Genomic DNA, 45,677 nt, shown 5'->3' with positions numbered 1-45,677 from the left:
GCCTTCATAAAGGCCTTTGATGGCTGCCTGTTTAAAGGCTTCAAAATCGAACTCGTTAGTCATGATAGTGAAAGTTAGAGGTTTTACTCCTTTCATTCACCTGTGACACAGTTTAGCGAGCAGTCTCCCCTGACCTACTCATTGTGTAATTCCAACCGTTAGAGAATGTCTGTTAGACGCCCTCAAAGTAATATGATGGTTTTATTATGTATCTGCTTCATAAATGGGGCGTTTAAAAAGACTCATACATTCATCAACCTGTCAACTGATAAAGGTCACCACAGCCAGTTCACCTACTTTACAACCAAAAGTGCAGAAGCATTGACGTAGGGGAGGTCGAACCATAACTAGCCCATGCTTGACTACGCGATGCTCTACTTCTTACCAATGGCCACACAAGAATTACTGGTAGGCCCAACACTACACAAACCGCTTGCTTGTCTGATCAGGATTTCCTACTTCTCTCGTGCGACGCTCACTTTCATTTCCGCAGCTTCCGACTTGATCGAAGCAATACGGTTCAGTGAATCAAGCTCAAAGCGTTGAAGGACCGTGGCGTTCTGATAATCCATCAGATATAAGCGCGATGACTGCTTTCGCTCCAAAAGTCTTACAGATAACAAAGTCCCCAACCTTCGTAAATCGGATTGTATATCCTTCTGGATCGGAGCCAGTACCTTCCAAAACTCGGGCGTAAAATCGTCTGGGCGAAGCGTACCAGCCTGAGTTTTCTTGATCACCTCCTGCACCAAGTTGGTCGTGACGGGCTCGTCCGCCGGGAAAGGTTCGTACCCTTCCCACAAGTACCGGTTCATGCCCGCAACCAGCGGCATCAGCGGCAGTAAGCGCTGCTGGCCAATAGCCGGAATGTCATAATAATGACCGCCTTTTTTTAGCTCTGTGGGTAAATTTAAGGTTACCCTTTCTCCCTTATCGGTCAGCGAGACCAAAGAGATATCGCCCTTGGTTAGATCATAAACACTTGAATATTTAGTGGCATATATACCCTCCTGCCGACAGGCTTTTAGAATGGGTAATCCGTTTTGGATCGATGGACTAAGGGTTGGGGTAAGCATTTTTTTGAGCGACTCGTTACCATACCCGAAGCCTCTGGATTGATGAGACTGGTTAAAATGGAGTTGTTCATCTTGGGCACTAATGATTACCGAAGCCCCCGTCTTATCGGCAATCAACATGCTGGCGGAAGCAAATCCGGGTTCTGCGTAACGTTGGTAAAAGGTGATGGCGTCGTTTACTGTTCTACAGGATTCAAGCATTCGCTCGGCCGCGTTACCTTGAAGACTTTTCAAGTTTGAGGCTGGCGTGTACGCTTCATTTGCGCCAGCAACCCAGTCAAAAGCCAATCCGTACTGATTGACGCCACCCTGCGCCCAGCCGTCATTGAATCCCAGATAGGCACAGCCATAATAGTCCTTGGTGGCTGGTTGAAACCAGATACGAGTAGCTGGATTTGAGTAATCCTCGTTATTGAAAAACAAGGTTCGTTTCGCATCTGTCAGAACAAATATGGTGCAGGAAAAAGCCGCTTCAACTGGAGTAAGCGCACATACTATCACCAAACATACATACCACCAACAGCCAAAGCCCCGACTCTTGCGATAGTTGTTGCAAACCTTCGGCTTACTTAATTCGGGTTTCATCGATTTGTTCATTGAGTTTAGATAAGTGATGGGTACTGTTCTTAGATGCGTCTTGCTGCCAGATTCGACGCAGCTGACGTGCATCCTGAAAACCACATTGCCCGGCAATGGCCTCTAGGGTCATGCCCGGATTTTGTCGTAGGGTACGCGCCCGCTCCAGACGCAGCAGCGTGGTGTAGTCACAAATGGAAAGTCCTGTTTCTTTTCGAAACGTTCGGGTCAGGTTGCGAGTACTCATACCTGCCACTTGGGCCAACTCGTCTAAGGTGATCCTGGTTTGCAGATTAGTAATTAGCCAGTCCTGAACCTGGTGAACAGCCACGTTAATGTGATTACGATAATCGAGGTAAACGCTTTTTTGCGAATGGTGGGGACCACGGCGTAAATAGACGACCAATTCACGGGCTATCTTCGAGACAAATAAGGGTCCCTGCCGCTCTTCCAAGATCGCCAGTGCCATGTCAATACCCGCCGTTACGCCTGCACTTGTATAAACTCCGCTGTCTTGGATAAACAATCGATCCTGCTGAGTAATCACTTGGGGGTACGTCGTTTGCAACTCTGCCAAACGTTTCCAGTGAGTCGTACATTTTCGGCCATCCAGTAGGCCAGCCTGAGCAACTAAAAAGGCACCCGTACAAACGGAGCATATAATTATCCCCTGGTGGTGTTGCTCACGGAGCCAGGTCAAGAAATCTTGCTCTGTTTTTAGCGCAGTCGACCGGATATAACCCATCTCCATGCCCGGGATAACGAGTAGATCGCTAGGCTGCAATTGCAGTTGGGTAAAGGATTCTACTGGGCCTATAGCCAGTCCCGCTGAACTGATAAGCTGATTTTGGAAGGAGCAATAGCGTAGTTGGTAGGGGGCTCCGTACTCGATGGCTTCGTAAAATAACTGTACGGGTCCTGCCAGATCCAACACGTGGACAAGAGGTGGTACAATAAAAACGACTTGTTGAGTAGACGGAGCGGTGGACATGATCTAGTTAAATCAGTTCATAAAAGTAGGTGATGCTCAACGTTCATGTGAGCCAAAGGCCGGACATATTGAGCCAAAAGCTATGTAGTTCAGCCCTACATACGGGTAAACGTAGTCTCTTTGATGGACTATTTGTTGGCTGGTGCAAAGTTAGTCTTTCTTCGACCCTCAATCTCCTTTGCTTGTAAATGACGATCAATCTCAACAAACGCTGGTTTTAATGTCTGTCCATTGGTCTCGCTCTGGCGGTAGTACGCGGTTCCCCGCCGGGACATTCCGACCGGTCACCGCAGCTCAATCCGTAGCCTCCGAAGCCAATTTATTCGGTAACCTTTTAGAGGTAAGTCAGTTTCCTGCTCGATTTTAATCCATTTACTACTGAACTTACTTGTACTAATCATGAAATCCGTTTTCTTGGCTGGGGTTAAATTTCCCTGCCTATTTATTCTACTGGCATTGTCCATTAGCACGCTAGCCCAAACAAAGGTGGTCGTGGATGATACTACCCCCAAACAATATCTGCCTAAGGCTTTACAAGAAGACTTCTTGATTTTTAGAAAAACCCTGGAAACTACGTATCCTAGTTTATATCGCTATGCCGATTCGGTTACCATCAATACGTATCTGAACCAGCAATTTTCCTTACTCAATAGGCCGATGGACGAAACTGAATTTTATAAAATAATTGCGCTCTGCTGTGCGCGTCTAAACGATGAGCATCTGATTGCTAAACCTTCGCCTGACTATTTCAAGAATCAGTTTGTCAACAAGGTTAAAAGTTTCCCCTTTACCTTCAAGATTATTAATCGGCGGTTTTATATTGTTAAGAGTGCTAGCATCCCATCACCCATTAAAGCGGGTTCCGAGCTTATTTCGATTAACGGCCGGCTCATGGAAGAGATTTTAAATCGGTTACTGCCTGCTATCCCGGCCGATGGCTATATTCAAACATTTAAGATTCGTCACCTGGAGGATTACTCGACCACTCAAGAAGAGAATCTGTTTGATATACTGTATCCCATTTTTGTCGAAGAAGCCACATCATTCCGTCTGGAGTACATTTTGCCGGACCAGCCCTCAACCAAACAAACCGTAGTTGTAGCTGGTCTGAGCAAAGACGAGTATCGAACATTTTATCAACAGAGGCAGGTTCTAGAAAAACCACTTACGTTTACGTATTTGAAAGAAGATGTAGCATATCTAAAGATTAGTTCGTTTCTAGGCTGGCACAGACGACGGTTTAAGCAAAACTTTGATTCGCTGTATCAAGCGATTTTTAATGAGCTCAAGGTTAAAAACATACCTCACCTGATTTTGGATCTACGAAATAACGAGGGAGGAGACACTACGGGGGAGGAACTGATTGCTTACTTATTAAAAAATCCCTACCGGCACTTTGATTACATTGAGAAAAAATATGTCGGCCTTCCCCCGGTAAGTACGTATTTAGAGAACGGGGAAAAACTCTATGTAGCGGATTCGACCGTTTATAAAACGGCATCCGGCAGCTATCGACCCAAGCCAGAATACTACCGCCAATGGACACCCCTCTTACTGGAGCAGTTACCTAAAGCGAACTATTTCAATGGACAATTGACGGTGCTGGCTAACGGGGCTTCGGGCTCCATGGCTGCGGTTGTCTGTAGTTTTATAAAGTCGAATCAGCGGGCGGTCTTTATTGGCGAGGAAACCGGTGGGGCAATGGAAGGCCCCACGGCGAGGTCTTTTACGAAATTAACCTTGCCCAATACGTATATACGTATTGATGTGCCTTTAACCAAAACGGTTAATGCCGTAACGTATACCAAAGGTAGAGGGGTCATTCCTGATTATTGGATTGAGCCGTCAATCGAGGAGCTGATTCATGGTGTGGACACCGAGCTGAACTTTGCCCTGAAGCTACTTAATCATAAGTAGAGCGTGTTTTGTTGGCTGTTTTTCAGGGATGGACTTTAGGCAGGGCAGCCTTTCCGATTTGTGAGCTGGGGAGAAACTAAGAGTTGACCAACAGCACCCATGTCCAGTTTCTTGGATTTAAAAAATGAAGATTCCAAGCGTTTCAAAAGGATTCAACATAAATTTATTCCATTAGAAAAATCTCATCAAACGCTCCCAAAAGTGAGATGCCTTTCCTTCTGGCAAATCACTGATTGCCTGAATTTTTAGACGAACTAAATCCTCTCTGACAACTGTCATACAGTTGTGGGTATAGTTACGATAAGAAACTAAGACCTGTTTGCTCACCGGGTAGCGGGGAGCCGGTAATTTGCCCCGTAGGAACCAGAAAAGGAAACTCTTAAAAGAAATGAGGCACAAAATAACCATTGAATAAAGAGAAGTAGGCTGCTCATAGTTAATTATTAGCTTTTAAAAACACCACTAATCTAGAACGCCGATTGAAAAGTAAACTGTCGGCGTTCTAGATTCCATTCACTACAGCAAATGCCAGTAATTTTAGATTTTGAACGTAAAGTAATTTTTAAAGAAGGGATTGTTAGGGCTGATACAATAAGATCAGCAAAGGACGGAAAGCCTATGGATGGGTTTCGGGCAAGTATTTACTTTAAAGATATTAATTACGTAGATACAAGCGGAAACGAGCAATCGGCAGAATTGCATCTTTCTATATTTTGGAGTTTTCAGCCCTCATCTACACTTAGTTTATTGTACAGGACCATAGACGAAATGTACTTATATAAGGGCATGATCGGGCACAAGATAATGCTTCCTGTTAATCCCGAGCCTGATTTTAATGATAATTCGGTATACATCAACGACTCACATGTACCTGTTGATGTTTTATCCATCCAAGGTATTAAGATTGCCAACAACCAGTTAGTAGCCGAACTTGAAATAAAGTTTTTAGGGCGATTCGAGGAAAGCTTTCAAAATGTATCAATGGTTAAAGTTGTCAATCTAGATATAATTCAATGATGAATGAAAAACACAGAAAGAAAAATCTGTACATGCTACCTTTTACTTGACAAAAATCTAAGTAACATTTGTCTGGAAAAGTAATAACTCTAATCTCACAAATCCCTCGTGGCTGTTGCACAACTCTCATTCAGAAAGAAAATCAACAATTTCAGCTCCTAATCAGCCACTCTTGGGTTTTAAAACACCATGCTAATAGTAGGTTAATGATATGTTTAGGAGCTCACCGGCCCACAAAAGAGTTGTGCAACAGCCATCCTCGTTTTTTTAAACCAAGCACTCTAACAAAAGGCTCTCAACTGAGACGAGTAGTATTTGTCTGCTCCAAATTTAACAGCAATTCCAAACCTAAGTTGTTGAAAAGTGTCGTGAGTGTGAAACAACAGCCCTTATGAAGCACTTCTACTTCTTACTTACATTTTGGCTACTCGTTTCGCTTTCTGGTTGTGAAAAGAATATCCCAGCCGATTGCACCGATGGAGGGGCATTCGTGAAACGAGTGGATAATGTAAATGGCACTGTTTACTATGATTCAACTCAGATTAAGTATGTAATCAGAGATCCCCCACAGCATGGATTCCCATGCTGTGGGGGATCTCTGTTCGTTGGATGCTAAATATCAACAAAATGGACTACAAATTAAATTTAGCGGTCGGTACTACGAATACTATAAAACGTTGCCCATGTCCTTTGTTGGAGATCGGAATTACTCTTTGTCAATAGAAACTAGTTCACTCCGCTAATTTTAACTAGTTCTACGACGCCCGTTAATACAATTTGTATCTCTAAAGGAATATTCTTACAAAATACTAGTATTGTTTGACGAGATTTTGTTAAGCTACTTCAGGGTAAAACCGGCTCTTTGAACTGAAAGTGGTTGTTTTTTGGGCTCTTGGAGATTTCCACCTGCCGCACCACCAGTTGATAGATTCCTTGTTTCGTATTAAGTGACGTAGTCCCTACTTTATTTCCGAAAACAGATGGGCATCAGCCTCATGTCTGGCGTCAGCTACCTCCATATGTTGAATAAATTCGGCGAACATGCGGGAGCGTAGTTTAGCGAAGGTTACATAGCCAAGCTCGCCGGCCTGCTGATAAAGCTCATCGAAGATTGTATCCCGCCCAACAACACCCTCTTCAACCCAGATGGGCCGCAGCCGTGCATTGAGGGGAGGGGCCTGAAAAAAGACTATAACGTCCCGAGCACTTCCTAAATGCTGACGCTGGGGCGGGCGCACTACCCGATGGACCGTTGCCTTAATGAGGTTGCCCGTCAGCAATCGGATCACTTCACCCAGATTGACTATCAGTGTACCGCGGATTGCCGGTATTTTAACGAAGTCTTCCCCAATCTTAGCTTCCAGACTGATAAACCCATTTTCAGAGGGAGTTTGATGTAGCAGGGTAATAACATCAATATCAAAATGGGCCGCCATTCGATCAATACCATTTCCTGGTACATCAGCACACGCATGAAGGGGCACATCCGGATATTGGAAAAATCTGAGCTCTCCGCAACTTTTTTCGATAAGCGCCTCACTCAGCACACTTCGGCTCTCAGCAGAAAGATTCAGTGCCTCCCCCATGGCCTCCAGCAACTCGAGAGAGGTGTGATGTACCCGTTGGTAATAATGAACCCAGATCCTTCTAAATTCGGCGTCGGGGAAGATATTAGGTGAGTAGGCGTTTGAGGCAATATCCTCCTCCGACGTTATGCGCTCTAACACTTCTTCGGGCGACAATTCGGGACCCATCGTATATTTCATACACAGGTCTTTTCCCTGGCCGGTGCCGAATAATCTGGCAGTGCTCTCAAATCGGTAGCCGGTATAGCCCCGGATTTGCTTATACCGATTGAAGGCTTGCTTGTACTCCTCGGGTTGGCCAAAGAAACTACGAGTGGCGTTTGAAATAACCTCAATCTCATCTTCAGAAATACCAAAATTTTTCACATAAAAAAAGCCGGATTCTGTGATGGCTCCGCGCAAGGCGTCTAAAGCTTGTTGCCGTTGGGCCGACCCAGCGGCACCGCGCAGGATGGCCAGGTCAATGACTGGAATACCAGTAGGGGCATCCGTTTCAGCGTACCAATTCAACTGGCTTTGTTGGCGGGCGCTGAAATCCCAGTTTTCGTACTCCTTGGTTAGTTCGGTTTGCATATAAGATTAGTTTGAATAAAACTCAAAATTCGATAAGGTACCTGGATTGAATTAATTGTGTAAGTACAACAGGATTGCCTGAATGGCTACTCAAGCGTGACTAACCATTGGCTCGGTTGCAGCAAACCCAGTTACTCCGATTCGCCGAAGAGTTCGATGTCATAAATCAGCCAACCCACACCCGGCAGTGGCTCCTGATAGCGACCATCACAAAAACCATGGGCTAAAGCAGCGTCTTGATGATAGGGCATAATCAGATCACGACCGCAGGCCACACGACAAAGCTTGAAGTAGGCAAACTCTTTCAGGAGATACTCGACGCATTCGCGAACCGTAGCGGGTGTGATAGCGTCTGCACTAAGTTTCCCCCGGAGCAAGGAGAAACCCTTGTCGAGTACATCTTGCTGGAATTGATTATTGGTATCAAAGAGCTTACAAACCTGGGCGTAGGCATTCCAATAGCCTGGTAGTGAAGCAATGTCACTTTCCCAGTCAAGAATTCGCAGCCTGGCCGACGGATTTAACAGCTGAGCGCGTTCAACAGCGCGTAGGCATCGATTCCTAATCTTCTGGCCTTCCGTCCTTGCTTTAGCTCGAACTTTCTCCTCACCGTATCCCAGTGCCCTAAAGGTATGCGTGGCAATTGAGTCTGGAATCACAATAGTGACTTCCCCAAATAGGTGAGCCATGCCACAAATGCCGATTTCGATTCGCTTTTGGTTAAAGAAGCCATTACCGGGACTAATGCCTAACAGGGCAAGCGGTCGCTGAGTCAATAGGTCGAGTCCGGTTCGTAAGGCACGGCTATGATTTACTGGTAAAATTCGAAGCTTACCTTCAATGCCTTCGGGACCCTCGTGTGTATATACGAACGGTTCTACATTGAGGAAGGATCGATTGGGCATGTTGGCAGTCGGATTGGGTGAACGACGGAATGAATTCATAGTATAAATTGAGTCAATTGTTCTGCAGGGCGTTGGCAGTAAAGAGTTTGGTAATTGTGGCGTTCTGATACTGAGAATCGACCGGCACGGGTAATGTCACTGGAAACCAGGTGCGCATCGGTCGCATTGGATACCAGCACTACCTTGCGGGTTAACGGACTTGGGCTATAGGGATCAATCAACCCCTGGATACTTGTCCCGGTCCATCCCTTAGGAATGGACGATAAGCCGACCTGGGAAACCAGACCCGGATTAGGGCAGTCGGCTTTGCAAGCTAGTGATCACGGGTGTTGTCAGGTCCAGGCCTGGACCATTCTAAAGCTTTAGTTCTGCCCATCATCTTAATCAGAACTGGTGAATAGGCGACAAGCAATTAGCCTGACACGGGCACTAAACCATAACTGAGCATGATGGCTTTCAGCTTACCTGCATCCGGGGGACCGCCCACATTGATCACTTCCGCCAGTTCCCGAAAATAGGTAGCTCCAAATACACCCGACTGAGCGTACGCCAGCAGCTCGACCGACTCGGCAGTCTTATTCTCAAAACGATGGACTGCTCCTTTGGGAACAAAACAACATTCCCCCGGCGCCAGCTCGATGGTTTTGCCATCTATTGTCAGCGTCAGCAGGCCTTTGAGTCCGTAAATAGTCTCATCAAACTGATCATGATAGTGGGCAGCGGGCACTTTGGCGGCTGGCTCCACAATGACCTTGAAGAGGGTAAACTGTCGGTTGGTATCGAGGGTATCCAGCAGGATATGGATTTCCAGACCGGCACCTAGCCGGATGATTTCGGTATGTTGCATGGTATTGAGTTGGTAAAAAGTACGCTCGCAAAGTAAGCAGGGGCTAAGCGCACAAATCTTGATTTAAATCAAGATTGTATTAGAGGGGCGTATTCCGTTTTCGGATGCGACTATAGGTTTCCGGGGTTACGCCCAGATAGTTAGCGATCTGGTACTGGGCCAATCGCTGGAGGAGATGCGGCTTTTCGGTCAGCAACCGGCGGTACTTCTGATCGGGGGTATCGGTTTGAGCGTGGCCAATCTGCTCCTTCAAGCGGGTAATGTTCCGCGCCCGGTTTTTAATCTGGTAGAGGGCATAATCAGGAAAGGTTCGGGTAGCCAGTTCCCAGTTAGTTCGTGTAAGCACCAGGGCCTGGGAATCTTCCAGGGCCTGTAAGTTCATGGTGGTGGGTACCCGGTGGATAAAACTGCTCATTTCCCCAGTCCACCCGCCTTCTTCGGCAAAATAGATGGTGTTCTCAACACCCTCGGCGTTGACATAATACTGGCGCAGGCAGCCTTTAACAATAAAATAGGCGTAGGACACGATGTCGCCCGCTAGAAAAACGATTTGGTTTTTCTGGATATAAAGGGGGTCAAATAAGGCCAGAAATTGAGGAAATTGCCCGGCTGGGAAGTCATGTCTAGCTTGTAATTCGGTGAGCAATCGATTCGTGTCCATGTCCATGACTTGTTAAGTGAACTAGTTTTCGATAAAGCATAGCTGTCGACCAGCCAGACATACTGATCTATGGGCCAATCGCTGGAACACCCAGCCGAATTAACTTCTTGCTGGTTTGACGATGGCTACCGGTTACAGGTCCAAAGTAGGGGTGCCGAAAGGCAACCTGTTATTCGGGAATGCTTCCCCCTCAAGCTTCTGCCCGTATAGAGAGCAGGGGCCTGAGGGGGAAGGAGGAGCGAAGAGGGCTAGCCGACGGAGTAACCCGAATAAGGCGAAGAGGGTATCCAAACCCACGTCCAATACCATACCCGTTTCGCCGGATCCCAGGTCCAAAAGCCTGTCCAGCTCCCATTCGTGGTTAATTTAGCAGAAAAAGTGGAGGTAAGTGTTTCTGGTTGTGCCTGAACAGGCTTGCCCGCGATTGACAAGACCAAAATCGTTGTTAGGAGGAAAAGAATACGTTTCATGCGAATCAGTGGTTTTTGGGAACGAGGTTAGAAAAAAAGCAGCGTGGAGCTGACGTTAGCCGATCAGGGCTACTGGGGAAGTTGAATATGCATATCATAACTGGCTGCTTGCCGCAGGACATCGGCAATGAGCTGGCCATCCACCGATTTCTGGAAGGCATCTTCCTGATTAGAATCTACGCCAAACGTTTCAAAAAAGGTTAAAAACCCCTTCGGGCTATGTACGTTCAGCCAGCGGCAAGGCCCATCCCCTGCATTGGTAAATGTATGCAAACTGTTAGGCGGTAAGTCAATCGAGTCGCCAGGTTCTAGAGTGGGGTAGTTAACACATTTAGGGTATATCCGCCACGTAAAGCCTATAATTAACTAACAATCAAATGGTTATACAGATTTAACTATCTGTACTTAAGGGGAATTTCACCCTTTTGGCTAAATGGCTTACAAAACGACTCAATTTCACTTCCAAAGATGCCTTTCGCAATGGGTTTGCCTTGAAGGGTATTTTTGGCCTTAAAGGCATATAATTATGATGCTTTTACACGTCCATAAACAGCAAAATTTTTAACTGTTGAATACGAACGTTAAATGCATACATTTTTCGGCAAGATCCTAGTGCATAGCCTGTTAACATGCTTTGATGGCGGATATACCCAACTGTGTCAGCGACCCCGTCGTACTGCCTTTAACGCTTTCAACGGGTTTAGTCTTTTACAAACGTGAATTCTGGATAGCCGTACACGACTTGCTTGAGGTTATTGATTTCATCGGGAAAAACGGCCATCGCGGTAGTCCGGTAACTGGTGTTATACACCAGAATACTCCCTTTCGTAAAGGGAATAAATTCGCCCCCTGCCTTTTTTATCACGGAATGATACTTCCTGTTCACTCCCCCCGACTGGCTATTGATACTTATGATGTATTTTTTATTGGCCGTTAGGGCAAGGGCGTCGATGCTGCTCATCGTTAGTTTTCCGGGCGACGACTGCTCAATGGTTTTCTGCCGCAGTAGTGCCTTGGTCTGGTTGTCCCAGACACTAACCCGGTACGAACCGGGATCGGGCATTTCGCAACCCACTTCCGTTAGTTTTCCGTCGACCGTAGCACTAAACACAAGGCCAAACTCAATTGCATTTGGACCATAAGCAGCCCGTTTGAGGGTAGTGTCGGCATCCAGGTACTGGGTAATGGGGTTTTCAACCGGAGGGGGAGAATCCTTTGAGCCGCAGGCACCCAGGCCAAGGAGCAGAGCAAAAAAAGGGGCAACAAAGAGCAGAGAAGATCGCATGGCTTGATAGAGTTTTGACAAGTTGAACTAATGTAGTGCCCCCGGGTGGATTCTTTCAAGGACACCCCCTAAAACAAGGGTTTTTACGGAATAAATAGCGAGAAAATACGCTTGGTTGAAACTACCGAGCTAGGATTTGATAGCATCTGCCTCAATATAAGGAATAACTTTTGGTAACTATTTGATATTTAAGTAGCTATAGTCGTTACGTGGCGGATATACCCTAAATGTGTTAACTACCCCTTTATACAGTATCGAGCAAGAGCGAACGAATCAGGCCTTAAACGCGAGAGTTACTGAGTTGGAAGAGCAGCAAGTCAAAGTGGCCCGGCTTGAAGAGCTGATCCAGGATATGCTCAAGAAGAAATAGCAAATAAGCTGAGTAACATTGAAACTAGCCGTTGCTGAATCTCATAAATCGCTGGATTACTATTACGTCTACGATTAGCCTTTTCTTGATCAATCAACTATTCCTCATTATGTTAGAGCAGTTTTTGATTTAGTAACTTGCCTGCAATAATAGGTTGGTGAAGAGTCCAGGAAATTGCTTGTATGCCCCGTTTCGGCATACAAGCCAAACGTCTCAGTTAAGCAAGTTTGGTTTGCATTTCCAGGCTTCAGTCGACACTGCGTTTGAGCCGCACGGGCCACCCGTTCGCGCTTCGGCGTAAAATCGGATCGTGCTTTGGTAGTGGCAAGTGTAGCAAACGACACGAATAACAACAAATCAATGAAGAATATTCTATTTGACTTTATCTCAAAATACATTTCGCTGACCGAAGAAGAGAAGAACGTAATCGTTTCGTTGGACATATTCTTCTCCCTAAAGAAAGGGACGACTTTACTCAAGGCAGGACAACGATCGAACGAAAGCTACTTTGTTCTAAAGGGCTGTATTCGGACCTATTATGTGGTAGAGGGTGATGAAAAAACGACTGCTTTCTACACCGAAATGGACGCATTGACACCTCCTTGTGTGACCAGCAAAACTCCCTCCGACTATTATGTAAGTTGTGTAGAAGACAGTATTCTTTTAGTTTCCAATGCTGAAATGGAAGTAGAAATAAACAGTAAATTTCCAAAGTTTGACATAATGTGTAAACTACTGGCAGAAGAATTGTTAGCTAAACAGCGAATAGACTTTGACGAGTTTAAGAATTCTTCCCCTGAGCAACGCTACCTGAACTTAATCCAAAAAAGACCGGACCTACTTCAGCGTGTGCCTCAGCATCAGTTAGCGAGCTATTTAGGTATCAAACCCCAGTCATTAAGCAGATTAAGAGCCAGAATTACAGAGAAAGATAAGGGGTAAGGTTCATTTCTTAACTAAAGTGAACGAGTTACGGCATTTCGCCGACCCACTTTTGCCGTATCGTTTCACGTAACAGCAAAAGAAATGCAAAAGAAGATTTTCTTCATCGGTTTGGTCTTATTACTGACAGGTACGTTCCAACTCAAAGCACAACACGCTAAAACAGACAGTTCGTATAGACGTTGGTTCGTTGGGAGTTCATTCTATATGTTAGGAAATTTTATTCCCGATGATCCAAATCGACCTGAGTACGTACAATTAAATGTTGGATACAGGATAACCCCGAAAGATGTCGTTTCCTTTAGATTTAAAAGATCTATTTATTCCTGGCCACTAGGTATCCCTTTTGGACCATCATTTGATGCACCGGGACTAAACTATCCTGGACATGCACGCATTCTGGCACCTACAGTAGGCTATCAGCGGTTTTGGTGGAAAGGAGCCTACACATCCGTTTATGCATTGAATGTGTTTGAAAAATATATGGACGAGAACAATAAAAAGATTGGTAATGGATATACGTTATATCTGGACTTCTATTTAGGTTACCAGTTTAAGTTTTTTAAAGACCGATTCTTTTTTGAACCAGCTATTGGCATTAGTTATTGGCCTGTAAGAACTAATGTTCCAGAATCATTTAAAGCAGTGGAACAAAAATGGAATAACTACTTTATTCAACCTGGACTTGATTTTGGATTTAAGTTTTAAAACTACAATGACTAGATGAAAGCAGTTGTTTGAATTAAATATGGACCTCCTGAAGTTTTGTAACTTCAGGAGGTTTCCTAAACCAATACCCAAAGGCAGTCAAATTCTTGGCAAGTTTCTTAGGTGTAAATCTCAAGCAGACTAAAAGCCAGAACTCTTGAAAAAAGTAAACAGTAAATTCTTTCTTAACTTAAGTGAACGAGATTGGGTAATCCCTCAATCTACTTTTGCCTTATCGTTTAATACCAATTAAAACAGATATGCAAAAGAAAATTTTATGGATTGGACTTGGCGTAGTATTGACAAGTAGTTTGCAGGTGAGTGCACAATATAAAAAGCAAGACAGTACGTACAATCGGTGGTTTGTTGGCAGTACTATATTTTTATTGGGCAATTTGGCTACTACAAATCCCCCCAACTTCGCTCAACTCAATTTTGGGTATCGTATTACAGGAAAAGATGTAATCACATTAGAACCAAAAACTTGGAAGTATGCTTGGCCGAATGGTATTCACCCAATTTTTAACAAATCATACGGAAAGCAGGAAGAAAAATTTCCGGGATACGTTCGTGAGTACGGCCTATCAGTGGCTTACCAACGATTTTTGTGGAAAGGTTTATATGCCGAACTTAATGTAATGCCTACCTGGCAAATTTTTGTGAATGATGACGGCAAAAAAATTGACAATGGATTTCAGATTTTCAATACTTACCGTATAGGTTATCACATCAAACTTTTTAAGGACAGATTTTTTATTCAAACATCCATTGCAATTACCCAGCGTGCTTATCACACAGAATTACCAGATGGATTTAAACAGTTGGATGATAAATGGTCTAAATTCATCGTCGGAGAACCGGGATTTCATTTTGGATTTAATTTTTAAGCTTGGCTAAAGAGTAGTATGCTAGGTCAGTGTAGTCTAATCTTTGTGAACTGCTGACTCATGATCACCTATCGGAGAAGATGCTTGTAATGGGCTTCCAGGAAGAAACGGCTATGGCCATGAAAAACCTGGACGAGTTATTAGCCACTTTATCGCGACATAAGTAAAAATCGATCGCCGTTATCATTGGCTTGGCGAGGTGAGATTAAAAGTTCTTTATTCAGGATTGGTAGTTAAATTGGCAGTAGTAGGTTTGTTCGCAGACAGCTTTCTAAAACACCCACCATCGTCAAGCCGTAAACCGTTGATTGCGGGTACAAACAGCCGGTAAGTACCGCACTGCTGAGCGGCTGAACTGGTTGTTGTGCGCTTCGTCTGGGGCGAATTATTAGAATTTGTAGCAAGCAACCACCGACTGTACAATCTCGTAAAATGCTCCTACTTGAGATTATACGTATCCGATGATTGGATTGATTATACCAAAACGCACATTGACTACGAGATCAATTTTGTAACGTACTTCTATGCGCATATAAAGCTTAAGTCGAGCGGAAACGGCCTAGGATGATTGAATATCTTAAGGGCAACATCGACAACTATTCTACAAGATTCACTCAAGCGCAGTGAATAGAATATATATAGAAAAGTGGCATTTTCTATATATATTGCACACAATGTGCATAGAAAAACCCCACTTTTTATGCATAAGTACTCAGTGCCCTATCATTGCTATTGTTCTTATGGCATTCGTTTTAACGCCTCTACCACCCAAGGTTGATCTAGAAACCCGCCTGGTGCTACGCAAAGTAGCTGCCGCACATCGGTATCTGGCAGAGCTCAAAGGTGTGGCGGCTACGATTCCCAATGAATCGATCCTGATCAATACCCTAGCCCTACAGGAAGCCAAAGATTCCTCGGCGGTTGAAAACATTATCACTACGCATGACGATCTGTTTAGAGCAGAACTCTTTACAGATACCTCTGCCAGTCCGGCAACCAAAGAAGTACAACGCTACGCCAGTGCCCTAAAAAAAGGATTTGCCTTGGTGCGGCAACAAAAGCTTCTTACCCTACGACACATCATCGCTATTCAGCAAGAATTAGAGCAGAATAATGCTGGCTTTCGACGTTTACCTGGCACTACGCTCCGCAATGGACAAACTGGAGAGGTGGTGTATACGCCCCCGCAGGAAGCTGGTCAGATTGAAAGCCTGATGGCAAACCTCGAACGGTTTATCAACGACGATACGGTGCTTGATGCCGACCCCCTGGTAAAAATGGCCGTCGTGCATTACCAGTTTGAAAGCATCCATCCCTTCTACGACGGCAACGGGCGTACGGGCCGGATCATTAACATGCTGTATTTAGTACAGCAAGAGTTGCTTCATTTGCCGATCCTCTACATGAGCCGCTATATTATTCAGCATAAGAGCGGATACTACGAGCGACTACAGGCCGTACGCGAGCAACAGGACTGGGAAGGCTGGGTACTGTATATGCTGGATGGGGTAGAACAAACGGCCCGGCAAACGATTGTGCTGGTACAGACTATTCGTGATCTGATGCAACAGTATAAGCATATGCTGCGGCAACGGCTGCCCAAGCTCTATAGTCAGGACTTGCTCAACAACTTGTTTCGACACCCGTACACCAAGATTGATTTTCTGATGGACGATTTGCACGTAACGCGCCTGACAGCCACCCGCTATCTGGACTTATTGACCGAGCAGGGCTTTGTGCATAAACAGAAAATCGGGCGTAGTAATTATTACGTCAATCAACCACTGATGAAGCTGTTTGTAGAAGTAGGCAATACCCTACCCAATGCGCCTATTCCATTGATTCGGACAAGCTCATAGTCGTAACGAATCAAGGTTTACCACTACTTAGCTTGGCAAGAGGGAAAGAACGGCTGATTTATAGAAAACTAGTGTACCGTAAAAGGGGTGATTATTGAGATGGCCAGACAACATCGGTTTCCGTTGAATTGACAAGTAAATTGGCGACGCCAATGGCCACTACCGGCATGGTTAATGGCTCAGCCAAACGATCTTGTAAAACAGAAGAAGCCGATACGCCATAACCACACCCGTAAAAAGAATCGTACTAAGGAGGGCAGCGAATGCGGACCAAACTGGACCTGTGCCATAAAATCGCCTAAAGCCACGAGCCAGATAAAAGCCGACAAAAGCCAAGCCTACCAGGCTTACGATCAAATCGCCCCGCACTTCCCATTGGTGAAGGCCAATTAATCCGATGAGGGGCATAACGACCAATAACTGCTGGAGTAAAAAGAAGATCAAGACAAAACTCAGAAAGTGGGTTGAGAAAATCAGATGCTCAATCCATGTCCGTCGAGCCGACCACATCAATACACCAAAAATTAACGTGTATAGCGGTATGAGAACTATTAGATAGGCTTTGGAACTAGCTTTCATCGACGCATCGAAGAGGGGCTGATAGGTGTCCAGCGTCTGGTGGGCATGATCCAGGGCACGCTGCAGGGCCTGTTTGGTCCCAAAAGCGGTATAATTGGCGTAGTTCAGAAAGCTACTCAGTGGCTGATTGAAGGCATTGTAGCTTGCCAGCAGAAAGAACACCAGGTTAACCACTAAAAAAAGGCCCAGGGGCTTCATGTAAATAACGCGTCGGCCGACTACATACTCGGCCGTGAGCTGACCGGGTCGAAACAGTAAAGTCTTTAGAGTTCTCAGCAGTGTATGATCCGCATGGGTAAAGCCCTCCAGGATTTCTTCCGAGACATGGCTGAGGGTTAAACTATGGGGATCGAAGCGTTTTTCCCCACAGTTGGGACAAAAGTTTTCCTGATTGAGATGGCCGCAAGTCTGGCAGGTCATACGGGTAGAAGTGAACAGGCCTCATCTGGCCTAGAAGGGTGTATCACTGAATAACCCTCACGAAGCCAAGCCTAGGAATGTAAGCTACAGAAATAGTTGACGCCTACCAAGTAAATAATGAGTTACCTCCCTGGTAGGCTATTAACTGGATTGAACAGCAAATAAAAGTGTTTCCCTTATTCTCAACAAATGCTCAGAAAGAGCGACGGTGGATGCTTCATTTGTCTATTTTGTACACATGCATACGCTCGTATGTATTTGGACAGAACAGATAACAAAATGCCTGGAAAGGCATTTTGCAAGTGTATCTCGAAAAGAGCCTTATTTGAGAATATTCATCTCGCGCTGGTTGAGTGTATTATTGGTTAAAGAAACCGATATCAGCAAAGCTACCATCCGAGCAACAAAGGTTTCTAAAAATAACGCTGCCCCCATTTGGCTCTTCTAAGATAGCTCCTACACACAGACTTATCTATTGTCTAAAACTGTCCACTTTGGCTGCTTATCGTGGACAGTATTCCTGGCTTCCCTATAAGGTTTTCTGGTCCGTGTAAAATTTTTATGAAAAAAATCACATATTAACTCAGGGTATTTTAGGGGAAACTCGACTTGGGATTAATAGATCGTAATTACGAGCCAGTATTGCCTATGCCCCAGCCTTTATTTCAGCTATTGGATAAGTCTGACAACCCTATTCGCCCACTCAGGCCAACTGGTTCTACGAGTCTGGAAAATGATCCAGACTGGCCACTTCGACAAGTATTGGAAACCAATCCGTGGGAAGCTTGTGAAGTCTTATTCCGAAAATATTACGTCGCGTTATGCAGTCACGCCAGTCGGTTTGTCTATTCAAAAGAAGCGGCCGAAGATATTGTTTCCGAAGTCTTCTATCAGTTCTACAAAGAAGAATCGTACAAGACGGTTACCATCTCCTACAAAGCGTATCTGATGCAGGCGGTCCGCTACCGGGCCTACGATTATGTGCGGTGGGAACTCAGCAAGTCCCGACGCGGAACAGCCGTCGATTCGGTCAACATTACTGACCAACAGCCCTCCCCGTCGGAGATTGTTCAGTACGATGAGCTGTATCAACGCATTGAACAAACCATTGATCAGCTTCCCCAGCAAACAAAGCGTGTATTTATACTAAGCCGGTTTGAAGGCCGGAAATACCAGGAGATTGCCAGTGAACTCGGGATCAGTGTAAAAACGGTAGAAACGCACATGAGCAAAGCCCTATCGCTCCTTCGCCAGGCGCTTCGTCCCATGTGGATCTGGGTATTGATGGTCAGTTTAGTTGGATTCTGATTTATAACCCTCAACGCTAAAAACGCAAATTCTCTTAGAAATGGCTCCTGTCACTAAAGCTCTTTTATTTGATTATCACGCCGGAAGGGTAACGGCTCTCCAGCGTAAACTCATCGAAGATTGGTTAGAAGACCCTCATAACCGATCCGTCTATTACGAAACCCTGATTGAATGGGAAACCACTCATCCTCAGTACGTAGCCAATATAACAGCTGGTCTGGATCGCTTTCGAAGTCGATTAGAAAACACTCCTCCGAGTGTATCAACCAATCCGCAGGGGAGCCCTGTCAGACCATTGTTAAATCGGCTCCCGATCAGTTGGCTAGCCGCAGCCTGTGTGTCTGTATTCATATTAAGTGGTTGGCTGTTTCGTGAGCCTATTTTATACAAAACCTACGCTACCGAGCACGGACAAGTCCAACGACTTACCCTACCCGACGGTAGCAAGGTGGTTCTAAATGCAAATTCAACACTACGTCTGTCCAGATTTGGATGGCTAAGCAACGAGTCTCAACGAAACGTTTTTTTGACGGGTGAGGCCGAGTTCAATGTAACGCATCTACTTAATAACCAGAAGTTTGTGGTTCATACGAATCGGAAGCTTGATGTCGAAGTATTGGGGACGGAGTTCGTCGTACTAGCCCGCCAGCGAGCGACCCGGGTCGTATTGATGCGTGGGAAAGTAAAGCTTCACTACCAAGCTAGTCGACAGGCCGATAAAACGCTGACGATGGCACCCGGACAAAAGGTGACACTCAATGACCATAAACAAGCCCTAGAGCTAACGAACGTAGCCCAGCCTAACGATTTCAGCGCCTGGAAAAATCAGAAGTATGTCTTCAATGATACCCCATTAACCGAGATCGGCCGAATGATTCAGGACGATTTTGGATTGAAGGTCGAAATAAAGGAATCGTCGCTGGCTCAACGGCAGGTATCGGGCACCTACGATGTGACCAATGTTGACGAACTACTGAATGCCTTAGAAGAGCTTTTATCCATCCGCGTGACTCGCCAGCGTGACCGGGTCATCTTCTCCCAATCGACGAAGTAATTGCTTTTTATTCCCTTACTCTTATGAAGAAACTAGTACGACTATTGCTGCTCAGTTGGCTATTGGCAGGATGTCTGGGTGTCATTTGTCAGGCCCAAACCCTGGCGCGAGCGGAACGGCTTTCCCAGACAGGCCTGACCGGACAAGTCGCTTACCGATCCCTGCGCCAGGCGCTAACAGAGGTCAAGAACCAGTATAAGGTCAATATCCTGTACGAAAGCCGTACGCTCGATCCGTTCAGCCTACCCGAAAGCCGAATGCGGTTCGCAGGCCCTCTCGAGTCGGTGTTAACGGATTTGCTAAGCCCGTTTGGCTTATCGTTCAAACGCATGAAAACGGGTGGGTATGTGGTGACCACCGGTGCGCCAAACACACCATCTCCCGCAGCGACTTTACCGGGCAAGCCAGCCGAAATACTTCCGGCGCAGTTGCTAACGCCTATCAGTACGCCCAAAGAGAAATCGATTCAGGGCGTTGTTCAGGATGGTAGCAATGGCCAATCACTACCGGGCGTGAGTATTACGCTGAAAGGCACCCAGCAAGGTACATCCACCGATGCGAATGGTCGCTACCGGATTCAGGTGCCGGACGACAATGGCGTGCTGGTTTTCAGCTTCATTGGTTTCGAGACGCGCGAAATCCTGATCGGTAACCAGGCTGATCTAAACGTATCCCTGACGCCTTCCAATCAGGTCCTTAACGAAGTGGTCGTTGTAGGTTATGGCACGAAACGGAAACGCGATTTAACCGGTGCCATTTCGTCGGTTAGTTCGACAGATTTGCAGAAAGTAGCGACCAGTAACTTTACGTCGGCTATTGAAGGAAAGGTTCCTGGCGTTTACGTAACACAAACGAGTGGTGCTCCCGGCAGTGCTAGTTCGGTTCGCATACGGGGCGTCGGTACAACAGGTGCGAATCAGCCCTTGTACGTAATAGATGGTGTTCCCATGACCGGCGAGAGCACGTCCGTTCCGGGTAGCTCCAATGCCATCGATGCCATGTCGATTCTTAATCCGAATGACATTGAATCCATTGAAGTCTTGAAAGATGCGGCTTCATCCGCTATTTATGGCTCACGCGGGGCTAATGGGGTTATTCTGGTTACGACCAAACGGGGTAAGGAAGGGGCAGCCGTAGTTTCACTAAATGCCTCGGCGGGTAGCGCTCAATTGTGGCGGAAACCAGCGTTTCTGAACGCGGAAGAATTTGCGACGATGGCCAACGAACTGGCGACTAATTCCGGCATAAAACCAAATCCAGAATGGGCAAATCCGAAATCGTTCGGAGTCGGGACGGACATGGTTGGGCTTATTTTTCGGAATGCGCCTGTACAGAACTATGACCTCAGCATTTCGGGCGGTACCAAAACCCTGAAAGCCCGTCTTTCTCTAGGGTATAATGATCAGACAGGCACCATGATCGAAACGTATTACAAACGCTATACGGCTAGGGTTACGGCGGATTTAAAGGCGAGCGACAAATTGAATTTCGGCGGCTCGCTGGCCTTTGCCAGCACCGAAACCAAAGGACAAAATTCGGACCCATTACAGGGCGGAATATTCAACCTGGCTCAACAGTTCTTTCCGACGTTGGCTCAAGACGCTCCTTTTTTTGGGGATGGAGTGTATTATACCAGCAATGGAGATAACCCTTTGCTAAAAGCCAAAGCGATTGATAATAAGCTATTTGGTACTAGAATATATGGCAGTACATTCGGAGAGATCGAAATTCTGAAGGGTTTAAAGTTCAAAACCAGCGTGGGTATCGATGCCAATTTTAACCGAACTCGCTCCTGGGAAGGTAAAATTCAACGCGGGTTTTACGTGCATCCACGCGCCACACTTTCGGAAGGTTTTGATAATCGATTTAACTGGCTAATCGAGAATACCCTTTCCTATTCGAAACAAATCGGCGACCATTCGTTTTCGGCCGTATTAGGCCAAAGCGCTCAAAATAACCGAATCAACCAGATTGCCTCGACGGGAAATGGGTTTTTAAGTGAAGAATTACAGGTGATTAACGCCAGCGATGTAAGTTTGCGGACCACCAGCGGAACCACGAGTAACGCACGATTAGCTTCGTATTTCGGACGTATCGATTACGCCTTCAAGGATAAATACTTGATTTCGGCCAGCATGCGCCGGGATGGCTCGTCTAACTTTGGTCCGAACAGCAAATGGGGTTATTTCCCGGCTATATCGGGCGGATGGCGGATTTCGCAGGAGGCCTTTATGGCTCCGCTTACAAATACGGTGATTAATGATCTGAAATTCCGGGCGAGCTGGGGCCGGGTTGGGAATGACGCGATTCCTGCATTTGGCTATCTGAGCACCATTCGGACCGGCAATTCGGCCGACAATTATGCGTTAGGAACCGGCGATCAGGCTATTATTATCGGCTCAAGCCTGGTTCGACCGGGCAACGCTGATCTGAAGTGGGAAACCACCCAGCAATTGGATATCGGCGTGGACGCTTCGTTGTTCGGGGATAAGCTGTATTTAACCGCCGACTATTACAAAAAGGATAACATCGGCATGTTGATCAGTTTACCGGTTTCCTTGGAAGCCGGTTTTCAGAATCCGCCCACCATCAACGGGGGACAGGTGCGAAATACGGGGATTGAGTTGTTACTTGGCTACCGGAGTAAAGTTGGCGACTTGCGCTACAACGTCAGTGCGAATGCCACCACCTTAAAAAATGAGGTAATTAGTTTGGGCGTTGGTCAGCCCATTGTTGGTCCTACGCTGGCCGGTTCGAGTATGGTGATGACTTATACCAAAGTAGGTGACCCCATTGGCTATTATCGGGGCTACATCGTCGACGGCATTTACCAGACGGCTCAGGAGATCAATAAAACGTTCCAACCGAATGCCATTGCCGGAGATTTTAAATACCGGGATGTCAACGGCGACGGTGCGTTGACCGATGCCGATAAAGTAAATTTAGGCAAGCCCTGGCCCACGTTAACGTACGGCTTTAATGTGGACTTATCCTATAAAGGATTCGATTTCAACATATTGCTGCAAGGAATAACCGGATCACAACTCTATCACGCTAATAAGATCACCAACTACCAGATGAAATATTACAATGGGAACGGGATTGTCAACGGGGTTAAAGATATTCTAAATCACTGGACACCGGGTAGCGGCATTAACAATCAGCCTGGCTTGAAATACACTGATGCCAACGGAAACTACTCTAATGCCTCGTCATTTTTCGTCGAAAATGGGGATTACATGCGGGTTCGCAACGTCGTGTTAGGGTATAACCTATCACCCGACCTCATTCGTAAAGTCACCCATAACGCCGTGAAGAGTTTACGGGTATACGTCACAGCCCAAAACCTGTTCACCTTCACCAAATACTCGGGATTCGACCCGGAAGTAGGCAGCGCGAATCCGCTGAATTCCGGCATCGATACGGGCGTTTATCCGCAGCCAAGAACACTGATGGGCGGCATTAATCTTGTTTTTTAACTCATTCAAGCACAGAGCGACATGAAAACAATAGCCAGCGTTATCGTTATCCTTTTCCTGGTAACCATGACATCCTGTGGCGATCAATACCTGAGTGTCATCCCGACGGATGTACTTACGGACGCTAATTTTTTTAAGTCCGAAGCGGATGCGCAGTCGGCGCTGATTGGCGTGTATGGTCAGGTGCAATCAGAGTCCACCTTTGGCAATGTCGTTGACGCGGCCAACATCGAATGGACCATGAGTGGTGATTTGTATGAGCAGGATCAAAACACCCCGCGCGTCGAGCTCGAAATGCTGAGCTTGCCCGCTAATAACCTCTACATTGGTCAGTTGTATTCGGCGCTGTTTCAAGGCGTCAGTCGAGCTAACTTTGTGATCGTACGGGTGGGGCAAATGGCTAACCTGACTCCACAGGTGAAGGCGTCGATTCTGGCTCAGGCTAAATTCCTGCGGGGCATATTTTACTACCGACTGGTCAATTATTTCGGGGGCGTTTCGCTAATCACCACTGAATTGAATGCCTCGTCCAAACTGGATATTCCCCGCGCGTCGGCCGCCGACATCTGGAAGCAGGTGGAAACCGATTTAACCGAAGCGGCTGCGGATTTGCCCCTAACCTGGAGCGGTAGCGACATTGGCCGGGCCACAAAGGGAGCCGCTCTTGCTTTTCTGGTCAAGGCGCAGTTATGGCAACAAAAATACCAGGAGGCCGTCAACAGCAGCGAATCCATTATTGCTTTGGGTGTGTATGGACTTCTCCCCAATTTCAGGAGCGTGTTTCTGAAGACGAATGAAAACAACAAAGAGATGGTTTTTTCTACCCAATATTCGTCGGTGAATGATGCCAGCGAGGGTAGCGGTCTTGATGTTCGGTCGGCACCCAGAGGAGCGCCAGCCGCTTATATTGGCCGAGCAGCCAACAGTAATTTTGTGCCGCAGACGAGTTGGATCAATTCCATTGAACGGGATCAGACGGGCAAGATCAGAGACCAGCGCTATTATGGGGTAATCATTGGACCAGGTGAGTCTCATCCGGAAATGCCAGGGTTCGTGATGCCCTTAACGTTCCCGAACCCTTACACGAAAACGGGCTATATCGTTACTAAATACTGGCAGGAAGCCTCGCTAGTAAACTCAGGCATTAACGTACCAATTATACGCTATTCAGAAGTATTACTGAACTATGCCGAAGCACTCAACGAAGTAGGCCGTTCGGCGGATGCCATGAAGCAGGTCAATCTGGTTAGAACCCGTGCTACGTTAGATCCCAAACCGCTCGATTTGTCGAAAGATAAAGTGCTAGATGCGGTCTTTTTCGAACGACGAATGGAGTTTATCTGGGAGCCGCCCGGTGCTTTTTCTGATCTCAACCGGCGAGGTCGTTATCTGGATTTCATCAAAGCCAACCGGGCTGATTACGCCAAAATTCAGGTAGATACCAAGCCTTGGGTTCAGCAGAAAATAATTTTGTTGCCCATACCGCAATCGGCCCGAGATGTCAATAAATCCCTGACGCAAAATCCCGGTTACCCTGCTTTCCAGTAAGCTTGTTAATAGAACGTGGATTTATGAAAATCCACGTTCTATTAGATTATAAAATCCTAAACTGACCCGTCTTTACAAGTTTATTTACAGGCTAATAATAATTTTCCTTACTCTACCGTCATGAAGCAGTTCAGAAGTTTTGCCTTCTTGTTTTTCGCCATACTCATCAAGGCACAGGCGCAAAATGGGTTTCAGGCCAATTACGACGAAGCAAAAGTTCCGGCTTATACCTTACCGGATATACTGAAAACAACTACGAATCAACCCGTTCAGAATAAGAAGACTTGGGAAAAAGTAAGACGCCCTGAAATCATCAGGCTCTTCGAAGAGAACGTCTACGGCCAAACGCCCAAATCCTATGATCGGCTGACGTACACGGTAAAAAATGAGAATGCCCAGGCTATGGGCGGTAAAGCAACCTTGAAAGAGGTGGCGATTGAGGTAGTCAAAAACAATAAGCCGTTGACGATCAATCTAGTGCTGTTTGTACCGAATCAAAAGAAAAGTCCTGTTCCGGTGTTTTTGCTGATTAACAACCGGGGCAAAGACAACATGGACCCTACCCGCGCGCAAAAAAGTGATTTCTGGCCGGCTGAAATGGTTATCGACAGCGGCTACGCGGTGGCGGCTTTTCACGTAAGTGATCTGGCTCCCGATGATACGACTAAGTACGTCAATGGTGTGTTACAACTTTATCCGGAGCAATTGACCGCCAACGATGGCATGAAAGCCATTGGTGCCTGGGCTTGGGGAGCGAGCCGGGTACTGGATTATTTTGAAAAAGACAAAGCGATCGATGCCAAAAAGGTAATGGTTGTGGGGCATTCCCGGGGTGGGAAAGCGTCGTTATGGGCGGCTGCCGAAGATCAGCGGTTTGCCATGTGCTTCACGAATTGTTCAGGGAATACAGGAGCAGCCTTATCGCACCGGCGATTTGGTGAAACGATTCGTCGAATCAATACGGTTTTTCCGCACTGGTTTGCAAAAAACTACAAGAAATACAATGATAACGAAGCGGCCTTGCCGCTGGATCAGCATATGCTGCTTGCCGCAATAGCCCCAAGACCCCTATACGCAACCAACGCGTCAAAAGATTTGTGGGCCGACCCAACAGGAACCTATTTATCGGTAAAACTCGCTAGTAAGGTCTATGAGTTATACGGTATTAAGGCCAATCTCCCAGCCAACCCGCCTGGAATTAACCAACCCATTATGACTTCATCCGTAGGCTATCATAATCGGGAAGGGGAGCATAACTTAACGGCCTATGATTGGAGCAATTTTATCAAGTTTGCTACCGATCAGTTTAAGTAAAAAAAGTACCCGATTGGCTAGTTAACTAAATTTCGAGAGTCCTAGAGAGGCGCTTTTAGGTGAATCCTGCCACGTCAACTTTCGTTTTTTGAAGAAAAGAATGAAAGAGAGGTTATCTCATCTTAAAGCCCAGTTTTTGAAGCAAATACTTGAAAGTTCCTTCGTCTCAGCTTGGAGCGATTTGTGAGAAAAACGCAATAGATCTCAACCTGAATCCCTATCGCTGACCTACCTAAGCCAATGGTTTATCGACATAGCTACCACTAGTCAGCTTACTTTTTTCGGAACCACCTAAATAAGGATTACTGTCTACGAAGGCATCAACTTTCAAATTTGCCTTTCCTGGACGCATAAATTCAAGCCTAACATAATCCAGCCCGTAGATAGGAGAACTATCATCCCTGCTGGCAACAATCATATATAGTGGAGGACTGAATAAGCGCTACGCTGGCCATACCAAGAAAGCGTAGGAGAGCTGGCTTGGAATCGCACCGCTTTCCAGGCCTGGGCATCCATGCCTCCAGGTTAGACCAGGGACTTTTGGCGGGCCAGCCTTTGGTACTTCTCAACCGCCGCGTCTTCACCAGCTTCAAGTTCTTCCACCAAACCAGGGTCGACAATGGTGGGGCAATGCTTGGTTCCCCACTGAATGAGCGCCATAAGAATTGGGACGGTATCAACACCTTTTTCGGTCAGGCGGTAGGTGAACTTTGATCTCTTATCCGAGGCCACAGTCTTGGTTAAGAGGCCTTGCGACTCCAGAACCGCCAGGCGGTCGGCCAGAACGTTGGTCGCTATTTTTTCCGCTGACTGCAAAAATTCCCCGTAAGTAGACTTCCCCGCAAACACCATGTCCCGCAGAATGAGCAGGCTCCATTTGTCCCCCAACACGTCGAGCGAGGTGCTGACAGGGCAAGTAGACCGCTGTTTTAGCGCTTTCATAAAAAACGATTTATGCTTTACTTGCTTTTTGCAAGTATTTTGACATACCTTTGAACTTGCAAATCGCAAGTAAATATACACGGATATTTAGTTCTTTTTACCATGATCCTAGTAACGGGTGCCACCGGTGGGTTAGGCCACCAAACCATCGACGTTTTGCTCAAGACCACCCCGGCCACAAAAATCGCCGCCCTGGTGCGCGACCTCAGCAAAGCTACCGACCTGGTGAAGCGGGGCGTAGACGTCCGGCAAGCGGACTACGGTGACTATCCTGCGCTGATGCAAGCCTTTCGGGGCGTCGAGAAGGTGCTGCTGGTTTCGGCCGTGGCCTTTACCGACCGGGTGCGTCAACACCGCAACGTTATCGACGCCGCTCAGCAAGCTGGGGTGAAGCACCTGTTTTACACCAGCATCCAGCGCAGCACCAATTTTGTGATGCCGGAGGTCACGGAAAGCGACCTGGCTACGGAAGCCTACCTGAAAGCGTCCGGATTGACATATACCATTCTCAAAAACGGCTACTACTTTGAAGGCCTTGGGTACCTGATTGGGAGCGAGGTACCGGACACCGAGATCCGTTTCCCGGCAGGAGAAGGCAAGATCGCTTTCGTCAAGCGGACTGAACTGGCCGCTGCCACGGCTGCCCTGCTGACCAGCGAAGGGCATGACGACCAGGAGTATACTTTATCAGGGAGCGAAGCCTATTCGTTTGCCGATATCGCCCGGGAATTCTCCGCGTTAGCGGGCCGGCCCATCTCTTACCAAAGCATCGAGCTGTCGTCCTACATCGCCCAGCAAGTAGCCGCCGGTTTCCCCGACTTCGTCGCCAACTTCTTAGCCCAGTGGGGCGCCGCCGCCCAACACGGCATGCTAGCCGGGACGCTCGATACCGTCGAGCGTCTGCTGGGCCGCCAGCCAACTTCGCTTCGGGAGTACCTGAAAACGACTTATTTCCCGAATACTTAACCGCTTGTAGTGGCATCCAATCCCCCGGCATCAATTCACTAGTCCAGGCAAGTGACTTCACTCAGGAGCTCACTTGCTGGATTTCAGCCTGGCCATTCCCGGCTGTTTCCGCTTTCTCAAGCCCCCATCATACCCCCATAATCATCGGATTTATCGGGTACGGCCACGTCGGCAAACGCTAGCCGCGAAGATGGCGTCAGCGGGTAACCCGTTATCCTCAGCAATTAGCGAGGGCTCGGGCTCGCTTACCGCCTAAGTTGCCGAACTGAGCCCGTTGCTTTCAAGGGCCCCCGTAGCGACTCAAGCCGAGTTGATGTTCCAGTCCCTGCATTGGGCTAATATCGCTTTGGCCCTGCAAGGTTTGCTCAACTCGGTTGTCTATCCACGCAATAGCTTAGATCTTTAGGCACCAATACAACGGCTTTTATAGCTGAATGCTTCTATGCATCAGAAGACGGTAAATGAATGATGGATCTCAGGAAGGGGAGGGTATTTTGAGAATGTTTCCGTCGGTAAATCAGAGATCATATACAAGGCCCATGTTCACCTATTATCGGACAGCTTTTGTACGGTTTCGGACATGTATTCACTATTTAGCAAGGTAGTTCCTTGAAAATTAGCCAGTTACAGAATTGGCATCTTATTTGTTCAACAAGTACTAGAGAAATACACCTTTTGTAGCTTGTTTGGTATGAGTCGAACCTACCTGGGCGAGTTTGAAGAGTTGGTCTTACTCGCCGTTGCTCTCCTGGAACAACAATCCACTGGGGCCTATGGCGTCTCGATTGCCGACGAACTTAAGCAACGTACCCAACGAACCACTTCTGTGACGGGGGTGCATGTGGTCTTGTATCGTTTGGAGGAGAAAGGTCTCGTGGGCTCAGCCTTAGGCGGAGCTACCTTAGCCCGGGGTGGACGGCGCAAACGCCTATTCACCCTGACAGCGACTGGTCAGCAAGTGCTGCGGGAGATGCGTCAACTCAGGATGGGGTTTTGGGAGGCCTTACCCACCCCTTTCTTTGCCTAAGCCATGGACAAGCCTTCTCCCAACCCACTGAGGACGCCCCCATGGGCGGACCGCCTGCTCGGCTGGTTGACGCCCGCTGAGCTGCTGGAAGAGTTGCAGGGGGATCTGCAGGAGCAGTTTGCCCAGCGGCTTGACCAAGTCGGCCTCCGGCGGGCTCGTTGGTGGTATGGCCTGGAAGCCCTGAAAGTCATTCGGCCCTATTACCTACGGCGTCGATTGGCCAGGCTGACCCACTGGCCGAGGGATTTCTTCCTGAAGCGACATGCTACCCCCCACTCTTTCTTTACTCCTGAACACCCCTCGCCACCACTAATTAATCCTGACATGATCCGAAACTATCTCAAAATCGCCTGGCGCAACCTCATTCGCCACAAATCCTTTTCGGCCATTAACATTCTGGGGTTGGTATTAGGCATAGCTAGCAGCCTACTGATTCTGTTGTGGGTGCAAGACGAACGTACCATCGACCACTTTCACGCCAATGGATCACATCTGTATCAGTTGTATGAGAATCAACAAACAACTGGGAACGACCTGAATACAACGCCCACAACGCCCCATTTGCTAGCTCCAGCGTTGGTGGCCGAATTGCCCGAAGTGGAACGTAGTGTGCATATGACCCCGGGAACTATGCTCCTCTTAGCGGTAGGTACGAATTCGTATCGACAGCGGGGTTGTTATGCCAGTCCAGATTTGTTTCGGATTTTTTCATTTCCGATGGTGCAGGGGAACCCCCAAACAGCACTAGTTGGCCCATCGTCGCTAGTCATTTCCGAAGCAGTAGCTCGAAAACTCTTTGGACGAACCGATGTTGTCGGACGCTCAGTTCGGGTCGGCAATCAAGACGACCGACAAGTAACCGGTGTATTCCAGGACATCCCGGCGAACTCGTCGCTGAAGTTCGACTTTGTTCTACCGTCAGAACCCTACATCAAACAAAAATCCGGGACACCTCGGTGGTCCATGAACGGCTGGCGAACCTTTGCGTTACTACGCCCAAACACGGATGTAGCGGCTCTCAACGTAAAAATGCTGGATTTTATCCATCGTCACGATGCAGATCTGACGAAGGTGACTACGGTTATGTTTCGGTTCGAGGATACATATCTCCATTCGAAATTCACGAATGGTCAGCCCGATGGGGGACGTATCGAATACGTTCGGCTGTTCACAATCGTAGCCGTTTTTCTGCTCTTGATCGCCTGTATTAATTTTATGAACCTGGCCACGGCTCGCTCAGCGAAGCGAGCCAAAGAAGTCGGTATTCGTAAGGTTATCGGTGCCGAACGGACTTATCTGATTGGGCAATTTACCGGCGAGGCTGTGTTGCTGACCTTCTTATCATCCCTGATTGCGTTAACGCTGGTTCAATGCCTGATTCCCTTATTTAACCAGTTAACCGAGAAACAAATGGCTATTCCCTACGCCAACCCCTTTTTCTGGGCTGGGTTGTTGGGCTTGGCTCTCATAACCGGTCTGCTGGCGGGCATCTATCCTGCCTTTTTCCTGTCGTCGCTTCAACCCGTAAAGGTGCTTAAAGCCAATAGTTCGACTGCCTTATTGCGCTTTAAAACAGGTGCTGTACTGCTGCGACAAGGACTGGTCGTGTTTCAATTTACCCTGTCCTTGCTATTAATTATCGGTACGCTGGTGATCAGTCGGCAGATGCACTTTATCCGCACGAAAAACCTCGGTATCGACCGGGGGAACGTCATTTACATGCGGGTAGATGGCGAACTAACCAAGCATTTCGAACCATTCCGACAAGCCTTATTGCAGGCTTCGGGCATTCAATCCGTGTCGTCGGCAGCCGAAGATCCATTATATACAGGCAACTCCACGACGGGCGTGTCCTGGCGGACCAAACTCCAGACTGATAATACCCTGTTTTTTGTCCTGCCGGTTAGCTATGATTTTGTCAAAACCATGAACATTCGGTTGCTGGCCGGACGGGAGTTTTCAAAAGCATTTCCGGCCGATAGCACGAACTATATTATCAACGAAGAAGCCGCTCGGCGTATGGGTATTAAGCATCCTATTGGACAGGAATTTTCCCTGGAAGATGTACACGGAACGATTGTTGGTGTCGTCAAAAACTTCCACCTAAATTCTGTGCGTGTGGCCATTGAGCCACTGGTAATGCCCTTGGCCACCACGAACACGATGCTGATAATGCGCACCCAGGCTGGCCAGACAGAACGGGCCCTGGCCAGCCTGGAACAACTGACAAAGCAGTTCAATCCCGCTTATCCCTTTACCTATACATTTGCTGATGAAAGCTTTGAAAGATTGTACAAAAGTGAGACGTTGGTGGGCAAGCTAACCCGCTATTTCGCGCTGATTGCGATTGTGATCGCCTGTTTAGGTCTTTTTGGACTGGCTATGTTTATGGCCGAGCAACGGACCAAAGAAATTGGTGTACGGAAAGTGATGGGAGCCAGCATTGGCAGTATTGTAGCCTTACTTTCCGGCGACTTCATGAAATTAGTCGGGGTAGCCATCGTCCTTGCCTCTCCACTGGCGTGGTGGGCGATGCATACGTGGTTACAGACATTTGCTTACCACGTCGAGTTGGCTTGGTGGATGTTTGCCCTGGCAGGAGGGCTGGTCGTCGGTATTGCGTTGCTAACAGTTAGTTTTCAGAGCATCAAAGCGGCTTTGGTAAATCCGGTGAAGAGTTTACGATCTGAATAAAGGGCCTCTATGATAATGATAAAATCCCTGATGGCATCAACTTGGAGTGAATACCATCGGGGTTTTTACAGCTTGTTGATGATTCACAAACCCCCCCATTTTGAGCACGACTATAGTCTCGTATAGCCAAACTTAGGGCCCTAGTCTCAAAATGCCGTCTCACCAATCAAACGCAAAATCTCACATTCAAGCTGAGTTTGTGAGACACGGCTTTTATCCCGTTTCGTTTAGAGTTTTGTTACTTCGTGTTCCCTCCGCCCCTGCCCAAAAAAACTATATTGGGCAAAGGCGATAAGCTTACCCTTTGCCATAACTAATTCTATAGGAGGTACGATCGACATCGGCTCCATCCCGATTCAACTCCTCAACGATCATCCGTACATATTGCTCAGCTAAGCCCTGAGTCAGTTTATCCAGCAACGCCTGGTCAACTTCAATACTTAATTTTAGCGATAATTCGATCTGCTTAACGGCCATACTTAATAAGCTAGTTTAAGGATTTTCTGTAATAAGCATTGAGGCCAAGGGCTATACCTACTCAATCCACCCCGTTGTTAAAGGCCTAGTTTACCCGAGGCATTATGCTTACGAATATTGCGACGCCGATCATACCGCTGGATCATCGTCGTGGTTCGATGTTTAGTTTGATTCATCACCTCCAGATCATCCGCTCCGTTAGCTTTAGCAATGGTAACAAAACTGGCCCGTAGCGAGTGAGCCGTAAAGGATTCGCCCAATTGGTGCTGAACTAATACGTTCACCCACTCATCGGAAAGACGCTCCTGGGTGACTCGCTCCCCTTTTCGGATCCGCACAAATAAAGGGCCGTCATGCCGACCTACCACCGCTAGCCAGGCTTGAAGAGCTCCAATGGGGCAATACTCCACTTCACTGGCATACGTAACCGCTTTTTCTTCGACTTCTCCGAATTGATTGGTTTTGGAGCGGTCTAGCCGGATCACCATACCGGCATCATCAATCAAAATATGATTGACATCCAATTGGGCTAATTCACTGCGACGAAAAGCCCCGGTGAAGCCCAACAGCAGAATAGCCCGGTTGCGTAAACCGGTTGGTGTGTGAGGTAAGGCGTCTATTGCCTGGCGGAACTGCTTGAGGGAAAAGTCAGGCGCCTGTTTTTGGCGCACAGTCTTTTTGAGCTTAAAGCCTTTCATAAAGACCTTGAACTGCTCGTCGGTGGTCGGCGAGTCGACTCGATGCTGGCGATGAAGTTTGGCAATACTGGCCAGGTGGCGCTGGATAGTGAAGAAGGAACGCGAGCGTCCCAGGAAGGTAACATATTCGACTAAGGCAACCGCCGACAAGGGCGTTGGTTCGTACCCATTCTGTTGGCACCAGGCTGAATACTGCTTGAGGTCGGTGCTAAACGCCCGGTGCGAATTGGGGGAACCTTGCAGGCCCGCCCGCAAATACTCCCGGGCTTCCTGATGAATCTGTTCATCGATCCGTAACGACAAGCTTTGTTCAGAAACTGGAATGATCGTTACGACTTGAAGGGGACTGTCGGGTAGGCTCATAAGTTGGAAAAGGAAACGATAGCTTGAGTCAATTCAGTTTCAAACAAATTTTATCAAAATGTGCTTGTTTTGACAAATATAGGATTACTCGTGATAATTCAATATTATCACGAGTTACTAATTTTATAGTTTCAGTTTGTTTGAGTAAATCACATTAAATGGGAAGACTTGAGCAGCGCTATCCCCCGTTGTAGAGATATACGAAATCGTCAATCAAGGAATACGCATGCATTCCATATCCTTACGCTTTACCCAGGAATTAACTCAGCGACTTAACCAAATGAGTATCCGAAGCACCCGCTACAAAGTAGCCTTGCATAAGCCCCTTAATCAGGATCAGCCACAGGGACACAAGCTGACTGAGATTCAGTCAGAAAATACCGTGTTCGCCTTCAACATCATGTTTGAGCGCAACAATCCCGAGTCCGGATGGCGATTCGTCACTCCCCTTAAATTTACGGATTAACCAGGGGCTCCCGGCAATGGAGCCCCTGGTTAATCCGTAAATTAGTAAGGGAATAAGCTAATAGGGCTACAATCTATCATTTTGTACTATTAGAAGAAGTAGATAAATTGAGGCCAATAAGTCAGGCTTAGTAGAAATAGTATTTTTCAATGTTAAGTAGCTAATAAATTGAGTACTGATCTAATCTAAAAATTGTTCGATTCGTTTACTGATTGTAAGGCTATTTTTGGGAATCGATCATCGTTTGGATAGGGATTTTCTATGATCGTTTTTTGCGTGGCTGGCTATGGTTACTTTACTGGCCAGCTAGTCTTTGGACTTAAATTGTAGTGACGACTACATCTGCTAGCCATGACACCCAAACAAAGACAACGGCTGGAAAAAAAGATTGCTGATGTCAAACGAGTCTTAGCCGCCGAGAAACGAAAATTTGGTGGCTACGATGATTCCCGAGGCCTGCGCTATTTACCCACCCGCTACTATATCCAGCTAGCCGATTATCAAGGAGGACTTACTTACCTCCGCTGGTTTGCCAAAACGTTTCCCGATGACATTGGCTTTCCCGATTTCCTGTTTGAGTGGGCAATCCTACTCTTTAAGGCGGGTAAACTTGCTGAAGCGAAAGTGAAGGTCTGGCAAACCTTTTGTGCCAACACGTATGTACTGGATAAGTTCTTCGGCCAGCCTCTTCAACCGCTGCCCAAATACGAGTGGTCAACCATGGCTCAACTTGGGTTCACGGCGCATTTCCCCTATACGCATCAGCAAACCGATTTGCTGGATATGAGTCACTGGTTGGCCGAGTTTATGACCAGCGATACGTTTTCGACCCGAAAAGCGCGCTATCTAACCCTTCACCAACAACTACTCGTGGAAGAGGATAACGAAATCAGATGCTATTTACACCAGGAGGCCGATGAGTTGGAAAGCCAGGCTAGCTTCTAATTGAGCTGAGGTTGAAGTGGCAAAATCTGTCTTACTTTACACATACGTGATTATACAACAGAAAAATGGACGGCTATAAGAATAAGTTTGAGCATTCTGCTGATCATGTGTGCATCCTGTTCCACTTCTTTCCCTGTTAGAGCCTCACTCAACCGATCGGCTTGGTTTGCTTCTTTTTCGAATGGTAGTCCTAACGTGTATGATGGGAATAAACTCGGCTTAATTTTCTCTACTGATCTTCCACACCCTGAATTAGCCAAGAAACCGACTGGTAGGATAACCGGCTGCAAAGCACAATGTGTTCAAACCCAAACGCTTCTTATTGGCAATATTCCCCTTCAGGCAGGTCGTTATTTAGTTTCTTCGTCCAACTCCGATTCATTAGGCAGCACAACTATTGTCAGTAGCTACTTAGCGACTGGAATTGAACGAATCAAGACAAGAGTATATAAACAGGCTAAGGGATGGCTCCAGGTTACCTGTTATGATTCGGCTACTGGTTCATTTAAGGGTAGGTTTGATATACGTTTTCAGGACGATCATGGGGGCTCTCGCTCCGTCCATTTTAGACGTGGAAAGCTCAACTTTTCACTAAAAAAGAAGCAGACTACTTAACCGCTTTTCACGTATATATTTTTTTCGATTGGTATGGATATTTTCTCCCGTTTACCGTTTGTTAGTCACCAGTATCGAGGGTGGTTTATTGCTTTATTGATTCCTTCTCTACTTTGTTTGTTAGCCGCTGAGGGTGGCGGTCCGGTCGTTAGTTCAGCCTATATGTATACCCTCTTAAAAGCTCAGGAAGTAGCTCAGATTACGGTGGTTAAAGATAAGCTATCCTTTACTAACTATACGGCCGAGATTAGACTCACCTCGGAAGCTTTAAAAAAAGTATAAGAAAAGCCGGTCTAGTATTTGCGTCTTTAGTCGAGATGACAGCCCTGACTTTAAAGTACAAACGGCTTCTTTACAAGAGCTAAATCAATGGAAACAACAAATTAATTCGTACCCTAAAATTGGGTTTCGCATTCAAGAATACTACAATTGGCAAGTCTCCTATATAAACTTGTTATCGGGGGTGCAATCATACTGGTTGTATTTTTTATAGTGAAACGGTGACCAGCTGTATTTACTTATTTCAAAATAGCCCTACCTAGTTTTTTTAAGAATTACTATGAATAATTCCTTTACCTAGTCGCATTTATACAACAAAAAATGTCTAAGGCGTTATTGGAGAAATTCACCTTAGTATGACTAAGCTACGCTGGGTTATACTTGCCTTAACTTTGGTGAGCTGTCGTCAAGCCAGTCCGGCTACAGATACCACAGGATAGGCTTGTAAGAAAGTAATTTCAAAACGCCTTTTTAGGAGCGGCTCTTATGATTCTTGGGCTAAATGGAGGTGTTTTGGTTGTTGGAGGTACAGTACTATTTGCTTGGAAAATGCATGAATTTTTAAAAGAGCATGGGTATTAACCTCTGGTTAAGGCTATTTATAATAAAAACAAGCATTAACTCCTAAACATGGCTCAACATTAAAAATGGTGAACTATGTTTAAGACCGGACGTTTAATTTACTAACAAAATTTTTGAGTTAAAACGATGAAATTCATATACATGTATTATTTCACATTTTTTTCAATGCATCATGCGTATTTTAAGAAGGGAACTGTTAAAAGTCCTGCATGGTACTCGGCACTTATTCAACTAAGTGCTGGCATCGGAAGCTTATTTCTAAACTTAATTATAATCGTTAGAAACTATAATGGTATTCCTGTTAAACAAGGAATTTACTCGAATAAACTTTTCATTACTTTTGCCTTCGCTGGACTTCCATTCTATATTCTTTACCATTTGCTTTTTACTTATTATGAGGTTTCTAAAGAGTCAGGCCTTACCGGAAAATTTAATTTTACAGTTACAAATAATACAAAAATATTTTTTTGGTTTTTTTGGCTATTTTCTATTTTTGGCCTATTATTCATTGGTGTTAAGTTGAAGAGATAATATAACTCTATCGTAAATGAATCAACAACATTTAGGACTCAAACATCAGTGTTAAACCCTTCTTACAAGAGTGGGTGCGTTTGCAGAATCGAACACAAATCCTTATGAATTGGTAATAGCACGGTCTGATTTCCCAAAACCCGTTACTGTAGAGCTAAGTATGAACCGGATGGCAACAGCCCGCATGGGTGGCCCTGAACCGTCGCTGAAACGATTTGATTAGGCGAACGACATAATGACGCGTAAGGCAAACAGAACCGCAGACGAGACTCTTCTGCCCCCTTTCAATCAATCAACCGCTTTTACGATCTATCCCAAAAGTGGTTCACAGCCCCTATTTCTGAAATCGCCAAGCTGTCCTTCTCAACTAGCTGACCAGCCCAAAATAAAGCAATTCCCTAGGCTACATTCGATGCCAAGCAATCATACGTTTTGTTATTATTCAGTAACATAGATTATCGATCGACATTCATGAAAATCATTCTATTACTTCTGATAGTGACCACTAATGGTTTTTCTCAAAACTTGTCCGTCTCGAAAAAGCCAATGTATTTTGGCCAGATAACACCGGTTGCTCAGGTGAAGGAGAAGCCAGCCAGTGAGTTAGCTGATTCGACGACCTATAATGCCACCACGTGTCCAAAATGCTATGAGGCAGTTAAAACCATTTACGAGGATACTATTTTCGTCAATGACCAATATGGTTTCCGAAAAATGAAGATTGTCCGTTGTCGTTTTGGCACTAAACAAATTCGGATATCGAATGAGAAAATCACCATGCCCAAATCTCAGCCATTGAAAGAGTAAGCGTGATTAGGCCCGAATTTTCCTGGTTCCTTGTAGGGGCTACCTCATAAATCCTTCTTTCGTGCGAAATAGGAATTGGGTAAGGTTTTATCCGGGCCCGCAACGGCGGACCGTGCCGGGCGGTACGATTCTGCAAGGCAACCCAATTTACATTAATCAGTCTAGTATAACTAGCTTCAGGAGTCCAGACCCAGAAGCTATAAATAAGGCTCCATCTCGTTTAATTATATGACCTGAATAACCAGGTTTAAGCGAAGTAGACGCCTGGGTATAATCGGGCAGAAAACTCACTGAAACGATACCGATTTCTCTGAAAATATCCTCTAACTGAGTCAAAAACCCAACAAATGAACAATTCTTTATTGATTGACCTTTTCACGCACAACCTTTCTGATAATCAATGCCATAGCCGTGAAAAGGCATAGCAGATTTGCAACGGTTTTGGAAGCTGTTTTTCACACGTTTTTTGGTTAATTACTTATAGGTCAGTAAGTTACTGTTTTGCGTTTTGATTCCCGGTTCCGGTTTCTCTCGGTAGAGCACGCCACGCACGAAGGACACGATACAATTGTACGGCGAAAAGTCGGGCATATATGAAACAAGACTAGTACTCATAAATCAAGTTTCTCAAGATGTCCCAGATACGTTTAGTTCTAGCTCAAGGACTGGGTGGCACAACAGCAGGAATAAATGGTAAAACCTTAGCAACATCCCACAAAAATAAGCCCCTTCTCCAAACAAAAAAGGGGCTCAAAATCGACTAATCAATAACTATTGTATCTATTGCCCCTTTAAGAACCTGATGAGTAATAGGCTACTGGCCAGAAAGATAACAAAAGGTATGACGAAGAATAAAGCCTGTTCATCTACATGCTCAACTCTAATATAATAGTTTATTTGCTGATACCCTGCAAATAAAGCATCGGCATAAAGAACTATAAATGGGATTATTAGCTTGGCATTAAGCGCCAAATTTTTATGCAAGATTAATACCCAAAGGTAAAGCCAGCATAATACAAAGAACCCACAAATGATTTTTGTTACTCCTGCTCCTGCAAAAACGCCCATTACTCCCCACATGATGAGAGGTAAATTCCATTTGCCGTCATATTGATGTATCCCCAAAAACGCTACAATACAAATGAAAATAAGAACTCTTGGTTTGAGGTAGAAACCCTCATAATCGATACTTGTCTGAGTTTTCATGTTGTTAATTACAGTTTGTAGTAGTTGGGGCGGCCATGTTATTTCCCGAAACTAGGCTACCACCATATTGTTGAGAATTACCCCTTATATCCTGACACATATCGGCAGGATTCTTTCCAGTACCCAAAAAGCCGACCTGACCCGTTCCAGATGGAAGTGACATAACACCGCTTAACAAATTGTAGCTAAAAGTTGTACAATTATTGTCTACAATATGGTAGTTAGGTGCTGTATTGTCTCCTACTGATTTCAATGTATTTATTAGGTTTGAGAACTGGCTCGCCGATAAATTACTTGTCAGTGAAACATCGTATTGAGAACCTCCATCATCTCCCCAAGCACCTGCTACCGATAAATTTGTCATAGCTTGCCATTCTTGCACAACATAAAAGCCAAATACTAACCTTACGGTCTCATTGGTAACATTATTATGTTTTTCAATGCCAACAAAAGTATGCCCAACCTTCCTTTCGTCATTACCCAAAGCATATTTATCTCTAGAATTCTGAACTGGCTGATCAACATACAAAGTTGCCTTATAGGTATAATTTCCATTATCTGAAATCTCCCCAAAACAGTTCAATTTCTCCTTAAGATTAAATATTCTGACATCAGGGCCTTGAATTTTATAATTATTGAAAAAATTAAGCAAATCGGGTTTTTGGTTATTCAGCTGAATATAGTTCCCAATTGAGTATGTTAAATTAGGATATGTGCGAATAAGATTGGATTCATCATCATTAAAATAAATTGGCCCTGCTGATCTATGAAGCATATCCCAAAGCCATAGATCTGTCGGGCCTAAATTAATTGGTTGGCCTTCATCAATGGGTACAGGCCCATCGTTTGGGCCACCACCACTTGGTCCACCACTACCGCCAATATGAGGGAATATCCAATCAGCTTCATTTGGGTTATTGGGATCTGAAAAAGGAGGACCAATTGGAGTACTAGTTGCACAGTCGGAATTTAGAATATCTGTTAACACATAAAAATTACCTCCATTGTCCATAAAGTTCATTGGGATATTCAAGCTCTCCGCTAAATTCCCGAGTGGTGTCCCGCTGCTTCCACCGACCATATTGGGCCCATTACTTTGGTAAACAGCTTGGTAGCAAGATTCGCTAGGACGGGCCCCCTTGGTTGAATTGGGTCGATACACACTTTTTAGGCGTCCTTTGTTGTATTCCATGCTTAATAAAAAGTCCGTCTCATCTTCATTATATATAAGAACTCTACCTTCAAATGTCTCCATCTTGATAGTTGAGTTTATTCTACGATTTTCTTTATTGGGCACAATCATCATAACACAGGACTGATAGTTCCCCTGATCATCTTTCGATATAATTATTTTTTTTGTGATTTTTAAATCACCAATATTCGCCGATAGCCTGGGAGTTTTACCCTGGTTATCAGTTAGTGACGCGTTTTGCGGCAGAATGATAGGATTCGCATAATTGTAAAAAAGGGGTGCAATGACAACAGGTAAACCATCACTTAGTTTAGTCGTCTGAGCTCCGTCCCAGTACACCATCCGATTAGCAGGAGACTTAGTAGAAGTCCGAGCATTCTTATTATTTGCACCCTCGTACCATGCTTTAGCTTCACTGATAGTAATCAATTTTGTTGCTTCAGGTCTAAGCACTGACTCTTTATCAGTTCGACAGCTCCATGATATTAACAGAATTAATGTAATAAGTACTTGGTAAGTAAAACTCCTAGTTTTCATAGAACGTAAATATTAAATTATGAGTGAAAGTGGTATAATGAAAAACTAAATATCTTAAATTGATCTATATGAAAATAAAAATATATACATTAAATTTATAAAAAAAACATATAGGTATCATAATATACAGATAATCATTGATTTATGCTTGTTTATTGACATATTGTCGTAAAATGGTCTAGCCGAAGGCGTAGACTAATCATAACCTAGGCAACCACCTGGCGTGTGGAGGTGATCAACCGTTATATCATACCGCTTCAGTACTTCTATACATAAACGTGATTATACAACAGAATTCACTCCTTAACGACGATGAAAACATGGACCTACCTTGGCATTACCGGATTCCTTTTTCTGGGAACCATCAATTCAACCTTTGGGCAAACGAAATTCGCTTTGTCAATCAACCTAGCCCCCATTTACACCCATACGGATTATAATTCGACTCTACCTTTCCCCGACTCAAACACGCAATCACCAACCACAGTCGTTACCTCTTCTTCGCATGGACTTAACTATATGTTAGGTCTGTCAGCTCGATATAACTTTTCGCCAAAATGGTCTGCTTCGACAGGTATCTGGGCCACTCATGGCTTATCGGGTACAACTCATTTTGATATAAATGGCATTTCAGCTCAACTTCCTTATCGCTACAGTCATCCCTTTACCAATGCGTATAAAGTGCCTTTATTGGTGAATTATGAGTCGTCTACCAAACGGCTTTCACCTTATTTTTCGATGGGTGCTTCACTGGACTTTAGAAGCGTGAGTTACGTTGAGTTGGAAGGCAATGGGCAGGAAGTGCCGGTTAAGTTTGGGAAAGCTTTAATTATTACACCCATAATTGGAGTTGGAGCCATCTACCAACTAAACAATCATCTATTGATTGTTGCTCAACCAACGATTCAATATAATGTGCAATCTCATCCAACATATGCCTACTATCATTCCTATCAAATAGGCCTACAAATGCAGCTGATGCATCAGTTTTAATAGTTTGATTATCATACTGCCACTTATACAGCAGGATAGAACCAGTCCATTATGGCCTATAAACAGATAAGCCTAAACAGAGATCCTATAGTTTCCGGAATTCGAGGAGGAACCGATCAGGCACACTTCCCTGACGCCTTTTGGCAAAAACACCCCAAGCTAGAGCAATTTATGTTTGGGAATGATAACTCGGCCTACATGGCTGGATTACAGCCAAACTTCCCTGTAATGATGGAAGGGGTAACTCTAAACTATGGAGCAAAGCTTACTGATTTTATGAGTGTCGGTGCGCTTCTACGAGGGTATGTTATTAGTGACCGATTAAAGAACCTTTTGCAGCCAGCTTGCCTACCTGATCACAAATTCTACGAAGTCACTTTTCATCAATTTAATCGAAAAAAGGAGCTTATTAAACAGGTTGATGGATACTGGTGGTTTTACTTCCAAATGGAGACTGGTGAGCAAAACGTCAATTTTGAAGCCTCTGTATTCGATCATAGCGTACATGATCAACGTTATCCAGATCAAATATCCTCTCCAAAAACTTTTACTACTTATCAAGAAATCTTTGAGCAATACCCACCAGCTATGTACGCTTCAAAACTAGTGTTAAAGCCAAGTTTTGATCGTACTCAGGATTTTTGGGGCACTCGTTTCCTGACAATAAGCAATTATATATCTGAGGGGCTACTTGAAAAATTTGAATCTGCCAAGATTACTGGGTACAAAGTAAATGAGCCAAAAAGTCAAGTAATCTTCGAATAATCGAATAACATAAAATGAGTGGCTGTTGCAAAAGTCGATGTCCGGTTTTTTGAGTCCATAAAGTGAATACTTTGGGATCTCATTTCTTCGCCAAAACAATGAGTTTAAGACGTCAATTTGGGTCACAACGGACTTTCGCAACAGCCACTAACAATATGTAAAGCTACTGTCTCGTTAAGACAATTTTTTGCTCATTAGGAGAGCCATTCAGGCCTATAATAATTTCGTTACAAGCATTACTCATAATGACGAAAGGAGTCATTTGATGGCCTATTTCTGAATTCCAACGGATTTGAATGTACTGACCGGACTGCCCCCAGCTGTTTTCTGCAAATTGATAAACCTTTGAAAGCACGGGGCCAGAAGAAATCGTGTTTTCAAAAATAGAATTAACATCAGTGATGGTCCCGTTTGTACCAAACGAAATAGTGCCAGATCGTACTGAACCCACTGATTTATAAGTAGACTTGGCATACCAAGTACCCACGATGTTTTGCTCAATGGGCGGAGTTTGCTGACATGATCCGCTTGAAGCCGATTGACTACCCCTTGCTGCTAATTCATTAGGTGCTATTGGGTGGATCTCAATGCAATTAGACAAACCAACTAACATCCCAATAGCTAGGATAAAGGGTTGGAATAATTTTTTCATAGATTGCCGTTTTGCTTCATAACGTAAAGACCCTCATTTTTACTATTGTATAATCACGATGGCCATTGCAAAAGTCGATATTAGTCTGAATCTTCCTTCTTAGGCTCCGTGGTAAAATTTGGTCGAATAACGCTTCTATGCTGAGCCGAACTAATCCCATTTTGACTTTTGTAACAGCCGCCATACTTATACAGCAGAAATAAGTTGATTGTTCGGTCAAACGAATACTGAATAGAACCCGGTTCCGTTAGGCAAAAAACAACTCTTTTTCCTGATGAAAGCCCTTCTACTCCTCGTGTTAATTAATACACTCGTAGGGGCAAACACGCCCGTTGTTTACGCTCAGCAAACAAGTTCGGTTAGCCCTCCACTCCCATTTCGTAAAGGGAGTTGGCAAGTAGGCTTAAAAGATGGGTATGGGGGCAGTCCACTTCTAGGCCATAGGAATACGGTTTACCTACAAGCGGGCTATTATATAGCCAATCGATTGCTGATTGGTTTTGGTGGCTCATACGGCCGAGAGGTTCCCGATATTGATCAAGCGATTGGTTTATCCATACAGGATAAAGGTATAGTCGCCCTAGGGCCTCTGATCCGTTATCAACTTAGTTCAGGTCGCCTATCGCCCTATACTGAACTGTCTTATCAATATGGAAGGCATAACACGCGGGTGGAAAAATCACTTTCCTTTACACCCGGATTAAGTGTTGGTCTATTGGCTGGCTTACGGATCGATCTGAGTTATAGCTTTCAGTTCATTGGCAGTGGTGGCGGTTTTCCTGATGGGCCCACTGGCCAGCCACAAGTAGGCATTACCTACTTATTTCAATCAAGATTCTAAAGGGAATGAAGTAGGATTATAGGAAGTGTTCGGACATAATTCGTTGCGGGTACTTTTTAGGAATTGTCGAATATGATAAAAGTAGTCGCTGTTGCAATAATTAAATGAATATCAATTTTACCAATCCAGAAAGTATCAGCTTGCTAATTAACATTTTTTAAAAACAGTTTTATGGGTTAATACGCTAAACTTGGGCGCGACTTGAATCCGATTACCTATTCGTATGAAAAAACTATTCTATATCGTCTTACTGGTGATGCCTGGGAACCTGCTGGCTCAATCCAGTGGACTTTCGCCATTTAGTCCGGGCGCTTGGCAAATTGGACTGAAAAGTGGGTATAGTCCGGGAAGTTCGTTTCCTAATCGATTTAGTACTCAACTTCAACTGGGCTATTTTGTCGGCAATCGATGGTCAGTAGGTCTGGAGACAAGTTGGGTTAGAGAATGGAGGAACTCGCCCGTTTTAACCAGTGTGGGTGTTGGGCCAAGGGTTCATTACCAATTGACCAACAGTAAATTATCGCCCTATCTAGCGGCTTCTTATCAAGTGGGTAAACAATGGCTCGATTCGCTAGAGATTACCTATAAACCACGCCGTCTTACACATTCGGTAAGTTTAACGCCAGGCTTAAGCTGGCAACTGAGCTCGAAGCTCCGACTTGATTTGAGCTACCGATTTGAATATTATTTGAGTTATCGGTTTAACAGGACTAGCTATCAAGAGTATGCACTTTCACGATACTTTGAGTACTATCAAGTACCCCAACTCGGTATAACCTATTTTTTGGGTAGAAAGCCATAAGCAAGGCCGGTGACTTGTCCCGTCACTGCCATCAACTTTTGGCAACAGCTTCAGAAAGTATACAACAAAAGAAGACTCCTATGAGCTTTTCAGCCTTTGTCCTGTTTTACGGTATTGTACTAGGGCTGGTCTTCGGCCAAAAGATGTTCCTCCGTCAGATTAGTGCACGAAAAGGCAAAAGCCCTTTCTATGAAGGACTCTTCACCTACAGATATGCGCTATTATCAGTAATGGCTAATCTTATTCTAGAATTAGCGTTAATTCTGTACAAAGTAGTTAATTCTTAATATATCGCCACTTACACAACAGGAATCATGCGGTATACTCTGACTATCCTTCGAGTTTTCTTGGGTTGTATGTTTGTTATGAATTCTGTTATCCAATTTCTGGATATGCAATATCCAAGAAGACATATTCATGAGCCTATTGATCAGGTTGACCCGGTTACTCTAGTTTGGTATTTCTTTGGCTACTCGCAACCATACCGACTATTCATTGCACTAAGCGAACTCGTGTTGGGTATGCTGATCATCATCCCCAACACGAGCCGACTAGGTGTATTGCTTTATTTCCCTTTTGCCCTCAATATTGCCGTTATGACTTGGTGCTTTACTCATACCCTTCCTGTTAAAGTTGTATCGACCTTTATCGCTATCAGCTCGTTTTATCTGATTATCAGAGAACTCTCCACCTATAAGAAGCTTCTGCTATAAATTCTTTTTTCTAATACATGGACTTATTTTATTTCAGAATCAATCTGTGATTAATCGCTTAACTTAAACGTGATTATAAAACATGTCGTATGCTACTGATTTCTGTGTACATTAAATCGGTAAGCTTATGTATATTAGCGTATTACAACGAAATAAGAAAAGTAGAAAGTCGCTGCATTTTAAGCGAATGGTTACCGAAGTCTATCGAGCCG

The 45,677-nt window shown here is 45.3% G+C and carries 40 protein-coding genes; 23 read left to right on the top strand and 17 right to left on the bottom strand.

Going from position 1 to position 45,677, the window contains the following annotated elements; translation table 11 throughout:
* Positions 1-455 precede the first annotated feature (455 nt).
* A complete protein-coding gene (locus GJR95_RS32605; RefSeq protein ID WP_162389842.1) occupies positions 456-1,673 on the bottom strand; it encodes a carcinine hydrolase/isopenicillin-N N-acyltransferase family protein in 1,218 nt (405 codons plus the stop codon).
* Positions 1,642-2,643 carry a GlxA family transcriptional regulator gene (locus tag GJR95_RS32600; RefSeq protein ID WP_162389841.1) on the bottom strand — a complete coding sequence of 334 codons (1,002 nt, stop codon included), beginning with the start codon at positions 2,641-2,643 and terminating at the stop codon, positions 1,642-1,644. Before GJR95_RS32600 ends, GJR95_RS32605 begins: the two co-directional genes overlap by 32 nt.
* A gap of 399 nt (positions 2,644-3,042) precedes the next feature.
* Here GJR95_RS32600 and GJR95_RS32595 point away from each other — a divergent pair, with 399 nt between their 5' ends.
* Together GJR95_RS32595 and GJR95_RS32590 are read left to right on the top strand one after the other, a co-directional pair.
* Positions 3,043-4,560: a S41 family peptidase gene (locus GJR95_RS32595; protein ID WP_162389840.1), complete on the top strand. Its 1,518-nt coding sequence runs from the start codon at positions 3,043-3,045 to the stop codon at positions 4,558-4,560.
* A gap of 525 nt (positions 4,561-5,085) precedes the next feature.
* On the top strand, positions 5,086-5,577 hold the full coding sequence (locus GJR95_RS32590; protein WP_162389839.1) for a hypothetical protein: 492 nt from the start codon (positions 5,086-5,088) through the stop codon (positions 5,575-5,577).
* A gap of 959 nt (positions 5,578-6,536) precedes the next feature.
* Here GJR95_RS32590 and GJR95_RS32585 read toward each other — a convergent pair.
* The 7 genes from GJR95_RS32585 to GJR95_RS32555 form a co-directional block, all read right to left on the bottom strand.
* Positions 6,537-7,736, bottom strand: coding sequence for an isopenicillin N synthase family oxygenase (locus GJR95_RS32585; protein ID WP_162389838.1), 1,200 nt, complete (start codon positions 7,734-7,736; stop codon positions 6,537-6,539).
* A 131-nt stretch (positions 7,737-7,867) separates the two neighbouring features.
* On the bottom strand, positions 7,868-8,680 hold the full coding sequence (locus GJR95_RS32580; protein WP_162389837.1) for a tRNA-dependent cyclodipeptide synthase: 813 nt from the start codon (positions 8,678-8,680) through the stop codon (positions 7,868-7,870).
* A gap of 373 nt (positions 8,681-9,053) precedes the next feature.
* A complete protein-coding gene (locus GJR95_RS32575) occupies positions 9,054-9,488 on the bottom strand; it encodes a cupin domain-containing protein (protein WP_162389836.1) in 435 nt (144 codons plus the stop codon).
* A 79-nt stretch (positions 9,489-9,567) separates the two neighbouring features.
* Complete coding sequence (locus GJR95_RS32570; RefSeq protein WP_162389835.1) at positions 9,568-10,149, bottom strand: Crp/Fnr family transcriptional regulator; 582 nt, start codon at positions 10,147-10,149, stop codon at positions 9,568-9,570.
* Between the two features lie 248 nt (positions 10,150-10,397).
* Positions 10,398-10,619 (bottom strand): hypothetical protein, encoded by a 222-nt coding sequence (locus GJR95_RS32565; RefSeq protein ID WP_162389834.1) that lies wholly within the window; start codon positions 10,617-10,619, stop codon positions 10,398-10,400.
* A gap of 69 nt (positions 10,620-10,688) precedes the next feature.
* Positions 10,689-10,961, bottom strand: a complete 273-nt coding sequence (locus tag GJR95_RS32560; RefSeq protein WP_262889822.1) for a cupin domain-containing protein — start codon at positions 10,959-10,961, stop codon at positions 10,689-10,691.
* Positions 10,962-11,319: 358 nt separating this feature from the next.
* On the bottom strand, positions 11,320-11,904 hold the full coding sequence (locus GJR95_RS32555; RefSeq protein ID WP_162389833.1) for a DUF4082 domain-containing protein: 585 nt from the start codon (positions 11,902-11,904) through the stop codon (positions 11,320-11,322).
* A 730-nt stretch (positions 11,905-12,634) separates the two neighbouring features.
* Between GJR95_RS32555 and GJR95_RS32550 the strand changes: the two genes are divergently transcribed.
* The 4 genes from GJR95_RS32550 to GJR95_RS32535 all read left to right on the top strand — a co-directional run bounded on the left by GJR95_RS32550 (position 12,635) and on the right by GJR95_RS32535 (position 16,670).
* Positions 12,635-13,216, top strand: a complete 582-nt coding sequence (locus GJR95_RS32550) for a Crp/Fnr family transcriptional regulator (protein WP_162389832.1) — start codon at positions 12,635-12,637, stop codon at positions 13,214-13,216.
* Positions 13,217-13,300: 84 nt separating this feature from the next.
* Positions 13,301-13,924, top strand: a complete 624-nt coding sequence (locus tag GJR95_RS32545) for a hypothetical protein (protein ID WP_162389831.1) — start codon at positions 13,301-13,303, stop codon at positions 13,922-13,924.
* Positions 13,925-14,184: 260 nt separating this feature from the next.
* The gene (locus GJR95_RS32540; protein WP_162391948.1) at positions 14,185-14,811 is read left to right on the top strand and encodes a hypothetical protein; all 627 of its coding nucleotides are present in this window, start codon (positions 14,185-14,187) and stop codon (positions 14,809-14,811) included.
* Between the two features lie 740 nt (positions 14,812-15,551).
* The gene (locus GJR95_RS32535) at positions 15,552-16,670 is read left to right on the top strand and encodes a Fic family protein (protein WP_162389830.1); all 1,119 of its coding nucleotides are present in this window, start codon (positions 15,552-15,554) and stop codon (positions 16,668-16,670) included.
* A 171-nt stretch (positions 16,671-16,841) separates the two neighbouring features.
* Here the strand turns inward: GJR95_RS32535 and GJR95_RS32530 are convergent, their stop codons facing one another.
* Positions 16,842-17,669 carry a DUF3667 domain-containing protein gene (locus GJR95_RS32530; protein ID WP_162389829.1) on the bottom strand — a complete coding sequence of 276 codons (828 nt, stop codon included), beginning with the start codon at positions 17,667-17,669 and terminating at the stop codon, positions 16,842-16,844.
* Between the two features lie 648 nt (positions 17,670-18,317).
* On the opposite strand from GJR95_RS32530, the gene GJR95_RS32525 reads away from it, so the two are divergent.
* From GJR95_RS32525 to GJR95_RS32505, 5 genes are all read left to right on the top strand, one after another.
* Positions 18,318-18,977, top strand: coding sequence for an RNA polymerase sigma-70 factor (locus tag GJR95_RS32525; protein WP_162389828.1), 660 nt, complete (start codon positions 18,318-18,320; stop codon positions 18,975-18,977).
* A gap of 40 nt (positions 18,978-19,017) precedes the next feature.
* Complete coding sequence (locus GJR95_RS32520; protein WP_162389827.1) at positions 19,018-20,031, top strand: FecR family protein; 1,014 nt, start codon at positions 19,018-19,020, stop codon at positions 20,029-20,031.
* A gap of 23 nt (positions 20,032-20,054) precedes the next feature.
* The gene (locus tag GJR95_RS32515) at positions 20,055-23,510 is read left to right on the top strand and encodes a SusC/RagA family TonB-linked outer membrane protein (RefSeq protein WP_162389826.1); all 3,456 of its coding nucleotides are present in this window, start codon (positions 20,055-20,057) and stop codon (positions 23,508-23,510) included.
* A gap of 21 nt (positions 23,511-23,531) precedes the next feature.
* Positions 23,532-25,058 (top strand): RagB/SusD family nutrient uptake outer membrane protein, encoded by a 1,527-nt coding sequence (locus tag GJR95_RS32510; protein WP_162389825.1) that lies wholly within the window; start codon positions 23,532-23,534, stop codon positions 25,056-25,058.
* Positions 25,059-25,178: 120 nt separating this feature from the next.
* A complete protein-coding gene (locus GJR95_RS32505; RefSeq protein WP_162389824.1) occupies positions 25,179-26,372 on the top strand; it encodes an alpha/beta hydrolase family protein in 1,194 nt (397 codons plus the stop codon).
* A gap of 232 nt (positions 26,373-26,604) precedes the next feature.
* On the opposite strand, the gene GJR95_RS42370 is transcribed toward GJR95_RS32505, so the two are convergent.
* Positions 26,605-26,790, bottom strand: a complete 186-nt coding sequence (locus tag GJR95_RS42370) for a hypothetical protein (RefSeq protein ID WP_232540931.1) — start codon at positions 26,788-26,790, stop codon at positions 26,605-26,607.
* Positions 26,791-26,897: 107 nt separating this feature from the next.
* Positions 26,898-27,314 carry a winged helix-turn-helix transcriptional regulator gene (locus tag GJR95_RS32500; RefSeq protein WP_162389823.1) on the bottom strand — a complete coding sequence of 139 codons (417 nt, stop codon included), beginning with the start codon at positions 27,312-27,314 and terminating at the stop codon, positions 26,898-26,900.
* A gap of 102 nt (positions 27,315-27,416) precedes the next feature.
* On the opposite strand from GJR95_RS32500, the gene GJR95_RS32495 reads away from it, so the two are divergent.
* The 3 genes from GJR95_RS32495 (at position 27,417) to GJR95_RS32485 (ending at position 32,001) form a co-directional block, all read left to right on the top strand.
* A complete protein-coding gene (locus tag GJR95_RS32495; protein WP_162389822.1) occupies positions 27,417-28,280 on the top strand; it encodes an SDR family oxidoreductase in 864 nt (287 codons plus the stop codon).
* A 691-nt stretch (positions 28,281-28,971) separates the two neighbouring features.
* Positions 28,972-29,307, top strand: a complete 336-nt coding sequence (locus GJR95_RS32490; RefSeq protein WP_162389821.1) for a PadR family transcriptional regulator — start codon at positions 28,972-28,974, stop codon at positions 29,305-29,307.
* Positions 29,308-29,310: 3 nt separating this feature from the next.
* The gene (locus GJR95_RS32485; protein ID WP_232540930.1) at positions 29,311-32,001 is read left to right on the top strand and encodes an ABC transporter permease; all 2,691 of its coding nucleotides are present in this window, start codon (positions 29,311-29,313) and stop codon (positions 31,999-32,001) included.
* A gap of 297 nt (positions 32,002-32,298) precedes the next feature.
* On the opposite strand, the gene GJR95_RS32480 is transcribed toward GJR95_RS32485, so the two are convergent.
* Together GJR95_RS32480 and GJR95_RS32475 are read right to left on the bottom strand one after the other, a co-directional pair.
* Positions 32,299-32,478: a hypothetical protein gene (locus GJR95_RS32480; protein ID WP_162384996.1), complete on the bottom strand. Its 180-nt coding sequence runs from the start codon at positions 32,476-32,478 to the stop codon at positions 32,299-32,301.
* Between the two features lie 77 nt (positions 32,479-32,555).
* The gene (locus GJR95_RS32475) at positions 32,556-33,539 is read right to left on the bottom strand and encodes a site-specific integrase (protein WP_162389820.1); all 984 of its coding nucleotides are present in this window, start codon (positions 33,537-33,539) and stop codon (positions 32,556-32,558) included.
* A gap of 226 nt (positions 33,540-33,765) precedes the next feature.
* Between GJR95_RS32475 and GJR95_RS32470 the strand changes: the two genes are divergently transcribed.
* The 4 genes from GJR95_RS32470 (at position 33,766) to GJR95_RS32455 (ending at position 37,764) form a co-directional block, all read left to right on the top strand.
* Entirely contained in the window at positions 33,766-34,005 is a 240-nt protein-coding gene (locus GJR95_RS32470) for a hypothetical protein (RefSeq protein ID WP_162389819.1), read from the top strand.
* A 351-nt stretch (positions 34,006-34,356) separates the two neighbouring features.
* Positions 34,357-34,950, top strand: coding sequence for a hypothetical protein (locus GJR95_RS32465; protein ID WP_162389818.1), 594 nt, complete (start codon positions 34,357-34,359; stop codon positions 34,948-34,950).
* Between the two features lie 648 nt (positions 34,951-35,598).
* Positions 35,599-35,847, top strand: a complete 249-nt coding sequence (locus GJR95_RS32460; RefSeq protein WP_162389817.1) for a hypothetical protein — start codon at positions 35,599-35,601, stop codon at positions 35,845-35,847.
* Between the two features lie 1,581 nt (positions 35,848-37,428).
* Positions 37,429-37,764: a hypothetical protein gene (locus GJR95_RS32455; protein WP_162389816.1), complete on the top strand. Its 336-nt coding sequence runs from the start codon at positions 37,429-37,431 to the stop codon at positions 37,762-37,764.
* Between the two features lie 780 nt (positions 37,765-38,544).
* On the opposite strand, the gene GJR95_RS32450 is transcribed toward GJR95_RS32455, so the two are convergent.
* Together GJR95_RS32450 and GJR95_RS32445 are read right to left on the bottom strand one after the other, a co-directional pair.
* Positions 38,545-38,970: a hypothetical protein gene (locus tag GJR95_RS32450; RefSeq protein WP_162389815.1), complete on the bottom strand. Its 426-nt coding sequence runs from the start codon at positions 38,968-38,970 to the stop codon at positions 38,545-38,547.
* Positions 38,971-38,974: 4 nt separating this feature from the next.
* Entirely contained in the window at positions 38,975-40,699 is a 1,725-nt protein-coding gene (locus GJR95_RS32445) for a hypothetical protein (RefSeq protein WP_162389814.1), read from the bottom strand.
* Positions 40,700-41,011: 312 nt separating this feature from the next.
* Here GJR95_RS32445 and GJR95_RS32440 point away from each other — a divergent pair, with 312 nt between their 5' ends.
* Together GJR95_RS32440 and GJR95_RS32435 are read left to right on the top strand one after the other, a co-directional pair.
* Complete coding sequence (locus GJR95_RS32440; RefSeq protein ID WP_162389813.1) at positions 41,012-41,692, top strand: PorT family protein; 681 nt, start codon at positions 41,012-41,014, stop codon at positions 41,690-41,692.
* Positions 41,693-41,743: 51 nt separating this feature from the next.
* Complete coding sequence (locus GJR95_RS32435; RefSeq protein WP_162389812.1) at positions 41,744-42,457, top strand: hypothetical protein; 714 nt, start codon at positions 41,744-41,746, stop codon at positions 42,455-42,457.
* Between the two features lie 163 nt (positions 42,458-42,620).
* Here GJR95_RS32435 and GJR95_RS32430 read toward each other — a convergent pair whose 3' ends face one another.
* Positions 42,621-43,109: a hypothetical protein gene (locus GJR95_RS32430; protein WP_162389811.1), complete on the bottom strand. Its 489-nt coding sequence runs from the start codon at positions 43,107-43,109 to the stop codon at positions 42,621-42,623.
* A 274-nt stretch (positions 43,110-43,383) separates the two neighbouring features.
* Here GJR95_RS32430 and GJR95_RS32425 point away from each other — a divergent pair, with 274 nt between their 5' ends.
* From GJR95_RS32425 to GJR95_RS32415, 3 genes are all read left to right on the top strand, one after another.
* Positions 43,384-43,950: a hypothetical protein gene (locus tag GJR95_RS32425; protein ID WP_162389810.1), complete on the top strand. Its 567-nt coding sequence runs from the start codon at positions 43,384-43,386 to the stop codon at positions 43,948-43,950.
* Positions 43,951-44,173: 223 nt separating this feature from the next.
* Positions 44,174-44,752: a porin family protein gene (locus GJR95_RS32420; RefSeq protein ID WP_162389809.1), complete on the top strand. Its 579-nt coding sequence runs from the start codon at positions 44,174-44,176 to the stop codon at positions 44,750-44,752.
* Between the two features lie 365 nt (positions 44,753-45,117).
* A complete protein-coding gene (locus GJR95_RS32415; RefSeq protein ID WP_162389808.1) occupies positions 45,118-45,465 on the top strand; it encodes a hypothetical protein in 348 nt (115 codons plus the stop codon).
* The last annotated feature ends 212 nt before the right edge of the window (positions 45,466-45,677 follow it).

The organism is Spirosoma endbachense, from assembly GCF_010233585.1.
Classification (GTDB): domain Bacteria; phylum Bacteroidota; class Bacteroidia; order Cytophagales; family Spirosomataceae; genus Spirosoma; species Spirosoma endbachense.
Note: the sequence above shows the minus strand (reverse complement) of the source record. Positions and strands in the feature narration are given on the sequence as shown.

Coding starts and splice junctions, on each gene's coding strand:
- GJR95_RS32480 (WP_162384996.1), bottom strand. CDS start 32,478: ATGGCCGTTAAGCAGATCGAATTATCGCTAAAATTAAGTATTGAAGTT.
- GJR95_RS32415 (WP_162389808.1), top strand. CDS start 45,118: ATGAATTCTGTTATCCAATTTCTGGATATGCAATATCCAAGAAGACAT.
- GJR95_RS32420 (WP_162389809.1), top strand. CDS start 44,174: ATGAAAAAACTATTCTATATCGTCTTACTGGTGATGCCTGGGAACCTG.
- GJR95_RS42370 (WP_232540931.1), bottom strand. CDS start 26,790: ATGATTGTTGCCAGCAGGGATGATAGTTCTCCTATCTACGGGCTGGAT.
- GJR95_RS32510 (WP_162389825.1), top strand. CDS start 23,532: ATGAAAACAATAGCCAGCGTTATCGTTATCCTTTTCCTGGTAACCATG.
- GJR95_RS32465 (WP_162389818.1), top strand. CDS start 34,357: ATGACACCCAAACAAAGACAACGGCTGGAAAAAAAGATTGCTGATGTC.
- GJR95_RS32550 (WP_162389832.1), top strand. CDS start 12,635: ATGAAGAATATTCTATTTGACTTTATCTCAAAATACATTTCGCTGACC.
- GJR95_RS32570 (WP_162389835.1), bottom strand. CDS start 10,149: ATGGACACGAATCGATTGCTCACCGAATTACAAGCTAGACATGACTTC.
- GJR95_RS32515 (WP_162389826.1), top strand. CDS start 20,055: ATGAAGAAACTAGTACGACTATTGCTGCTCAGTTGGCTATTGGCAGGA.
- GJR95_RS32580 (WP_162389837.1), bottom strand. CDS start 8,680: ATGAATTCATTCCGTCGTTCACCCAATCCGACTGCCAACATGCCCAAT.
- GJR95_RS32575 (WP_162389836.1), bottom strand. CDS start 9,488: ATGCAACATACCGAAATCATCCGGCTAGGTGCCGGTCTGGAAATCCAT.
- GJR95_RS32600 (WP_162389841.1), bottom strand. CDS start 2,643: ATGTCCACCGCTCCGTCTACTCAACAAGTCGTTTTTATTGTACCACCT.
- GJR95_RS32505 (WP_162389824.1), top strand. CDS start 25,179: ATGAAGCAGTTCAGAAGTTTTGCCTTCTTGTTTTTCGCCATACTCATC.
- GJR95_RS32555 (WP_162389833.1), bottom strand. CDS start 11,904: ATGCGATCTTCTCTGCTCTTTGTTGCCCCTTTTTTTGCTCTGCTCCTT.
- GJR95_RS32500 (WP_162389823.1), bottom strand. CDS start 27,314: ATGAAAGCGCTAAAACAGCGGTCTACTTGCCCTGTCAGCACCTCGCTC.
- GJR95_RS32605 (WP_162389842.1), bottom strand. CDS start 1,673: ATGAACAAATCGATGAAACCCGAATTAAGTAAGCCGAAGGTTTGCAAC.
- GJR95_RS32590 (WP_162389839.1), top strand. CDS start 5,086: ATGCCAGTAATTTTAGATTTTGAACGTAAAGTAATTTTTAAAGAAGGG.
- GJR95_RS32460 (WP_162389817.1), top strand. CDS start 35,599: ATGGATATTTTCTCCCGTTTACCGTTTGTTAGTCACCAGTATCGAGGG.
- GJR95_RS32565 (WP_162389834.1), bottom strand. CDS start 10,619: ATGAAACGTATTCTTTTCCTCCTAACAACGATTTTGGTCTTGTCAATC.
- GJR95_RS32475 (WP_162389820.1), bottom strand. CDS start 33,539: ATGAGCCTACCCGACAGTCCCCTTCAAGTCGTAACGATCATTCCAGTT.
- GJR95_RS32535 (WP_162389830.1), top strand. CDS start 15,552: ATGGCATTCGTTTTAACGCCTCTACCACCCAAGGTTGATCTAGAAACC.
- GJR95_RS32490 (WP_162389821.1), top strand. CDS start 28,972: ATGAGTCGAACCTACCTGGGCGAGTTTGAAGAGTTGGTCTTACTCGCC.
- GJR95_RS32435 (WP_162389812.1), top strand. CDS start 41,744: ATGGCCTATAAACAGATAAGCCTAAACAGAGATCCTATAGTTTCCGGA.
- GJR95_RS32485 (WP_232540930.1), top strand. CDS start 29,311: ATGGACAAGCCTTCTCCCAACCCACTGAGGACGCCCCCATGGGCGGAC.
- GJR95_RS32545 (WP_162389831.1), top strand. CDS start 13,301: ATGCAAAAGAAGATTTTCTTCATCGGTTTGGTCTTATTACTGACAGGT.
- GJR95_RS32440 (WP_162389813.1), top strand. CDS start 41,012: ATGAAAACATGGACCTACCTTGGCATTACCGGATTCCTTTTTCTGGGA.
- GJR95_RS32525 (WP_162389828.1), top strand. CDS start 18,318: ATGCCCCAGCCTTTATTTCAGCTATTGGATAAGTCTGACAACCCTATT.
- GJR95_RS32520 (WP_162389827.1), top strand. CDS start 19,018: ATGGCTCCTGTCACTAAAGCTCTTTTATTTGATTATCACGCCGGAAGG.
- GJR95_RS32470 (WP_162389819.1), top strand. CDS start 33,766: ATGCATTCCATATCCTTACGCTTTACCCAGGAATTAACTCAGCGACTT.
- GJR95_RS32495 (WP_162389822.1), top strand. CDS start 27,417: ATGATCCTAGTAACGGGTGCCACCGGTGGGTTAGGCCACCAAACCATC.
- GJR95_RS32530 (WP_162389829.1), bottom strand. CDS start 17,669: ATGACCTGCCAGACTTGCGGCCATCTCAATCAGGAAAACTTTTGTCCC.
- GJR95_RS32540 (WP_162391948.1), top strand. CDS start 14,185: ATGCAAAAGAAAATTTTATGGATTGGACTTGGCGTAGTATTGACAAGT.
- GJR95_RS32455 (WP_162389816.1), top strand. CDS start 37,429: ATGAAAATCATTCTATTACTTCTGATAGTGACCACTAATGGTTTTTCT.
- GJR95_RS32430 (WP_162389811.1), bottom strand. CDS start 43,109: ATGAAAAAATTATTCCAACCCTTTATCCTAGCTATTGGGATGTTAGTT.
- GJR95_RS32445 (WP_162389814.1), bottom strand. CDS start 40,699: ATGAAAACTAGGAGTTTTACTTACCAAGTACTTATTACATTAATTCTG.
- GJR95_RS32585 (WP_162389838.1), bottom strand. CDS start 7,736: ATGCAAACCGAACTAACCAAGGAGTACGAAAACTGGGATTTCAGCGCC.
- GJR95_RS32450 (WP_162389815.1), bottom strand. CDS start 38,970: ATGAAAACTCAGACAAGTATCGATTATGAGGGTTTCTACCTCAAACCA.
- GJR95_RS32595 (WP_162389840.1), top strand. CDS start 3,043: ATGAAATCCGTTTTCTTGGCTGGGGTTAAATTTCCCTGCCTATTTATT.
- GJR95_RS32425 (WP_162389810.1), top strand. CDS start 43,384: ATGAAAGCCCTTCTACTCCTCGTGTTAATTAATACACTCGTAGGGGCA.